Annotated in this window: 47 protein-coding genes (1 of these 47 running past the window's edge); 8 read left to right on the top strand and 39 right to left on the bottom strand. The window is 60.1% G+C overall.

Annotated features, from left to right (window positions below; genetic code table 11):
• On the bottom strand, positions 1-589 hold the 5' portion of the coding sequence (locus tag BSU04_RS00720; protein WP_089158799.1) for an ABCB family ABC transporter ATP-binding protein/permease. 1,292 nt of this gene lie to the left of the window's left edge; the window shows 589 of its 1,881 coding nt (coding positions 1-589); the start codon lies at positions 587-589; its stop codon lies off the left edge, out of view.
• Positions 590-928: 339 nt separating this feature from the next.
• Between BSU04_RS00720 and BSU04_RS00715 the strand changes: the two genes are divergently transcribed.
• Positions 929-1,324: an acyl-CoA thioesterase gene (locus BSU04_RS00715; RefSeq protein ID WP_089158798.1), complete on the top strand. Its 396-nt coding sequence runs from the start codon at positions 929-931 to the stop codon at positions 1,322-1,324.
• Here the strand turns inward: BSU04_RS00715 and BSU04_RS00710 are convergent.
• Together BSU04_RS00710 and BSU04_RS00700 are read right to left on the bottom strand one after the other, a co-directional pair.
• Positions 1,270-4,485, bottom strand: coding sequence for a sensor domain-containing protein (locus tag BSU04_RS00710; protein WP_089158797.1), 3,216 nt, complete (start codon positions 4,483-4,485; stop codon positions 1,270-1,272). The genes BSU04_RS00715 and BSU04_RS00710 overlap by 55 nt on opposite strands.
• A 381-nt stretch (positions 4,486-4,866) precedes the next feature.
• Positions 4,867-5,343, bottom strand: coding sequence for a nitrate reductase associated protein (locus BSU04_RS00700; RefSeq protein ID WP_089158795.1), 477 nt, complete (start codon positions 5,341-5,343; stop codon positions 4,867-4,869).
• A 195-nt stretch (positions 5,344-5,538) separates the two neighbouring features.
• Here BSU04_RS00700 and fdhD point away from each other — a divergent pair, with 195 nt between their 5' ends.
• On the top strand, positions 5,539-6,387 hold the full coding sequence (fdhD, locus tag BSU04_RS00695; protein WP_089158845.1) for a formate dehydrogenase accessory sulfurtransferase FdhD: 849 nt from the start codon (positions 5,539-5,541) through the stop codon (positions 6,385-6,387).
• 95 nt (positions 6,388-6,482) lie between these two features.
• Here fdhD and BSU04_RS00690 read toward each other — a convergent pair whose 3' ends face one another.
• From BSU04_RS00690 to BSU04_RS00600, 19 genes are all read right to left on the bottom strand, one after another.
• Positions 6,483-7,247, bottom strand: a complete 765-nt coding sequence (locus tag BSU04_RS00690) for an enoyl-CoA hydratase (RefSeq protein WP_089158794.1) — start codon at positions 7,245-7,247, stop codon at positions 6,483-6,485.
• Positions 7,248-7,325: 78 nt separating this feature from the next.
• Positions 7,326-8,525, bottom strand: coding sequence for an acetyl-CoA C-acyltransferase (locus BSU04_RS00685; protein WP_089158793.1), 1,200 nt, complete (start codon positions 8,523-8,525; stop codon positions 7,326-7,328).
• 117 nt (positions 8,526-8,642) lie between these two features.
• On the bottom strand, positions 8,643-11,078 hold the full coding sequence (locus tag BSU04_RS00680; RefSeq protein WP_089158792.1) for a 3-hydroxyacyl-CoA dehydrogenase/enoyl-CoA hydratase family protein: 2,436 nt from the start codon (positions 11,076-11,078) through the stop codon (positions 8,643-8,645).
• A gap of 84 nt (positions 11,079-11,162) precedes the next feature.
• Positions 11,163-12,950: an acyl-CoA dehydrogenase C-terminal domain-containing protein gene (locus BSU04_RS00675; RefSeq protein ID WP_089158791.1), complete on the bottom strand. Its 1,788-nt coding sequence runs from the start codon at positions 12,948-12,950 to the stop codon at positions 11,163-11,165.
• 86 nt (positions 12,951-13,036) lie between these two features.
• Positions 13,037-13,636, bottom strand: a complete 600-nt coding sequence (locus BSU04_RS00670; RefSeq protein ID WP_089158844.1) for a TetR/AcrR family transcriptional regulator — start codon at positions 13,634-13,636, stop codon at positions 13,037-13,039.
• A gap of 203 nt (positions 13,637-13,839) precedes the next feature.
• Positions 13,840-15,120, bottom strand: a complete 1,281-nt coding sequence (locus BSU04_RS00665; protein ID WP_089158790.1) for a phospholipase D-like domain-containing protein — start codon at positions 15,118-15,120, stop codon at positions 13,840-13,842.
• On the bottom strand, positions 15,117-15,593 hold the full coding sequence (nudB, locus tag BSU04_RS00660; RefSeq protein ID WP_089158789.1) for a dihydroneopterin triphosphate diphosphatase: 477 nt from the start codon (positions 15,591-15,593) through the stop codon (positions 15,117-15,119). Before nudB ends, BSU04_RS00665 begins: the two co-directional genes overlap by 4 nt.
• A gap of 196 nt (positions 15,594-15,789) precedes the next feature.
• A complete protein-coding gene (aspS, locus tag BSU04_RS00655; protein WP_089158843.1) occupies positions 15,790-17,592 on the bottom strand; it encodes an aspartate--tRNA ligase in 1,803 nt (600 codons plus the stop codon).
• A 78-nt stretch (positions 17,593-17,670) separates the two neighbouring features.
• Positions 17,671-18,327, bottom strand: a complete 657-nt coding sequence (locus BSU04_RS00650) for a DUF502 domain-containing protein (protein ID WP_089158788.1) — start codon at positions 18,325-18,327, stop codon at positions 17,671-17,673.
• A 205-nt stretch (positions 18,328-18,532) separates the two neighbouring features.
• Positions 18,533-18,967 (bottom strand): FmdB family zinc ribbon protein, encoded by a 435-nt coding sequence (locus tag BSU04_RS00645; RefSeq protein ID WP_089158787.1) that lies wholly within the window; start codon positions 18,965-18,967, stop codon positions 18,533-18,535.
• A gap of 247 nt (positions 18,968-19,214) precedes the next feature.
• The gene (locus BSU04_RS00640) at positions 19,215-19,874 is read right to left on the bottom strand and encodes a methyltransferase domain-containing protein (protein WP_089158786.1); all 660 of its coding nucleotides are present in this window, start codon (positions 19,872-19,874) and stop codon (positions 19,215-19,217) included.
• A 7-nt stretch (positions 19,875-19,881) separates the two neighbouring features.
• The gene (gene ubiB / locus BSU04_RS00635; RefSeq protein WP_089158785.1) at positions 19,882-21,459 is read right to left on the bottom strand and encodes a ubiquinone biosynthesis regulatory protein kinase UbiB; all 1,578 of its coding nucleotides are present in this window, start codon (positions 21,457-21,459) and stop codon (positions 19,882-19,884) included.
• Between the two features lie 11 nt (positions 21,460-21,470).
• Positions 21,471-22,172 (bottom strand): ubiquinone biosynthesis accessory factor UbiJ, encoded by a 702-nt coding sequence (locus BSU04_RS00630; protein ID WP_089158784.1) that lies wholly within the window; start codon positions 22,170-22,172, stop codon positions 21,471-21,473.
• Between the two features lie 169 nt (positions 22,173-22,341).
• Entirely contained in the window at positions 22,342-23,367 is a 1,026-nt protein-coding gene (locus tag BSU04_RS00625; protein ID WP_089158783.1) for a Tim44 domain-containing protein, read from the bottom strand.
• Between the two features lie 25 nt (positions 23,368-23,392).
• Positions 23,393-24,124 carry a bifunctional demethylmenaquinone methyltransferase/2-methoxy-6-polyprenyl-1,4-benzoquinol methylase UbiE gene (ubiE, locus tag BSU04_RS00620; RefSeq protein WP_089158842.1) on the bottom strand — a complete coding sequence of 244 codons (732 nt, stop codon included), beginning with the start codon at positions 24,122-24,124 and terminating at the stop codon, positions 23,393-23,395.
• Between the two features lie 95 nt (positions 24,125-24,219).
• Entirely contained in the window at positions 24,220-24,630 is a 411-nt protein-coding gene (locus BSU04_RS00615; RefSeq protein ID WP_089158782.1) for a gamma-butyrobetaine hydroxylase-like domain-containing protein, read from the bottom strand.
• A 56-nt stretch (positions 24,631-24,686) separates the two neighbouring features.
• On the bottom strand, positions 24,687-25,115 hold the full coding sequence (locus tag BSU04_RS00610; RefSeq protein WP_089158781.1) for an HIT family protein: 429 nt from the start codon (positions 25,113-25,115) through the stop codon (positions 24,687-24,689).
• Between the two features lie 36 nt (positions 25,116-25,151).
• Complete coding sequence (locus BSU04_RS00605) at positions 25,152-29,243, bottom strand: DUF3683 domain-containing protein (protein WP_089158780.1); 4,092 nt, start codon at positions 29,241-29,243, stop codon at positions 25,152-25,154.
• Between the two features lie 605 nt (positions 29,244-29,848).
• A complete protein-coding gene (locus BSU04_RS00600) occupies positions 29,849-30,838 on the bottom strand; it encodes a serine hydrolase domain-containing protein (protein WP_179258153.1) in 990 nt (329 codons plus the stop codon).
• 395 nt (positions 30,839-31,233) lie between these two features.
• On the opposite strand from BSU04_RS00600, the gene ilvA reads away from it, so the two are divergent.
• From ilvA to queF, 3 genes are read left to right on the top strand one after another with little or no spacing between them, the layout of a single operon-like run.
• A complete protein-coding gene (gene ilvA, locus BSU04_RS00595; protein ID WP_089158778.1) occupies positions 31,234-32,757 on the top strand; it encodes a threonine ammonia-lyase, biosynthetic in 1,524 nt (507 codons plus the stop codon).
• Between the two features lie 7 nt (positions 32,758-32,764).
• Positions 32,765-33,670 carry a 5'-nucleotidase gene (locus BSU04_RS00590; RefSeq protein ID WP_089158777.1) on the top strand — a complete coding sequence of 302 codons (906 nt, stop codon included), beginning with the start codon at positions 32,765-32,767 and terminating at the stop codon, positions 33,668-33,670.
• The gene (queF, locus tag BSU04_RS00585; RefSeq protein ID WP_089158776.1) at positions 33,667-34,497 is read left to right on the top strand and encodes an NADPH-dependent 7-cyano-7-deazaguanine reductase QueF; all 831 of its coding nucleotides are present in this window, start codon (positions 33,667-33,669) and stop codon (positions 34,495-34,497) included. Before BSU04_RS00590 ends, queF begins: the two co-directional genes overlap by 4 nt.
• A gap of 48 nt (positions 34,498-34,545) precedes the next feature.
• Here the strand turns inward: queF and BSU04_RS00580 are convergent, their stop codons facing one another.
• The 3 genes from BSU04_RS00580 to BSU04_RS00570 are packed head-to-tail and all read right to left on the bottom strand — an operon-like array spanning position 34,546 to position 37,387.
• Entirely contained in the window at positions 34,546-34,932 is a 387-nt protein-coding gene (locus BSU04_RS00580) for a RidA family protein (RefSeq protein WP_047895630.1), read from the bottom strand.
• 19 nt (positions 34,933-34,951) lie between these two features.
• Positions 34,952-36,433 (bottom strand): N-acyl-D-amino-acid deacylase family protein, encoded by a 1,482-nt coding sequence (locus BSU04_RS00575; RefSeq protein WP_089158775.1) that lies wholly within the window; start codon positions 36,431-36,433, stop codon positions 34,952-34,954.
• Between the two features lie 42 nt (positions 36,434-36,475).
• Positions 36,476-37,387: a MurR/RpiR family transcriptional regulator gene (locus BSU04_RS00570; protein WP_089158774.1), complete on the bottom strand. Its 912-nt coding sequence runs from the start codon at positions 37,385-37,387 to the stop codon at positions 36,476-36,478.
• Positions 37,388-37,534: 147 nt separating this feature from the next.
• Here BSU04_RS00570 and BSU04_RS00565 point away from each other — a divergent pair, with 147 nt between their 5' ends.
• A complete protein-coding gene (locus BSU04_RS00565) occupies positions 37,535-38,809 on the top strand; it encodes an amino acid deaminase (RefSeq protein WP_089158773.1) in 1,275 nt (424 codons plus the stop codon).
• Here BSU04_RS00565 and BSU04_RS00560 read toward each other — a convergent pair.
• Together BSU04_RS00560 and BSU04_RS00555 are read right to left on the bottom strand one after the other, a co-directional pair.
• Complete coding sequence (locus tag BSU04_RS00560) at positions 38,806-39,294, bottom strand: MarR family winged helix-turn-helix transcriptional regulator (protein WP_089158841.1); 489 nt, start codon at positions 39,292-39,294, stop codon at positions 38,806-38,808. The two genes, BSU04_RS00565 and BSU04_RS00560, sit on opposite strands and share 4 nt — an antisense overlap.
• 110 nt (positions 39,295-39,404) lie before the next feature.
• A complete protein-coding gene (locus BSU04_RS00555; RefSeq protein WP_089158840.1) occupies positions 39,405-41,003 on the bottom strand; it encodes an MDR family MFS transporter in 1,599 nt (532 codons plus the stop codon).
• Positions 41,004-41,109: 106 nt separating this feature from the next.
• On the opposite strand from BSU04_RS00555, the gene BSU04_RS00550 reads away from it, so the two are divergent.
• Positions 41,110-41,952, top strand: coding sequence for an EcsC family protein (locus tag BSU04_RS00550; protein WP_089158772.1), 843 nt, complete (start codon positions 41,110-41,112; stop codon positions 41,950-41,952).
• Positions 41,953-41,964: 12 nt separating this feature from the next.
• Here the strand turns inward: BSU04_RS00550 and BSU04_RS00545 are convergent, their stop codons facing one another.
• The 3 genes from BSU04_RS00545 to BSU04_RS00535 all read right to left on the bottom strand — a co-directional run bounded on the left by BSU04_RS00545 (position 41,965) and on the right by BSU04_RS00535 (position 44,790).
• Positions 41,965-42,891: an alpha/beta hydrolase gene (locus BSU04_RS00545; protein ID WP_089158771.1), complete on the bottom strand. Its 927-nt coding sequence runs from the start codon at positions 42,889-42,891 to the stop codon at positions 41,965-41,967.
• Between the two features lie 97 nt (positions 42,892-42,988).
• Positions 42,989-43,405 carry a CHRD domain-containing protein gene (locus BSU04_RS00540; protein WP_179258156.1) on the bottom strand — a complete coding sequence of 139 codons (417 nt, stop codon included), beginning with the start codon at positions 43,403-43,405 and terminating at the stop codon, positions 42,989-42,991.
• A 221-nt stretch (positions 43,406-43,626) separates the two neighbouring features.
• Entirely contained in the window at positions 43,627-44,790 is a 1,164-nt protein-coding gene (locus tag BSU04_RS00535; protein ID WP_089158769.1) for a porin, read from the bottom strand.
• Between the two features lie 473 nt (positions 44,791-45,263).
• Between BSU04_RS00535 and BSU04_RS00530 the strand changes: the two genes are divergently transcribed.
• Positions 45,264-46,184: a LysR family transcriptional regulator gene (locus BSU04_RS00530; RefSeq protein WP_089158768.1), complete on the top strand. Its 921-nt coding sequence runs from the start codon at positions 45,264-45,266 to the stop codon at positions 46,182-46,184.
• Positions 46,185-46,321: 137 nt separating this feature from the next.
• Here the strand turns inward: BSU04_RS00530 and BSU04_RS00525 are convergent, their stop codons facing one another.
• The 9 genes from BSU04_RS00525 to BSU04_RS00490 form a co-directional block, all read right to left on the bottom strand.
• On the bottom strand, positions 46,322-50,110 hold the full coding sequence (locus BSU04_RS00525; RefSeq protein ID WP_089158767.1) for an ATP-binding protein: 3,789 nt from the start codon (positions 50,108-50,110) through the stop codon (positions 46,322-46,324).
• A 14-nt stretch (positions 50,111-50,124) separates the two neighbouring features.
• Positions 50,125-50,883, bottom strand: a complete 759-nt coding sequence (locus BSU04_RS00520) for an aquaporin (protein ID WP_089158766.1) — start codon at positions 50,881-50,883, stop codon at positions 50,125-50,127.
• Between the two features lie 241 nt (positions 50,884-51,124).
• Positions 51,125-51,769 (bottom strand): response regulator transcription factor, encoded by a 645-nt coding sequence (locus BSU04_RS00515; RefSeq protein WP_089158765.1) that lies wholly within the window; start codon positions 51,767-51,769, stop codon positions 51,125-51,127.
• Positions 51,770-51,866: 97 nt separating this feature from the next.
• Positions 51,867-52,544: a response regulator transcription factor gene (locus BSU04_RS00510; protein ID WP_089158764.1), complete on the bottom strand. Its 678-nt coding sequence runs from the start codon at positions 52,542-52,544 to the stop codon at positions 51,867-51,869.
• On the bottom strand, positions 52,541-52,699 hold the full coding sequence (locus tag BSU04_RS46175; protein WP_179258152.1) for a hypothetical protein: 159 nt from the start codon (positions 52,697-52,699) through the stop codon (positions 52,541-52,543). The genes BSU04_RS00510 and BSU04_RS46175 overlap by 4 nt, the downstream gene beginning before the upstream one ends.
• Complete coding sequence (locus tag BSU04_RS00505; protein ID WP_089158763.1) at positions 52,699-53,346, bottom strand: response regulator transcription factor; 648 nt, start codon at positions 53,344-53,346, stop codon at positions 52,699-52,701. Before BSU04_RS00505 ends, BSU04_RS46175 begins: the two co-directional genes overlap by 1 nt.
• A 794-nt stretch (positions 53,347-54,140) precedes the next feature.
• Positions 54,141-54,671, bottom strand: a complete 531-nt coding sequence (locus BSU04_RS00500) for a single-stranded DNA-binding protein (protein ID WP_089158762.1) — start codon at positions 54,669-54,671, stop codon at positions 54,141-54,143.
• Between the two features lie 179 nt (positions 54,672-54,850).
• A complete protein-coding gene (locus BSU04_RS00495; protein ID WP_089158761.1) occupies positions 54,851-56,053 on the bottom strand; it encodes an MFS transporter in 1,203 nt (400 codons plus the stop codon).
• 366 nt (positions 56,054-56,419) lie between these two features.
• Positions 56,420-57,671: group II intron reverse transcriptase (locus tag BSU04_RS00490; protein ID WP_089158760.1), on the bottom strand; the 1,252-nt coding region annotated here is incomplete at its 5' end.

The following is a 57,671-nucleotide window of genomic DNA, read 5'->3' as shown; positions in this document are numbered from 1 at the left end:
TGACGATCGCGTAATACGCTTCGTATTTCGCGACAAAAAATCCAAGCACGAGGCCGACTTCCACGAGCGTCGGCAGGATGCTGTAAAGCGAATACGAAACGAGTTGCTGGATACCTCGCGTGCCGCGTTCAATGTCTCGCGACATGCCGCCGGTCTGCCGGTCGAGATGAAACCGCAGCGACAGCGAGTGCAAATGCCGGAACACTTTCAGCGCGAGTTGCCGCACGGCGCTTTCGGTGACCTTCGCGAACAGCATTTCGCGCAACTCGGTGAATAGCGAAGTGGACAGGCGCACGATCGCATAAGCCACGACCAGCAGGCCCACGCCGCTCACCAGGATGATCGCCGCGGAATCCTGCGCGCGTCCGAGCGCGGTCAGATGCTGGATGGAACTGAGGCTGTCGATCACCTTTTTCATCACGATCGGCACACCCAGATTCGCGACTTTCGCGCCGATCAGGCAGGTCAGCGCAAACCCGACGCGCCATTTGTACGTGGCGAGGTACGGCAGCAGCGAGAAAATGGTCTGCCAGTCGTTACGCGGGCCTTTCGCGACGGGAGCCGGTTCGGATGGAGAGTTGCGGCGCATGAATTCCAGGTCTGCAGAGGTCCGCGCCGCAGTATCACAGGGTGTCACTGCGGCGCGCACGAGCGAGGTATCGCGGGACGGGCGCCCGTCTCAAAATGCGGGCTTTCCCGTACAATTCGATGTTTCCCGGCGCGGGCAACGCGTGGTCAACGACCAGCCAACCTTTCGCCAAACGCCGTAAAAACACGCTAAAACGGGTGTGATAAGCCAAATTGAGGCCAAATTCAAGCCAGACTCGTTCGAGCGCAAAGCAACATCGTTTAATCCAAGCATTGTCGCAGAAGGTGCCACGGCGCGCTGAGCGCCGGCATCCCGTCACTCTTTCATGGAAATCCGCCCGTGACCCAATCCCTGCAACTCCCGAACAAACCGGTCGCGCTGCGCGTAGTGCCGCAACCGTCCGATGCCAACGTTCACGGCGACGTCTTCGGCGGCTGGATCATGGCGCAAGTGGACATCGCCGGATCGATTCCGGCCAGCCGGCGCGCGAACGGGCGCGTCGCGACCATCTCCGTGAATTCGTTCGTATTCAAGCAGCCGGTGTTTGTCGGCGATTTGCTGAGCTTTTATACGGATATCGTGAAGACGGGCAATACGTCGGTGACGGTATCGGTCGAGGTCTATGCGCAGCGCATGAGCCTGGCGGAAGACGTGGTGAAGGTGACGGAAGCGACGTTGACCTACGTCGCCACCGACAGCGACCGCCGTCCGCGCGCATTGCCCGCCCTGGACTGATCGGACGGTCCCTGGCGCACACCAAGCTGCCGGCTGGTCCGGCTGTTGAGCAGCAGCGCGGGAATCTCGCCGGCCGGCAGCGGTTGCGAGAAGAAAAAGCCTTGCATCTCGTCGCAGTCGCGGGCAACGAGGAAGTCCAGTTGCGCCGCCGTCTCCACGCCCTCCGCGATCACCTGCAACTCGAGCGAGTGAGCGAGCGCGATGATCGCTGAAGTAATCGTTTCATTGCCTCCCGATTTGCCGATATCCGCAACGAACGAGCGGTCGATCTTCAACCGGTCCACCGGAAAACGCTTCAGGTAACTCAGGCTTGAATACCCGGTCCCGAAGTCGTCAATGGCAATGCTGATGCCGAGCGCCGCCAACTCCGTTAGCGTGGTGACGGTGTCTTCCCCGTTGCGCATGATCGCGCTTTCGGTAAGCTCGATTTCCAGGTAATGCGGCGCAAGCCCCGTTTCCGCCAGCACGGACGTCACCAGCACGCGGATATCCCGTTGCTGGAATTGCCGCGCAGACAGATTCACCGACATCCGCGCCGGCGGCAACCCCTCGTCCTGCCACGCCCTGTTTTGCCGGCACGCCTCGCGCAACACCCACTCGGACAATGGCCCGATCAGCCCGCATTCTTCGGCCACCGGAATAAACGCGCCCGGCGAGACCAACCCGAACTCCGGATCCATCCAGCGCACGAGCGCCTCCATGCCGACAATCTCGCCCGTCGTCAATTCCACTTGCGGCTGGTAGTGCAGCAGGAATTCGCCGTCGCGCAACGCCCGCCGCAAACGCCGCTCGACGTCCATCCGCGCGCCGACGCTCGCGTTCATTTCCGGCTGATAGAACTGGTACGTGTTGCGTCCCATGTCCTTCGCGCGATACATCGCGATATCGGCTTTCTTGAGCACGGTCTCGGCGTCGTCGCCGTCTTGCGGGAACAGGCTCGCGCCCATGCTGCAGCCCACGTACATTTCCGTGCCATCGAGCCATACCGGGTCCGAAATGGCGGTCCGCACGCGCTCCATCCAGGCAATCAGCGCGCTTTCGCCAACCATGTCCGGGAGCACGATCACGAACTCGTCGCCGCCGTGACGCGCGACCGTATCGCCGGCGCGGCCGCAACGCGCCAGCCGCTCGGCGACCACCGCGAGCAACCGGTCGCCTACGCTATGGCCCAGGCTGTCATTGACGTTCTTGAACCCATCGAGATCGACGAAAACCACGGCCAGCGTGGTGTCCTCCTGCCGAGCCCGATCAATCGCGTGTTGTAGCCGGACACGCAGCAGATTACGGTTGGGCAGGCGCGTAAGCGTGTCGTAGTTCGCCTGATATTCGAGCTGCTCCTGATAGCGGACTACTTCGGTGACGTCGTTGATCACGCCGACGTGATGCGTCGTGCGGCCCTGCGCATCTGGCACGGGCGCGATGAAAAGCCGATTCCAGAACAGCACGCCATCCTTACGATAATTGCGCAGCACAGCGCTCGCTTCGCGGTTCGCGGCCAGACCCGTACGGATTGCCTCGAGGCCTTCCTGGTCGAGATCATCGCGCTGGAGGAAACGGCAGTCGCGGCCCACGATATCGGCCGGGTCGTAGCCCGTAATGCGTTTGAACGCGGGATTCGCATATTCGATCACGTTGCCCGTGGCACTCGTGCCAGTGATCAGCACGGCGTTCACGCAGGCATCCAGCGCCCGGCTTTGCAAGCGCAGCGCCAGTTCGGCGCGCTTGCGCTCGGTCGTGTCATCGTACGAACCCAGCACGCCGATAATGCGCCCCGCCCCGTCGAGCAGCGGCATCTTGCTCGTGATCGACGCGCGCACTTCATCATCGCGTTCAACGTCGCTTTCGACGTTCATCAGCGGCTGGCCGGTCGCGATGACCCGGCGATCGCTGTCACGAAGTTGCGCGGCCGAGCGCCACCAGGGCAGCTCGGAATCCGTCAGGCCGACCACCTGGTCTTTGCTGGCGAGACCGGCATCGCGGGCAAAGGCGGAATTGCAGCCCAGATAACGCGATTTGCGGTCCTTCCAGAAGATCCGCTGCGGAATATTGTCGATAAGCGACTCCAGCATCTGCTTCGAACGCCGCGCCTCGGTTTCGGCATTGATGCGGTCGGTGACATCGTTGGCGAGCATGAAAATACCCGGATGCCCTGAATAGGTCAGCGAGTGCGATGAGATGTCGGCGCTCACCTGCGCGCCGTCGCGACGCTTGTGCTGCCAGACGCCCGCCGGCCGTTGCGCGCCCGTCTGGCGCGGCTGACTGTCCGTCTCGCTGCGCGTATGGCTGCGCGTGTGGCGCGCGAGGAGTGTGGCGAACCGGTCGAAGTCGTCATCGGCGTGCAGGTCCCGCACGCTCATCGACAGGAATTCGAGTTCGTTGTAGCCATAATGCGCCAACGCCGCCGGATTCACTGCAACGAAGCGATACGTCGCGGCATCGACAATCCACATGGGGACCGGATGCGCGTCGAACAGATCGCGGAAACGCTCGTTGCTGCGCTGCATTGCCCGGGCAATGCGCAACTTGTCGCGCGCCGATTTCTCGTGGCGCGCGAAGGTGTAGATCAGCGCTGCGCCGCCGGCAAGCATCGTGAGGATCAACAGGAATACGGCGCGGGTGGACGCCAGCGCGGATTCATTGAGCGCGGCCGCGAGCGAATCGGCTTCCCTCGCGCGCAGCACCGCCAGTTCGACATCGAGGGATTGCTGATCTTCTGCGAGCCGACGGACCGCTTGCTGGGTCCAGTCGCGGGTCGCGCCAGGTGCGTCTATGGCGGCGCGTTCGAACGCCGATTGAGCGTCGCGTTTCGCAATACGCGCGCTTTCGCCGAGCAGGTAAAACGCGCCTTTCATGTCGGGTTCGTAATCGAACTGGGCGCGCAGGCCGCTTTCCAGCGCGTTGATATGCGCTGCACGCGCCTCGCGAACGTCGAGCGGCGTAAGGACGCCGCTCGCCTGGTACCAACTGATTTCCGGGAGGATTTCGCCAAGCGCGCTGCGGTACGCGTCGAGGTCGCGCATGAGGCTGAGCGTGCGCTGCGTGCGCGCATTGGCGACGCTTTGGCGGTCGATTTGTTGGTACGCGACGAATGCGTTCGCCCCCATGGCGATCAGAACGACGGCCAGGCTTACCAGCAGACGGCGGGAAAAGAATGAGTTCATGGGTTCGATCGCCGTCCGGGAGGCGGGGCTGGGAAGACTGAGCGCGTCTTCGCATCGATTTCCGTGCATCGATAGTTGATTATCGGCAAACGGTGGGGGGAATTTAGGGTGGGTGCTTAAAAGACGCCTTTTGCGGGATAGTCAGTCGTGCAGGCAAGCGCGGCACGACATGCGGCGACCGGTGCCAGTTCGCTGCCGGCCGCTGTTTGCGGACGGATGCAGCGGGCGAACCGCGGTTCCCCGGCGGCGAATTTGATCTCGCGCCCTGACAATTTCCACCCGGCGTGGTTCTGTCGCGTTGGGTTGAACACGATGAGCCGGTCAGCCGCTAGCGGTCTCGTTCAAGGGCGCGAGTAACAACATGACCGAACTTGACCGATCTTAATCGGCTACCCCGAACTCCCGCATTGCCGGAACGAAGTCGTGGTTGACATCGGCCTTGCGCGATAACTTCGCCAGCGCATAGCGCTGAAATCGCGAAAGCTCCGACCATCGCCCAAGACTCGGCGAGCCGATCCCGCACAAACTGCTCTGGCGAATCACGGTTTCAGGCACGACGTCGGTATGCACCCAGATCGGATCGCTATCAGGTTCAAATGTCTCCGGCGCCGCGTCAGCGTGCGTCCGAAGCATCTCAGCGAGCGCCTGATCGAAATTCGGTTCGATCGCGGCGTCATCCTCAACAGGAAAGCGCGCAAGCAATTCCCGGTCGCTATGCGGCAGTCGTCTCCACTGATCGAGCGAGATGATCCGGCCGAAGCGGTCCAGGTTAAAGCGCACGACGAGCGGGATGAAGCTCAGATTCTCAGTCGACTCCAGTTCGAATCCGAACAGGCGCGGAGCGTCGTAAAGTGCCATGGCAGGTGCCTCGTTGGCGGTAATGGACAAGGAAAGCGAGTGAGGCCGCGGTAGGTTATCGTAGGGCCTTGAACGGCTTGTAGTGTGTCTGCTGCCCCATAAAGGAGCAAGCGTTGTGCCCGAATTTATCTCGTGGATGCCCACGGAAAGCGGTTAAAACGCAACATCGAAAGCAATCAGCAAGTGAGCCATGCAATGAATGACACCGACATCGACGATCAGCCCGGCTACGTACAGCGCCCGGTGCGGCGGCACCGGCTGGGTGAAACACGCGACGCCGCCGACGACGTCGGCCAGGAATGGCCCGTCGCGCTCGTGTACAACGGCATTTCGCACGCGGTCATGATGTGCACGCCGCGCGACCTGGAAGCGTTCGCGGTGGGATTTTCGCTGACCGAAGGCATTGTGGAGCGCGGCAGCGATATCCACGACATCGAGGTATTTTTCCACGATACCCCCGCCGGCGACACCCTGCCGCACGCAGAAGTGCATCTGCAGGTGGTGCAGCAGGCGTTTGTCGCGATGAAGCAGAAGCGCCGGGCGCTGGCCGGACGCACGGGCTGCGGGGTGTGCGGGATAGAGAGTATCGACTTGCTGGATTTGCAACCTGAACGCGTGCCCGAAACGGGTTTCCTGAGCCGTCTTGCGGATGACGCCATTGCTCATGCCGCGCATGAATTGCCGGCGCATCAGCAGTTATCGAAGCTGACCGGCGGATTGCACGCAGCCGCCTGGTGCGACGAACGCGGCGCGGTCAACTACGCGTTCGAGGACGTGGGCCGCCATAACGCGCTCGATAAACTGATCGGGCATCTGGTGCTGCAACGCGTGGACACCACGCAAGGTTTCGTATTCCTTTCGAGTCGGGCAAGCTATGAACTCGTGCGCAAGTCGGCGCGGGTCGGTGTACCGATGCTCGTCACCATTTCCGCGCCTACGTCGCTGGCCATTTCCATCGCGGAAAAGGCGGGGTTGCGGCTCGTGAGTTTTGCGCGGGAGAACGGGTTCGTGGAATATGGCCGCGTGGACGGCGCCACGCGTTGAGCGAAGCCTCGGCGTGCTTCAGACAACGCCTGAAGCGCCACCGTCCACAGGAAGGAACGTGAGCCCTCGGGTTATCCAGGAGCCCAAGCCCGTTGTCAATTAAACCGGCTGAAATCCGGCTTGCGCTTCTCAAAGAACGCCGTGAACGCCTCCTTCGCCTCAGGTGCGCTCAGCATGTGGGCGAAGTGTTCCGCCTCCGCGGCCATCTGCGCGCTGATTTCGCCGGCCTGAGCGCCCTTCATCAACGCCTTGGTAGCCTTCAGCGATGCAGGGGGCAAGGCTGCGAGTTTTTTCGCCTGTTTCAGAGCGAAGTCGTCGACCTCTTCCGCCGGTAAAACCCGGTTCACGATACCCATGCTCGCAGCCTCGGCAGCATCGAAAGGGTCGCCCAGCAGCAGCTTCTCCGCTGCCCGCTGATAACCCGCAACGCGCGGCAGCAGCAAGCTCGACGCCGCCTCCGGACACAGCCCAAGCTGCACGAACGGCAACGCGAATTTCGCTGTAGACGCTGCGTAGACCAGGTCGCAATGCAGCAGCATCGTCGTACCAATACCCACAGCCCCGCCTGCCACCGCCGCCACCACCGGTTTCTGCGCGGTACTGATGCGGCGCAGAAACTGGAACACGGGCGCGTCCTGCTTCGCGGGTGGCGCCTTCATGAAGTCTTCCAGATCGTTGCCTGCGCTGAACGTGTCGCCCACGGCGCGAATCAGCACCACGCGCACGGCCGGGTCATTTTCGGCGTCGAAGAAAGCGTCGGCCATGGTTTGATACATCGCGGCCGTCAGCGCGTTCTTGCGCGCCGGACGGTTGATGGTAATGCTAAGCACGCCGTCGACGTGTTCGGTGATGATGTCCATTCTCGTCTCCTGAATGAAGAAACGGCTCGCGAACCGGATGGTGCGCGAACCGTCGTTTTACGTTTCAGCAATACCCGTTCACATCCGTTCGATAATGCCCGCCGCGCCCATGCCCGTTCCCACGCACATGGTCACCATTCCGTACTTCAGGTTGCGCCGGCGCAAGCCATGCACGACTGTCGCGGCACGAATAGCGCCGGTCGCGCCAAGCGGATGGCCCAGCGCAATCGCGCCGCCCAGCGGATTGATCTTCGACGGATCCAGTCCCAGGTCCTGAATCACCGCCAGCGATTGCGCGGCGAACGCTTCATTGAGCTCAATCCAGTCGATATCGTCCTGCGTGAGGCCGGCCGCTTTCAACGCTGCAGGAATTGCTTCCTTAGGGCCGATGCCCATGATTTCCGGCGGCACGCCACGCACTGCAAAGCTCACGAAACGCGCGAGCGGCGTCAGGTTGAATTGCTTGAGGATCTTCTCGCTGACCACGATCAACGCACCCGCGCCGTCCGACGTCTGCGAGCTATTGCCCGCCGTCACCGAACCCTTCGCGGCGAAGACGGGACGCAGCTTCGCGAGCCCTTCCATCGTCGTGCCCTCGCGCGGACCTTCATCGTTCTTGATCTCGCGTGCGTTGACGCGGATCTCGCCTGTTGCCAGATCCGGGAACCGTTCGTTCAGCGTGAACGCTGCGATTTCATCGTTGAATTCGCCGGTACGTTGGGCTTCCAAGGCGCGCCGGTGCGATTCCACCGAAAACGCGTCCTGCGCTTCACGACTGATCTTCCAGCGTTCGGCCACGCGTTCGGCGGTCAAGCCCATGCCGTAAGCAATGCCTACGTTCTCGTCACGATCGAAGATATGCGGCGACAGCGACGGCTTGTTGCCCATCATGGGCACCATGCTCATCGACTCGCATCCGCCCGCGATCATCACATCCGATTCGCCGACGCGAATCCGGTCGGCAGCCATCGCCAACGCGGTCACGCCCGAGGCGCAAAACCGGTTCACGGTCACGCCGCCGACCGAGTTCGGCAGACCAGCCAACAATGCGCCGATACGCGCCACGTTCAGGCCTTGCTCGCCTTCAGGAATCGCGCAACCGATGATCGCGTCTTCAATCAGCTTCGTATCCAGCCCCGGCACTTGTGCCACGGCTGAACGGATCGCGTGGACCAGCAGCTCGTCGGGCCGCGTGTTCTTGAAGATGCCGCGCGGCGCCTTGCCGATAGGCGTCCTGCTCGCGGCGACAATATATGCGTCCTGCACTTGTTTGCTCATTTTGCAGCTCCTTTGTCGACCAGAGTTGGCGTGTCGGCTGGAGTTAGCGCTTTAGCGCTTACTCCAGCCCCATAGCGCTTACTCTTGTCCCATGCAATTGGTTGCGGTCAGCGCGCGTTAGTTACGAACCGGCTTGCCGGTCTGCAACATGCCCATGATCCTTTCCTGCGTCTTTGCAGTGCCGAGCAAATCGACAAACGCGCGACGTTCGAGCGCCAGCAGCCATTCTTCATCGACGAGACTCCCCGCTTCCACATCGCCGCCGCACACCGCTTCCGCGATACGGCTAGCAATCAGGAAATCGTGATCACTGATGAAGCGGCCATCGCGCATGTTCACGAGCGACGCCTTGATGGTCGAGATCGCCGAGCGTCCTGCTACGGGGATTTGCGTGGCCCGCAACGGTGCACGATAACCGGCTGCCGAAAGCGCCCGCGCTTCCTTCTTGGCGATATCGAGCAATTCGTGCACGTTGAAAACGATCGTGTCCGATGCCTTCAGATACCCCATCGAACGTGCTTCCAGCGCCGATGCTGAAACCTTCGCCATCGCGGCGTTTTCGAACGGCTTCTGCAGGAATTTCAAAAGATCGCTGGTCGCGTTCACGGCGCTGGCTGCGCTCGCTGCGCGCAACGCCGCTTCCTTCAAGCCACCGCCCGCCGGCACGAGACCGACACCCACTTCCACCAGCCCCATATAGCTTTCGATATGCGCAACACGCTTCGCCGAATGCAGCGCGAGTTCGCAACCGCCGCCGAGCGCAATGCCCGACACCGCAGCAACCACCGGCACGCTTGCGTACTTCACGCGCAGCATGCCTTGCTGGAACATTTTCACGAACGGTTCAATACCCTTCGCGCCGCCCGTCATGAACGCGGGCATTGCTTCTTCAAGGTTCGCACCGGCCGAGAACGCGCCGCCCGGATTGCCGAGCTTCAATGCGGACGTTTGCCAGATCACGACGCCCTTGTAATCGGCTTCGGCGAGTTCGATCGCTTTCGTCAGCCCTTCGATCACCGACGGTCCAATCGTGTTCATCTTGCTTTTGAACGAGACGATCACGACATCGTCTTCACCGGCGCGGTCATCGACCCAGGCGCGCACGGCGTCGGTTTCGAACAGCGTCTTGCCATAGGTTTTCGGATCGACACCCGCTTCACCGATAAGCGGTGCGCGGAATACTTGCTTCTTGTATACGTCGAGCGATGAACGCGGAATGAATTTAGAAGCTGCAGGCGACCACGATCCTTCAGCCGTATGCACACCGCCCTTTTCTGCCACAGGACCGTCGAACACCCACGAAGGCAACGGCGCTTTCGACAACGCCTTGCCTGCATCGATATCTTCCTGCACCCACTTTGCTACCTGCGTCCAGCCAGCCGCTTGCCAGCCTTCGAACGGACCTTCGTTCCAGCCGAAACCCCAGCGAATGGCGAGATCGATATCGCGTGCATTGTCTGCGACAGACTCCAGATGCACGCCGATGTAATGAAACACATCGCGGAAAATGGACCACAGGAACTGAGCTTGCGGATGCTGCGATTCACGCAGCAGCTTCAGGCGTTCAGCCGGCGCACGCTTCAGGATGCGGCCGACGAGTTCATCCGCCTTGCCGCCGCCATCGACGTACGTTCCCGTTTTCGGGTCCAGTACCTTGATGGCTTTGCCCTCTTTCTTGTAGAAACCCGCACCCGACTTTTGACCCAACGCGCCGTTCTTTACCAGACCCGCGAGCACAGCCGGCGTCTCGTACAACGCCAGGAAAGGATCGTCCGGCAGGTTGTCCCGCATCGTCTTGATGACGTGCGCCATGGTGTCGAGACCGACCACATCGGCCGTGCGGAACGTCGCCGATTTCGCGCGACCCAGTCGAGCGCCAGTCAGGTCATCGACTTCATCGAAACGCAGTCCGAACTTCTCCGCTTCCGCTATCACCGCGAGAATCGAGAACACGCCCACGCGATTCGCGATGAAATTCGGTGTGTCTTTTGCACGCACGACGCCCTTGCCCACCACGCTGGTCAGAAACGTTTCGAGTTGATCGAGGATCTGCGGTTGCGTGGTATCGGTCGGGATCAGTTCGACCAAGTGCATGTAGCGCGGCGGATTGAAAAAGTGCACGCCGCAGAAACGCGCCTTGAGTTCATCGGAGAAACCCTTCGACAACTCCGTAATCGACAGCCCCGACGTATTGGTCGCGAAAATCGCCTTCTCGCCGATGTACGGCGAAACCTTCTTGTACAAGTCGTGCTTCCAGTCCATACGCTCGGCGATCGCTTCGATCACGAGATCGCACTCTTTCAGCTTCTCGATGTCGTCGTCGTAATTCGCGGGCTGAATGTATTGCGCGTCGTCCTTCACGCCGAACGGCGCGGGCGACAGCTTCTTCAGATTCTCGATCGCTTTCAACGCGATGCCGTTCTTCGGACCTTCTTTGGCCGGCAGGTCGAACAGCAGGACCGGCACCTGGGCGTTGATCAGGTGCGCAGCGATCTGCGCGCCCATCACGCCGGCGCCGAGCACGGCCACCTTGCGTATGTTCAGATTGCTCACGTTGTGTCTCCGGGAGAGGTATTCGGTAAGACGGTGCGCCGCGTCTTTTGAACCAGCTAAAACGCGGCGCAGTGCAAAAGAGGCCTAGAACAAGGCTTCGTCGTAGTCCATCAACGTCTTCGATCCGGCGCGCGCAGCGCGGATCGTCGATGCCGTTTCAGGCAGCAGCTTGGCGAAGTAAAAACGCGCGGTGGCGAGCTTCGCCTTGTAGAACGGATCGCCTTCGGCTTCCTTGTCCAGCGCAATACGTGCCATGCGCGCCCAGAAATACGAGAACACCAGATGCCCGACGGTGCGCATATAAGGCACGGCAGCGGCGCCGACTTCGTCGGGATTCTGCATCGCCTTCATGCCGATTTCCATGGTCAGCTTCTGGACCTTGTCGCCGATATCCGCGAGCGGGTTGATGAACTCCTGCATCTCCGGCTTCACGCCTTCTTCTTCCACGAAGTCCGTCACGAGCTTGCCGAACTTCTTCAGCTTCGCGCCCATGTCGCCGAGAATCTTGCGGCCGAGCAGATCCAGAGCCTGAATCGAATTCGTGCCTTCGTAGATCATGTTGATGCGGGCATCGCGCACGTACTGTTCCATGCCCCACTCGGAGATGAAGCCATGGCCGCCGTAGATCTGCATTCCCATGTTCGTGCCTTCGAACGCGTTGTCCGTCAGGAACGCCTTGATGACCGGCGTGAGCAGCGCGACGAGGTCGGCGGCGTCTTTACGCGCGGATTCATCGGCGTGGGACAGTTCTTTATCGATGTTCAGCGCAGCCCAGTACGTGAACGCACGGCCCGCTTCGGCATAGGCCTTTTGCGTGAGCAACATGCGGCGAACGTCCGGATGCACGATGATCGGATCAGCCGCTTTTTCCGGTGCTTTCGGACCAGTCAGCGAACGCATTTGCAGACGTTCCTTCGCGTACACGAGCGAGTTCTGATACGCGATTTCCGTCAGCCCCAGCCCTTGCATGCCGACGCCGAGACGCGCGGCGTTCATCATCACGAACATGGCGTTCAAGCCCTTGTTCGGTTCACCGACAAGCCAGCCGTTCGCGTTATCCAGATTGATCACGCACGTGGAGTTACCGTGAATGCCCATCTTGTGTTCGATGGAACCGCACTTCACGCCGTTGCGTTCACCCGGAGCGCCCGCGTCAGTCGGAATGAACTTCGGCACGATGAAGAGCGAGATGCCCTTCGTGCCCATCGGCGCGCCCGGCAAGCGAGCCAGTACCAGATGCACGATGTTCTCGGCCAGGTCATGTTCGCCGCTGGAGATGAAGATCTTCGTGCCGCTGATGGCGTAGGATCCGTCGCTGTTCGGCTCGGCCTTCGTGCGCAGCATGCCCAGGTCCGTGCCGCAATGCGGTTCCGTCAGGCACATGGTGCCGGTCCAGGTGCCGTCGACGAGTTTCGGCAAGTACGTTTTCTGCAACTCGGGCGCGCCATGCGCGTGAACGCATTCATACGCGCCATGCGACAAGCCGGGGTACATCGTCCAGGCCTGGTTCGCCGAATTCAGCATTTCAAACAGCGCGTTGTTCACGAACGCGGGCAGCCCTTGGCCGCCGTATTCGGGATCGCAACCGAGCGCCGGCCAGCCCGCTTCCACGTACTGCTTGTAGGCTTGCTTGAACCCCGCCGGCGTGCGCACGACACCATCGCCTTCGTACGTGCAACCCTCGCGGTCGCCAATCTGGTTCAGCGGAAAAAGCACCTCGGCGCAAAACTTGCCGGCCTCTTCGAGAACCTGATTGATGGTATCCGCGTCGAGGTCGGCATGCTTCGGCATGTTCTTGACCTCGGCTTCCACGTTGAGCAATTCATGCAAGACAAATTGCATGTCACGCAGCGGCGCTGTGTACTGTCCCATTTTTCTTCTCCAAGTGTCCAGGAAGCTTGGGCCTTGGTCGCCGCCGAATCTGCCGTACTTCTACCCTCTGCTGATCCGCCCGGCGCCTAACGGCCGTTGCTTTGATACGAAACAATCGTTTTTTCCAGCGCGTCCCGCGTCAGTTGCACGGCATCCGGCAAGTGCAGGAAACGCGCATCATGATGCAGGCCGAGCGTGAAGCTATAGAGTTCAAACAGCATCAACGCCGGATCCGTGTCCGCGCGCAGATGCCCTTCATCTTTCGCCTGGTTGATCGCACGAGTGAGCGCCGCTCGCCAGGTCGTCACGCTGTGCACGAGTTGCTCGCGGACCGCGCTGTCGGCGCGATCGTCGTACTCCACCGCGCCGCTGATGTAGATACAGCCCGTTGTCACTTCTTCAATGCGCTTTTCCATCCAGCGCGCCAGCATTGAACGCAAACGCGGCAAACCGCGTGCTTCGCGCAGGCTCGGGTAGAACACCTCGTCTTCAAAGCGACGGTGGTATTCCTTCACCACCTCCACCTGAAGATCCTCACGCGAGCCGAAATGCGCAAACACACCGCTCTTGCTCATCTGCATCCGTTCGGCCAGCAAGCCGATCGTCAAACCCTCCAGTCCGTCCCTGCTTGCCAGGTCCAGCGCAGCATCGAGGATCGCGACTCGTGTCTGTTCGCCTTTTCTCATGATCTTTACCGTTTTCATTGAATCGAAATAAAATCGAACGGCCGTACTATTGTTATAGCTAGCCGTTCATGAAACAAGCTTTTTATTAGAAAAGCGGGTCTAACTTCTGACCACATCAATCGGATGAGTCTTAGTTTGTCCCGGTTTGCTGACGGACAGCCAGTCGGGGCTGCCCGGGTTTGACCGCGCGGCGTTTTTACGACTTAATCGTAGCGGCCGATGGTGAGCATTTTCATCATCGTGCGATACGCGTTGTACGCGAGCCAGTTAAGCAAACGCTCACCAACGGGGCGCGCCGCGTATTGCTCGACGGTAATCGGCCGGCCGTCATGGAAAGCGGCCAGGATCGCGTCGCGCAGCTGCACGATCTCGTTCTCATGATTCACCAGCACCATGTTGGCCTCATTGTTCAGCACGAGGCTCAATGCGTCCAGATTCGATGATCCAACCGTAGCCCAGTTCGAGTCCACCACGGCCACTTTGCCGTGCAGCATGGTCTTCTCGTATTCCGCGATCCGCACGCCGTACTTCAGCAGATTGCGATACAAGAACGGCGTGGCGTAGTCGAGCGCGACAAACTCCTTTCTTCCAATCACCAGTGTGACCCGTACGCCACGCTGCGCTGCACGGACCAGCGCGCGGCGCAGCTTGCGCCCCGGCATGAAGTACGGATTCGCCAGCATCACTTCTTTTTCCGCGTGCGAAATCGCGGCGAGATACGCCTTTTCGATTGCGCGCCGGTTGAGCAGGTTGTCGCGGGCGACGAACGCCACGCACGGTTGATCGACCGCGTGGATCAGGCCCCGACGCGCTCGCAGCCGTGCTCGCAATGCGCGCCGGTTCGTTCTCGACGATGCGCCCGGCGTAGGTTGCTGATCCTGCTGCCGCGGCGCCAGCGGCTTCACGCCGAGGCGAATCCGCTGCCATTGGAGATCGAAGGCTTCCCGCACGTCCTTGACCACTGGGCCTTGCGCTTCCAGAGCAAAATCCCAGCGCGCTTGATCGAGACGCACGCCGTTCTGCTCGAAGTCATCGACAATATTAATGCCGCCGCAGAACGCAATGTGACGGTCGATGACCGCCAGCTTGCGATGCGTCCGAGAAAAACCGAGCTGCCCGAACAGATGCGGGTTGTACACGCGATGCTCGACGTTCGCCTGCGCCCATTCGTTGAAGATCGGAAGCTTCGCGGTACCGATACCGTCCGTGATCACGCGTACGTGCACGCCGCGCCGGGCCGCATTCATCAGTGCGGTGGAAATGGCACGGCCGGCTGCGTCGTCGCAAAAGATGTAGGTCTCGAGCGAGACGTCGTGCTGCGCGGCGTCGATGCGTTCGATCAGCGCCGGGAAAAATTCCACGCCGGATTTGAACAGCCGCACCGTGTTGTTGATGGTGAAGCATAGCCGTACCGGGCGGCGCCCTCCAAACAGGGCTAGCTTGAGTCGGGCGAACCGCCGTTTGGGCGTGGCAAAACCGATCACCGGTTGTGCTCCGCAAGACGCTCGGGCAAATGCAGGATCGCCTCACGGTTCGACGACGAGAAACACTTCGCCGCCGCCTCGCGAAGCGGCAGCCAGAGAAAGGCGGTGTGCTCGCGCGGCGCAAGCTTCACTTCCACACAATGCGGAACGAGCAGGCTGAACTGGTGCTCCACGTTACGCACGACGCCTTCGGCATACCGATGCCGCCATTCTGGATAGATGTCGTATTCAATCTGATGATGCCAGTCGATCAGCGAGCGCTCCGGCACGCCTGGGCTGCCGACCACGATCCCGGTTTCCTCGGCAACTTCACGCGCAGCCGTCAGGATCAGCGGTTCGTCGATGTGATCTTTTGAACCCGTCACGGATTGCCAGAAACCCGGCCGGTCGAAGCGCTCAATGACCAGCACGTCCAGTTCGGGCGTATGAATGACAACAAGGACAGACTCGGGAATTTTCGGCGGCTTGGACATGGTGGGAACGTTGCGGCCTTTCTAGGAGGCTGGCCGAAGAATGTAACCTAAAAACGGGAAAAGGCGCACTGGGCGCCTGTTTCGTTTCGGATGTTGCAAATGGGGGACGGAGGGTGCTACTGGGTAATCGGCCCCATCAACCGAAAAAGGCGCCTTGCGGCGCCTTTTTCGTGTCTCACGTTGTTGCTCGTTACGCTTACTGCGGCTTCGGCTCGGGCGCACGCAAACGAATATGCAGTTCCTTCAACTGCTTTTCGTCCACTTCGCTCGGTGCCTGCGTCAACAGATCGGTCGCACGCTGCGTCTTCGGGAACGCGATCACGTCGCGGATGGAATCGGCGCCTGCCATCATCGTGACAATCCGGTCCAGCCCGAACGCAATACCACCATGCGGCGGCGCGCCGTACTGAAGCGCGTCGAGCAGGAAGCCGAACTTGATACGCGCCTCTTCCGCGCTGATCTTGAGCGCGCGGAATACCTTGCTCTGTACTTCTTCCTGATAAATCCGCACCGATCCGCCGCCGATTTCCCAGCCGTTCAGCACCATGTCGTATGCCTTTGCAAGGCAACGGCCCGGGTCCGTTTCCAGATATTCCAGATGCTCGTCCTTCGGGCTCGTGAACGGGTGATGCGCGGCCACGTAACGGTTGTCTTCCTCATCGAATTCGAACATGGGGAAGTCGGTTACCCACAGCGGCTTCCAGCCCTTTTCGAACAAGCCGTTCGCACGGCCGAATTCCGAATGGCCGATCTTCAGACGCAACGCGCCCAGGCTGTCGTTCACGACTTTCGAACGATCCGCCGCGAAGAAAATGATGTCGCCGTTCTGCGCGCCAGTCCGCTCGATGATCGCGGTGATCGACGCGTCGTGCAGGTTCTTCACGATCGGGCTTTGCAGGCCGTCGCGACCCTTCGCGATGTCATTCACCTTGATCCAGGCCAGGCCCTTCGCGCCGTAGATACGCACGAATTCCGTATAGCCGTCGATCTCGCTGCGCGTCATCTCGCCGCCACGCGGCACGCGGATCGCTGCCACGCGGCCATCCTTTGAATTGGCCGGCGTGCTGAAGACCTTGAAATCGACGTCGCGAACGGCGTCCGTCAGGTCCGTGAATTCCAGCTTCACACGCAAGTCCGGCTTGTCCGAACCGAAACGGCGCATGGCTTCCGAATACAGCATGACCGGGAATTTCTCGTCGAGCGAGACGTTGATCGTTTCCTTGAAAACGTGACGGATCATCGCCTCGAACAGATCGCGGATTTCCTGTTCCGTCAAAAACGACGTTTCACAGTCGATCTGCGTGAATTCCGGCTGACGATCCGCGCGCAGGTCTTCATCACGGAAACATTTCACGATCTGATAGTAGCGGTCGAAGTTCGCCACCATCAGCAATTGCTTGAACAATTGCGGCGACTGCGGCAGCGCAAAGAACTGACCCGGGTTCGTACGCGACGGCACCAGGTAATCGCGCGCACCTTCCGGCGTGCTCTTCGTGAGCATCGGCGTTTCAATATCGATAAAACCCTGCGCGTCCAAATATTTGCGCACTTCAATAGCAACCCGATAACGCAAACGCAGGTTCTGCTGCATTTGCGGACGGCGCAGGTCGAGCACGCGATGCGTAAGGCGCGTGGTTTCGGAGAGATTGTCGTCGTCTAGCTGGAACGGCGGCGTCACCGACGGGTTCAGCACATTCAGCTCATGGCACAGCACTTCGATCTTGCCACTCGTCAGCCCAGCGTTCGCCGTGCCTTCCGGACGAGCGCGCACGACGCCTTTCACCTGCACGCAAAACTCGCCGCGCACGCCTTCGGCCACCTTGAACATTTCAGCGCGATCCGGATCGCAGACAACCTGCACGAGGCCCTCGCGGTCGCGCAAATCGATAAAAATAACGCCGCCATGGTCGCGCCGGCGATGTACCCAGCCGCACAGCGAAACGCTTTGGCCCAGCAGGGCTTCGGTCACCAGACCGCAGTATTCAGATCTCATCGACATGATGTTGTGTCTTTCGTTATTCATTGATCAACGGTGCGCGCGCACAAGCCCTCAAGCGTTATTCGCAGCGCACCGGCATTACAGCGGCGGATCGACGGGACGACGCGGCGCGGCCTGCGCTTGCGGCATGGACGGCGCGACTACTCCCATAGATACGATGTACTTCAACGCAGCATCGACAGACATGTCGAGCTCGATGACTTCGCTTCTCGGCACCATCAGGAAGAATCCCGAGGTGGGATTCGGCGTGGTCGGCACGTAGACGCTCACATGTTCTTCAGTCAGGTGATTGACTACGTCGCCGCCGGGAATGCCCGTCAGGAAACCGATGGTGTAGGACCCCGAATGCGGGTAACGGATCAGCAGTGCCTTGCGAAACGCGTTGCCGCTGCTGGAGAGCAACGTGTCCGACACTTGTTTAACGCTGGTATACAGCGGTCCAACCACGGGAATGTGACGCACGATCACATTCCACCACTCGACCAGTTTCTGGCCGACGAAGTTCTGCGTGAGCAAGCCCACGACGAAAATGAAGGCAAGCGTCAGCACGGCGCCGAGGCCAGGCAGATGAAAACCGAACAGCCGCTCGGGCTGCCAGGATTCCGGCAGCAGCAGGAGCGTCTGGTCCATGGTCCCGATCACGAGCCCGATCACCCACAGCGTGATGGCGAGCGGAACCAGCACCAGCAGGCCGGTCGCGAACACGGATTTCAACGTAGTCTTTTTGGTCGTCATTTACACAGCCGGAAGGCCGCCCCGCCTGGGCTTCAACGGTTTGGCTGGTTCGCCGCCCGGCGCACATTCATGGTTTCGGGCGGTCATCTTCTTGCGTGCGATCGGACAGATCGAGCAGGTCGTGCAACTGAGCGCGCTGGAAGCACGGGTCGGGCAAGATTGCGTTGCAGGCTCCGCGCTTCGCGCAAGCCACAAGCGCCAAGCGTCACTTCGATGCAGGCGACGCCGGTTTGCTCGATGACGCCGCAGCCGACGTCGTGCTACTTGACTTCGAGCTATCTGCTGCAGGCGCACTTGCGGTGGACGAATCTGTCTTCGACGACTGATTGCCCAAATCCTTGCTCGACTCTTTACTCGAATTACTCGAATCCGATGCGCCTTCACTTTTCGTTTCGGCTTTGGCGCCCTCATCCCTCTTGCCGCTCTCTTCCTTCTTGGCGGCAGCGGCGCCGTTGTTGCCACCGCGGAAATCGGTCACGTACCAGCCGGAACCCTTCAATTGAAAGCCCGCGGCCGTAACCTGCTTGGCAAATGTATCTTTCCCGCACTGCGGACAGTGGGTAAGCGGCGCATCGCTCATTTTCTGGAGCGCGTCTTTTTCGAAGCCGCAGGACTCGCAGCGGTACGCGTAGATCGGCATGTCACTCTTCCTACGATTAACGTTTCGGCGCTTGCAAAGCCTTGAATTATAGCCTCAAACCATCGGCCAACCCTTAATTTTGGGCTCCCAGGCCCAGGTTTCAAGGGGACGCGCCAGGTTTGCGCAGGTTTCTTTTGTCGAAACGCAGCATATGCAAGCGCGGGCCGATTGATGCAGATACGGGGAATCTCAACGGCATATCAACGACGCTTCAGCCTCGGCATGCAACGCCCGGGATACGACAGATTCAGGCAACAGGGTTAGCTTCCGGCGCACGCCGGCGCCAGGTAAGCCAGCGCTCGCGTCCCGCGAAGACGTCGATGGATCCCGTTACTTCATGCTCTTCCTCGAGCTCGAAATACGGCGTCAGCAAGGCATCGAGCGCGCCCCGCTCAATACCGAAAGGCGGCCCCTTGGGCGTCTCGCCGAGGAAATAGAAACCCGCCAGCAGCGCACCGGGCCGCAGCAGTTCGGCCATGCGCACGGCGTAGTCCTGCCAGCGGTCTCGCGGCAAGGCGCACAGGAACGCGCGCTCATAAATCCAGTTTGTTTCAAACGGCGGCTTGTACGCAAAGAAGTCGGCTTGTTCCACCACGCCGGCGTGTTCGCCCAGGTGCTCACGCGCCGCCGCAACGGCGCTTGGAGAGAAATCGATAGCCCTGACTGGCCAGTTTTCGCGCGCAAGCCACAACGCTTCGTACGCACTGCCGCAGCCGGGGATCAGGACGTTCGCCAACGCATTCCGATGTTCGAGGGCAAATGCCTTGAACGCTTCAGGCACGCCGGCCTGATCCCAAGGCGTAAAGCGCTGGTCGAAGCGCTCGCTCCAGAAATCGGGGGAATTCGGGTCGCGCGTGTCGAAGCTGGGAGGCACAGTAGGCACAACGGGTTTGCGAATGTCGATCATGGTGCCCTCAACCTCCGTATGCAAATACCTGCCAGAACTGGACAAGCACGGCGCCCGCGCCCACCGCGAGCCCAAAGATCAGCAAGGCTTGCAACAAACGATTCGTGCGTTTCTGCTCGATCAGGATCATGCGCATGAGCTCGTCGTTGCCGCCGCCCGGCTGATCGTGCCGGTCAGCCAGCACCTGATGGATCAGGCGCGGCAACTGCGGCAGCGTCTTGCTCCACTGCGGCGCTTCGAGTTTCAGCCTTTCGTACCAGCCGCGCCAACCGACCTGCTCGTTCATCCAGCGTTCGAGATACGGCTTGGCGGTCTTCCACAGATCGAGTTCGGGATCGAGCGATCGGCCGAGCCCCTCCACGTTCAGCATCGTTTTCTGCAGCAGCACGAGTTGTGGCTGAATCTCGACATTGAAGCGGCGCGAAGTGGAAAAGAGCCGCATCAGCACCTGGCCCAGCGAAATATCCTTCAACGCCCGGTCGAAGTACGGTTCGCAAACGGCGCGGATAGCGCTTTCCAGCTCTTCGACGCGCGTGCTCGGCGGCACCCAGCCTGACTCCAGATGCAGCGTGGCCACACGGTGGTAGTCGCGCTTGAAGAACGCCAGGAAATTCTGCGCCAGATAGTTTTTATCGAAATCGGACAACGCGCCGACAATCCCGAAGTCCAGCGCGATATACCGCCCAAACGTCTCTTCTGCGAGACTTACCTGGATGTTGCCGGGATGCATGTCAGCGTGGAAGAAGCCGTCGCGAAATACCTGCGTAAAGAATATCTCGACGCCTTCCTGCGCCAGCTTCGGAATATCCACGCCGGCCGCTCGCAGCACTTCCACCTGGCTGATCGGCACGCCGACCATGCGCTCCATCACCAGCACGCTGGGCGCTGAATAGTCCCAATACATCTCGGGCACCATCAGCAAATCAAGGCCCGCGAAATTGCGCCGCAACTGGCTGCCGTTTGCAGCCTCGCGCATCAGGTCAAGTTCGTCGTGGAGATATTTATCGAACTCGGCGACCACCTCGCGTGGCTTCAGCCGCTTGCCGTCCGCCCATAGCCGCTCGGTCCAGTAAGCAATGTCTCGCAGCAACGCCAGATCCGAGTCGATGACGGGCAGCATGTTCGGCCGCAACACTTTCACCGCCACTGCCTTGCCCACATGCACGCCGGCCTTGATCTTGGCGAAGTGGACCTGCGCAATCGATGCGCTCGCCACAGGCACACGCTCGAAGTCGTCGAACAATACGTCAATGGGTGAGCCCAGCGACTTCTCCACAATCGCGATAGCCACATCCGAATCGAATGGCGGCACTTGATCCTGAAGCTTGGCGAGTTCGTTCGCTATGTCGACAGGGAGCAAATCGCGGCGCGTTGACAGCACCTGCCCGAACTTGACGAAGATTGGCCCGAGACTTTCGAGCGCAAGACGCAGCCGCACGCCGCGCGCGACCTCGAACTTGCGGCCGAACGTGGTGATGCGCATGAGCAGGCGGACACGCCGGTCCTGAATACCGCTCATCACCAGTTCGTCGAGCCCGAATCGCACCACGGTGAAAAAAATCTTGAGGAAACGCAGAAGACGCATGGTTCAGCCCATTACTTGCTCGTGCCGCGCGCTGACGCGGCGCCGGACGCTGACGCGCCTCGGGCTTCGGCTTTTTGTTCGAGTCGCTCGATGCGTTTTTCGACGCGCGCGAGCGCGTCCCGGGCTACCGACAGTTCGGCATTGAACGTGTCGAGGGCGCTGCGGCGCACGAGTTGAGGTTGTTCGTCGAGCAGGTATTCGGTTACCGATTCAAGCAGATTCCGTCCCGAGCGGCGCGCTTGTTCACCCGCCTTGCGTACGGTCGAGCCAATGCGGTGAGCGGGGCCGTCGCCAATCACGCGGGCCAGATCTTCTTCGGGCTCCCAGCGCAGATGTTCGGCCAGCTTCGCGATCGTGGTCGCGAACTCCGCGTCGCCTTCTATGCGGACGTGTTTCATCACACCCGCCTGCCCGCCCTGCAGGAACGCCGGGACGGCTTCGGCGGGAACGCAGAGGGTAACGTCAAACGTACCCGCCTCGGTCTCGTCGACGGCAGCAATCAGCCCGTCCGGCTGGACCATCAGCAACAGTGAAAACGGCGAGAGCGCCAGCCGCGCGGTCTTGCCGGCGTAGGGCGTTAGACGCTCGCGGGCCCAGGATTCGCGCGCGAGCACGTGGTTCACAGCCGCCGCGAATGCTTTCGATGCGGTTCTGGCTGCGGCCTGAGTGGCAGAAGGTGCGGCGGGGGGGGCGAATTCGTCTGCGTGCGTCATCGGCTCTGAGATGAAAAAACCCGCGCAAGCGGTCTCTCGCGCGGGTTTCTATTCTACCTTTGCAACTGGCGTTGTCGTTTGGCCCCCGGCGCCGTCAACGTCACGTTAGCCATAAAGCCTACGCTCCAACACCCGGACAACCGGCTTTTTCAGCCCGTCATCCGACCGGTTAACTGACCTGCTGAATCCCGGCCAGCAACCAGCCTTCGTTGCCGTACTTCTGTTTCGACAAGTTCCAGATCTCAATGAACGGCTCGGCAGCAGCGCCTTCCGTTTCACGAATCAGACCGTGGAAACGCACGCTGGCAAGGCTTTCCGTGCCGCGCTCCTCAACGCCGAGGATGTCCGCGTTGAGTTGGACGACGTCGGTGCGGTTCGGCTGCGTACCGCGTGAATCAATGTCGAGCTTCACTTCTGCGAACATTTCCGGCGTGGTGAATTCGCGGATATCGTTGGAATTGCCTCGATCCCATGCGTCCTGCAAGCGCACGAAATAAACCTTCGCGTTACGCACGAACGCTTCGCTGTCGAAGCCTGCGGGCACCTCGACTTGCGGCGCGCCATCCACGGCGCCCACTGTGTTCGCGCTGCTCAGCGTAGCGGCGGACGGACCATAACCGCCCGGCGCCGAAGGCGGCACATAGCTTGGCTCCTGCGAGTTAAACCCGGTACGCGCCGATCCGCCGAACGGCGAACCCGCACCGGCGGCTGCGTACGCCGGTGTATTTGCGTTCTTTCTACGGTTCATGATGAAGCGGAACACCATCACGGCGGCCAGCGCGATCAACGCGATCATGATCATGTTTGCCATTGCGCCCGCGAACGCGCCGCCAAGACCAAAGTGCGAAAGCAGCGCTGCTATGCCAAGACCTGCCGCGAGACCGGCGAGCGGCCCCATCCAGCGATTACGCGCAGGCTGCGCGGCAGCGGCAGCGGGCGCCGCTGCCGGCGCTGCACGCTGGGCGTTGGCCGCCTGACTCGACTGCATGGACTGCGAGGGCGGCGTAGCTTGGTTCTGCTGAGCTGCGCTCGTTGATTGACGGCCGAGGCTGCGGCCGCCACCCATGCGGCGTGCCTCTGCGTCTTCAGCGATCAAAGCACCGGCCATGATTACGCCAGCCAGCGCAACAACCCCGGCTTTCCTGAATAACGACTTCAGGAAACCCCGAGTTTGGGGTAAGCGCGAATCGGACATTTCGAATCCTTATAAAAGTGGAACATTAAAATTTTGTCCCGACGTGCAACGCTACCACGCCACCTGACAAATTGTAATATTCGACTCGATCCAATCCCGCGCGTTCCATCATTATTTTTAAGGTTTCCTGGTCCGGATGCATCCGGATCGACTCCGCGAGGTAGCGATAGCTGTCCGCGTCCTTTGCAAACTTGTCGCCAAGCCACGGTAAAAACTTGAAACTGTAGAGATCGTACGCCTTCTTCAATGGCTCCCACACCTTCGAGAACTCCAGGACCAAGAGTCGACCGCCCGGCTTCAACACCCGATACATTTCGGCTAACGCACCATCTTTGTGCGTCATATTACGAAGTCCAAAGGCAACTGTAATGATATCGAAATAATTATCCGGGAACGGGATCTTCTCAGCGTCACAGATCAGGGTAGGGGTGATCACGCCGCGGTCGATCAGGCGATCACGCCCGACGCGCAGCATCGATTCATTGATATCCGTGTGCCAAACTTCGCCCTTTTCGCCGGCCTGTTTCGCGAACGCTTTCGCCAGATCGCCCGTCCCGCCTGCCAGATCGAGCACTTTGTAGCCTGGACGAACCTTCGCTTGCCCGATCGCGAAGAACTTCCACGCGCGATGCAGCCCCCCCGACATCAGGTCGTTCATCAAGTCGTAATTGCTCGCGACCGAATCGAAAACGCCCGCCACCTTCTTCGCTTTTTCCTGTTCGTCGACCGTTTCAAAACCGAAGTGGGTCTTGCTCATCGCGTTCGTCCTCATCTTGTTCGTGTTGTAGGCCTCGCCCGAATTCGGACTTGGCCGGTTGCCGCGACAAATCGCCGCGGCAAGGTAAAAATCGGTCAATGGCGGTGGCCGCCGGACGCTTTTGGCGTCATTGGGGTATCGCGGTCGATGCCCGCCGCTTCCAGTTTGGCGAGATAGTCTGCCCAGAGTTCATCCTGGCGGACCGCGAGGTCATGCAGGATGTCCCAGGAATACAGACCGGTGTTGTGGCCATCGGAGAAATTAAGTTGCAGTGCATAGTGGCCGACCGGCTCAATCGCGCTGATCAGCACGTCGCGCTTGCCCGTTTGCAGCGTTTCCTGCCCGGGACCGTGGCCCTGCACCTCCGCCGACGGCGAATATACGCGCAATAACTCGAACGGGATTCTATACGTCTGATCATTCGCATATTGCAACTCGAGGGCGCGCGTTTTCGAATGCACGACAATGCCCGTCGGAATCGGCGTTTGTTTGGTCAGTCCGCTCATGGTGAGCCTTTAATGAATCGGGTGGTCGGTTAGCCGGGGCGGCCTGGGTCAGAGGCTCAGCCGAACGCCAGCGTCATCTCGGCGCGTACTGCTTCGCGCAGCAAGGTGGCCTGCGCCCGGCGATTCGACAACAACGCCTGAGAAACGGTCCGCTGGCGCGGCGCCCAGACGGGCAGCGGGAAACGGGAATCGTTGGAATGGCGCGGAATGACGTGCCAGTGGACGTGAGGAACCTGATTGCCGAGGCTTGCAAGATTGACCTTCGCAGGCGCGAGCACACGACGGATCGCGCGCTCCACGCCGTTCACCGCAGTCATCACCCTGAGGCGCGCGGCGTTGTCGAGATCGGACATCTCAGCCACATGCGCATGCCAGATCACGCGGCAAAAGCCCGGCCACTCGGGCTCATCGGCAAGGACGACGCGCACTGCGTCGTCCGACCACAAGACCTCGCCGCCGTCTTCACGGCAAAAGACACAGTCCATCATTTTCCTCTAGCGAAACAAGCCCCGGTTCCACTATTACACCAGCACGCGCTCGATACCGCCATCGTTAGCGCGCGCCACGTAGTCTTCCATCCAGCTCGGGCCGAGCACCTTGCGAGCAATTTCCACGACGATATAGTCCGCTTCGATGTTCGCATCCTCGTTATACCGCGACAAACCTTGCAGGCACGACGGGCAGCTCGTGAGGATCTTGACGTCGGTCCCGGTGGATTGGGTTCCATCGCCTGCTTTTAGCACCGATCCCGGTGCAGCACCCGCCGTTCCCGCAGACGCGTTCGCCAGATTGATGCCGTTCGCACCCGTCTCGCCCACGAGCGGAATGTCGCGCAGCCTGGCCGCGCCCTTGCGGATTTCCTCTTCCTTGCGGAAACGCACTTGCGTGGAAATGTCCGGCCGCGTGACGGCGAGCGTGCCCGATTCACCGCAGCATCGATCATTCTTCTCGATCTTGTAACCGTCGTGCGCCGAACCCATGATTTCATTCACGAGCTTGATCGGGTCCATCGTCTTGATCGGCGAGTGGCAGGGGTCGTGATACATGTAGCGCGTACCGGTCACGCCTTCCAGCTTGATGTTCTTTTCCAGCAGGAATTCGTGGATGTCGATAATCCTGCAGCCCGGGAAAATCTTCTCGAATTCATACCCGGCCAGTTGGTCGTAGCAAGTCCCGCACGACACCACCACCGTCTTGATATCCAGATAGTTCAGCGTATTGGCCACGCGGTGGAACAACACGCGGTTATCGGTGACGATCTTCTCGGCTTTATCGAATTGACCAGCACCACGTTGCGGATAACCGCAGCACAGGTAACCCGGCGGCAACACGGTCTGCACGCCCGCTTCCCACAGCATCGCCTGCGTGGCGAGACCGACTTGCGAGAACAAACGCTCAGAGCCGCAGCCCGGGAAGTAGAACACCGCTTCCGTGTCCGAGGTCGTTGTCTTCGGATTGCGGATGATCGGAACAATCTTGTTGTCCTCGATATCAAGCAATGCCCGCGCCGTCTTCTTCGGCAGGTTGCCCGGCATCTTCTTGTTCATGAAGTGGATGACTTGCTGCGTCACCGGCGGCTTGCCGACCGTTGCCGGTGGTTTCGCCGTCTGCTTCTTCGCAAACTTCTTCAGCACTTCATTGCCCAGCCGCTGCGCCTTGTAACCCACGCCCATCATCGCCGTGCGCGCCAGGTTGATGGTCTGCGGGTTCGTGGCGTTGAGGAAGAACATGCCGGCGGCGTTGCCCGCGTTGAACTTCTTCTTACCCATCTTGCGCAGCAGGTTGCGCATGTTCATGGTCACGTCGCCGAAATCGATCTTCACCGGGCACGGCGTCACGCATTTATGACAGACGGTGCAGTGATCGGCGACGTCGTTGAATTCGTCCCAGTGTTTTATCGATACCCCGCGGCGGGTCTGCTCTTCATACAAGAACGCCTCAACCAGCAGCGATGTCGCGAGGATCTTGTTGCGCGGGCTATACAGCAGGTTGGCGCGCGGCACGTGAGTCGCGCAGACGGGCTTGCACTTGCCGCAACGCAGGCAATCCTTGATCGAATCAGCGATCGCGCCAATGTCCGACTGCTGCATGATCAGCGATTCATAGCCCATCAGGCCGAAGCTCGGCGTGTAGGCGTTACGCAGATCGGCGCCTGCCAACAGCTTGCCCGCGTTGAAACGGCCTTCCGGGTCAACGCGTTGCTTGTACTCGCGGAACTCCGCGATTTCGTCTTCAGTCAGGAATTCGAGCTTCGTGATGCCGATGCCATGTTCGCCCGAAATCACACCATCCAGATCCCGCGCCAGCTTCATGATCCGTGCGACCGCGACGTGCGCGTCCTGCAGCATCTCGTAGTTGTCGGAGTTGACCGGGATGTTGGTGTGGACGTTGCCGTCCCCGGCGTGCATGTGGAGCGCGACAAATACGCGGCCACGCAGAACCTTCTTATGGATGTTCTGCGCTTCTTCGAGAATGGGCTTGAACTCGCCGCCATTGAAGATATGACGCAGTTCGGCGCGGATTTCCTGCTTCCAGGAAACGCGAATGGTACGGTCTTGAGCGACATCGAATACGCGTACGCCCGGCTGGGAATCCACGCGATCGGCCATCTTCTCAGCCAGCCCTTCGTAGCCGAGCTGAACCATATAGTGCTGCGCTTCGCGCAACGGCAGATCCAGCTTCTCGCCCACGAACGTCCAGCGTTCGCGCACTCGCTGAAGCAGATCGAGCGCTTGCTGTACGCGGTCTTCGAGCAACTCGGCGCTTGGAATTTCGTTTGCGTCGTCGCTCTTTCCGAGCGGCAGCTTGCCCGTCTTGAAGAACGTTTCGAGGGCATCGACGAGTTGCAGCTTGTTCTTGATCGACAACTCGATGTTGATCCGCTCGATCCCGTCGGTGTACTCGCCCATGCGGTTCAGCGGGATCACGACGTCTTCGTTGATCTTGAACGCGTTCGTATGCTTCGCGATGGCCGCCGTGCGCGAGCGATCGAGCCAGAAACGCTTGCGCGCTTCGGCATTCACCGCGACAAACCCTTCGCCGCTCTTGCCGTTCGCCATGCGCACGACTTCGGACGTGGCTTGGGCGACTGCATCGGGATCGTTACCCACGATATCGCCAATCAGCACCATCTTCGGAAACGCGTTGCGCTTGCTCTTGGTCGCGTAGCCGACAGCGCGCAGATAGCGTTCGTCGAGATGTTCGAGACCGGCGAGAATCGCGCCCCCCTGCTTCGACGTCTCGAACAAATAATCCTTGATTTCCACGATGCTCGGAATCGCGTCGCGCGCCTGGCCGAAGAATTCGAGGCAGACGGTGCGCGTATGCGCGGGCATTTTGTGCAGGATCCAGCGCGCCGATGTAATCAGGCCGTCGCAACCTTCCTTCTGCACGCCCGGCAGACCCGACAGGAATTTATCCGTCACGTCCTTGCCGAGCCCTTCCTTGCGGAACTTGCTGCCGGCAATATCGAGCGATTCGGTGCGCAGCAATTTCTCACCCGGCGCGCGCGTTCCGTCGAACCAGTCGAGCCGGAAACGCGCCACGGGAATGTCGTGAATCTTGCCGCAGTTGTGATCCAGGCGCGTGACTTCGAGCCAGTTGCCCTGCGGATCGACCATGCGCCACCAGGCGAGATTGTCGAGCGCCGTGCCCCACAGCACGGCCTTTTTACCGCCGGCGTTCATCGCGACATTGCCGCCCACGCACGATGCATCCAGCGACGTCGGATCGACGGCGAACACGAAACCGGCGTGTTCCGCGGCTTCGGTCACACGACGCGTGACCACGCCCGCACCCGAAAAGATTGTCGCGACTTTGTGGTCGACACCCGGCAGATCCGTCATTTCAACGGGTCCGAGTTGCTCGAGTTTTTCGGTGTTAATGACGGCCGCGAACGGCGTCAAAGGAATCGCGCCGCCGGTGTAGCCCGTACCGCCCCCGCGCGGAATCACCGTGAGTCCTAGTTCAAAGCACGCCTTGATCAAGCCTGCGATTTCCGCCTCGGTGTCCGGCGTCAGCACGACGAACGGGTATTCGACGCGCCAGTCGGTTGCGTCCGTTACGTGGGAAACGCGCGACAGGCCGTCGAACTTGATGTTGTCTTTCTCGGTGACCTTACTGAAGACCTTCGACGCTTTCTTGCGCAGGTCGTAGGTCTGCTCGAACTCTTTCTTGAAATCTTCAACCGCCCGGCACGCGGCGCTGATCAGTATTTCCACACGCGCCGCGCGGTCGCGGCCGGCGTCGTCCTGATGTTGCGACAGATCCGCTTTACGACGCTTTTCGATATCTCCCAGGCGGTGATTCAACGCTTCGATCAGCAACGCGCGGCGTTTCGGGTTGTCGAGCAGGTCGTCCTGCAGATACGGGTTGCGACGCACGACCCAGATATCGCCGAGCACTTCGTACAGCATGCGTGCCGAGCGGCCCGTGCGGCGTTCGCTGCGCAGAATGGCCAGCGCCGCCCAGGCTTCCTCGCCCAGCAGGCGAATGACGATTTCGCGATCGGAAAACGATGTGTAGTTATAGGGAATTTCGCGCAGGCGCGGCTCGGTATCCAGGGCCACGGCATGCGCGGCGCCGTTCGGATCGAAGGCTTGGGGTGCGTTCATATTCGACAGTTCGGTGAGCCGGCGCTTGTGCTGACGATAAGGTCACGAGCAGCGCGATAGCCGGCAAAGCGCTGTGAAGCGCAGATTTTCGAGTGATACTTTTTTGTGAAGGTGCTCGCCGGCAGGGGGTGGCGAACGATGCAAAACCTTCGGAGGGTCCGGAATCAGCGGCACGATCGCTGATGACGCGCATGCCGTTCCGAAGCCGCGTGGATAGCGCAGCAGAGCGCGCAGCACTCGCGTAGAGCGTCGCGGGGAACATGCGTCAAAAAGCCGGTCCGGGACTGCCGTTGCATCTTCCGATCCTGTATCGAAAACGGAATTCTAACCTATCGCAATATGCGTCGTTCGCGCTGCCTAGCGGGTTGAAGGGCTTTGTGCATGGCAATTTTGGACAAATTCTTGGCCATTCGCGCGCGCTCACGTTTCTCGGGGCGCCAATGATCGGCTTGAACCGGGTCGATGTCGCAGAGCAATGCGGGTGTTGCCCATGGCCCGAAGGGTCGGCTAGATTGTTGCGGAAATTTGTTGGTTGCTGCTTTCGGGCGAACTCTCCGGACGCCAAGGTGCCTGCATTGCATCAAGGATGCTGCGCACCCGCCAATTTACCTTGCAGCCTGCACCAGACGGGCGATAAGCGCCATGATGGCGTCAGTCTGGGCGGCCAATTGTTCTGCCGGCGGTGACACAGCTGCGCTCGCTACCGCCAGCCGCAGGATCGGCACCCACAGCGCGAACTGGCCGCCATAGCCCCATCCCCAAACAACAGCATGGCCGTGAAGAAAGCCGGTGAACCACAAATAACCGTAGCCAATATCAGTGACAGGCTTTACGCGCCAGCTCGCCGCACCACGGGATCTCGTGCTGTCGCCAACCCACTCCTCCGGGATCACCCCACGGCCTCGCCATTTACCCTTTTCGGCCATGGTCCATATCACCTTCATCAGGTCGCGCGGACGCAGTGCCAAGCCGGCATAGCTTAGCGACCGGCCCGCGTTGTCGCGAGTCCATTCATAGCGCTCGATGCCGAGTGGCGTGAAAAGGTCGCGAGCAGCGATGTCCGCAAGGTCGGCCCCCTCCACCCTCAACAGGATCGGCGAAATCAGGCCTATAAGGGGATCGTTGTAGGTCCAAGCCCGCGGAGTGATGGGATCAGCGGGGAGCGCGAGGGCCATGGAGACCAGATCGGGCGCGCTTATGAGCTCGTCATACTGCACTTGCCAGTCGTAGCTCAGTCCCGCTCTGCCCGAGAGGATCTGTGCGACAGTCACATTGGCTGCGGGCGAATCAGGCGCCATGGCAACCGCCTCCGGCAATAGTTCGCGGACCGTCGCCGATACTCCCCCCCGGATAACGCCACGTTGCAGCGCCTGCCCAACCAACACGGAGCTCACGCTCTTGGTAATTGAATTGAGGGGTTGAAGGTCGGCCGCTGACGCGCCACCGTAGTAACGCTCTCCGACCAGCAAGCCGTTGCGAACCACCAGCAGGCTGCGAAGGCCGGGCTCTTGCGCCCCCTCCTCAAGTACGTCGGCCAGAATACGAGCGTCGAGCCCGTGCTTTTCAGGCTTGTCTGACAGCCAATCCGAATGCATATACACCCCACCGTGAACAATCGAGGCCAGACAAACACATACGGCAAACATGACTGCGGCCTACCGCATGCCATCCCCGTCTCGATGCATCGGGTCATTCAAATTTGCGATGCAAACCGGGCTGGAGACGCAAAGTCCCTGAGGAACGGAACGACAGTTGTTCGTCTATTCGTATGCAGAATAGAACGCGGTACGCGGGGCAGGCTCAATCGAGACAATTTTTGATACTTGTTGGCGGCATTTCATGCAGGCGGAGTTCTTTAATTGACACAGTCGGGCTGGGCCCGATTGCGCACCAAAGCGACCCGAACCGCAGCGTCGGCGATCCCCTGAGCTATTATTGATGTTTTCGCTCTCAAAAATGGCGCGCACAGCCGCGCGCGAACGGCTCCGGAATGGCACACCCCGATTACCTCAAGAAAGTCCTGACCGCGCGCGTCTACGACGTCGCCCGCGAAAGCGAGCTCGAACCCGCCCGTAATTTGTCCGCTCGGCTGCACAACTCGGTCTACCTGAAGCGCGAAGACAACCAGCCGGTTTTCTCGTTCAAGATTCGCGGCGCGTACAACAAGATGGTGCAGCTTTCCGCCGACGTGCTGGCACGCGGCGTGATTACGGCATCGGCGGGAAATCATGCTCAAGGCGTCGCCTATTCAGCCACGCGGCTCGGCTGTAAAGCCGTCATCGTCGTGCCGGTCACTACGCCCCAGGTCAAGATCGACGCCATGCGCGCGTTCGGCGGCCCGACCGTGGAAATCGTCCAGCATGGCGAATCCTATAGCGACGCGTACGGCCACGCCGTCAAGTTGCAGGAAGCGCGGGGCCTGACCTTCGTTCATCCTTTCGATGACCCCGACGTCATCGCCGGCCAAGGCACCGTCGCGATGGAAATCCTGCGCCAGCACCAAGGGCCGATCTACGCCATCTTCGTGCCCATCGGCGGCGGCGGCCTCGCGGCGGGCGTCGCGGCGTACGTCAAGGCAGTGCGCCCGGAGATCCGCGTCATTGGCGTGCAAGCCGTCGACTCGTGCGCGATGAAGCAATCCATCGCGGCAGGCGAGCGCGTCACGCTGGCCGAAGTCGGGCTGTTCGCCGATGGCACAGCGGTAAAACTCGTCGGCGAGGAAACCTTCCGGCTGTGCCGCGAGTTGCTCGACGAAGTCATTACCGTCGACACCGACGCCCTCTGCGCCGCGATCAAGGACGTCTTCCAGGACACGCGCAGCGTGCTGGAACCGTCGGGTGCGCTGGCGGTTGCGGGTGCCAAGCTGTATGCAGAGCGCGATGGGCTGGAAGCGCAGACGCTGGTCGCCGTCACGTCCGGCGCGAACATGAACTTCGACCGGATGCGCTTTGTGGCCGAACGCGCTGAAGTCGGCGAAGCGCGCGAAGCGGTGTTCGCGGTGACCATTCCGGAAGAACGCGGCAGCTTCAAGCGGTTCTGCGAACTGGTCGGCACACGCAGCGTGACGGAGTTCAACTACCGGATTGCGGATGCCCACGCCGCCCATATCTTCGTCGGCGTGCAGATCAAGACGCGCGGCGAAGCGGTGCAGATGGCGAACGCGTTTATCGAACACGGATTTGCTACGGTCGATCTCAGCCACGACGAGCTCTCGAAGCAACATATCCGCTACATGGTGGGTGGCCATTCGCCGCTCGCGCAAGACGAACGGCTACTGCGTTTCGAATTCCCCGAGCGCCCGGGCGCGCTGATGAAATTCCTTTCGTCGATGGCGCCGAACTGGAATATCAGTCTGTTCCACTATCGGAACCAGGGCGCGGATACGAGTTCGATTCTCGTTGGCGTCCAGGTGCCGGCAACGGATAACGCGGCGTTCGGGCAATTCCTTGCGACCTTGGGTTATCAGTGGTGGGACGAAGGCGCGAACCCCGTCTACAAGCTGTTCCTCGCCTGACGCCCGCATGGCCTTCACGCTGGACGACAAGCTGGTGGTCGCGATTTCGTCGCGGGCGCTGTTCGACTTCGAAGAAGAAAACGAAGTCTACGAAGCGGGCGACCTGCGTGAATACGAGGCGCTGCAACGCTCGCGGCTTCACGTTCCGGCTAAACCCGGCATCGCCTTGTCGCTGATCGAGAAGTTGCTTGCGCTGAACGTGGCCGGCGAGCGGCGCGTGGAGGTGGTGATCCTGTCGCGCAGCGATCCCATCAGCGGTTTGCGCGCGTTCAGTTCGTGCAAGGAGCATGGACTGGCGATCGAACGCGGGGTCTTTACGCGCGGCCGGTCACCGTTCCGGTATCTGGAGCCGTTTCGCGCATCGTTATTCCTGTCGGCCAATTCCGCCGATGTCCGCGATGCCCTCGCCGCCGGCTTTCCGGCCGCGACGGTCGTGCCGCGAGCGCCGCTTGCCGCGAGCCGGTATCCTGATGAAATTCGGATTGCTTTCGACGGCGATGCCGTGCTTTTCTCCGACGAAGCCGAACAAGTGTTCCAGGCGCAAGGTTTGCCCGCGTTTGTGGAGCACGAAGTCGGCAAGAAAGATCTGGCGTTGGCAAACGGACCGTTGAAACCGTTGCTCGAAGCGCTTCACAAGCTGCAAAAACTTAGCCATGCCACATCCCGGATGCGGATTCGCACGGCGCTTGTCACGGCGCGATCGGCGCCCGCGCACGAGCGCGCCATCCGGACGTTGATGGCCTGGAACATCGAAATCGACGAAGCGATGTTCCTCGGTGGATTGGACAAAGGCCCGTTCCTGGGCAAGTTCGAACCCGACTTTTTCTTCGACGACCAAATTGGCCATTGCGAGTCGGCCCGTGTCGTGACAGCGACGGGGCACGTCCCAAGTGGCATATCGAACCCATCGTGAATACGCCCGAACACTCTCCCCTTGGCAAGCCGGTCCACTACTCTGAACGGTACGATCCGGCGCTGCTTTTTCCCATCGGCCGCAAGTCGGGGCGCGACGCGCTCGGGCTCACGGGTCCGCTGCCGTTCTTCGGCACCGATATCTGGAACGCATACGAACTGTCCTGGCTCAACCGCAAGGGCAAACCGCAGATCGCGGTGGCGACGTTCATCGTGCCGGCGGATTCGCCCAATATTGTGGAGTCGAAGTCATTCAAACTGTATTTGGGATCTTTTTCGCAGACGGCTTTTGATTCTATCGACGAGGTTCGTGCGGCGATCCGCAAGGATGTTTCCACCGTGTGCGGTGCGAATGTTTCCGTACAGCTTGTGGCGCCGTATGAGTTTGGCGTGAAACTCAAGATGGAGGAGTTTGAGGGTTTGTCGCTGGATCGGCTGGATCTGGATGCCGATGTTTATGCACCCGATCCTTCGTTACTGCGCGCGTCTTTTGGCGAATCGCCGGTTGATGAGACGCTGTTTTCGAATTTGCTCAAATCGAATTGTCCGGTGACCGGGCAGCCGGATTGGGGCAGCGTGCAGATTCGTTATGTAGGCGTGCCGATCGATCACGCGGGATTGCTGCGATATATCATTTCTTATCGCGAACATACCGGGTTTCATGAGCAATGCGTTGAACAGATATTTCTGGATGTGATGCGTGAATGCAAACCGGAACGGCTAGCCGTTTATGCGCGCTATACGCGACGCGGCGGTTTGGATATCAATCCGTTCCGGACCAACTTTAATCTGCCGCTGCCGGATAACGCGCGGCTGGCTCGGCAGTAAGAGCATTCGCGCCGGGGCTGGCATTGACCGGCGCGAACAAACCAGCCGTCAGGCGCCAGCTTTCTTATAAGCCACGCAATCCACTTCGACCTTGCAATCGATCACCATCGAAGAAACCACGCAAGCACGTGCCGGCGGATGTTCCCCGAAGTACTCTTTGAATACCTTGTTAAACGACGCAAAATCCCGGGGATCGTCAAGCCAAACGCCGCACCGCACGACGTGCTCCGCACCATATCCGGCTTCTTTCAAAATCGCGAAGACATTCTGAATAGCCTTGTGCGATTGGGCAACAATCCCGCCTTCAATCACTTCGCCATTTTCCATCGGCGTCTGGCCTGAAACAAACAGCCACCCATCCGCTTCAACCGCACGCGAAAACGGCATTACCGCGCCGCCTTGTCCTTTACCACCTTCCACGCCATATCGTTTCATTGCACATCCTCAACGTTAATCAAAAGTGCCCAAGCGCATCGAGTCTGGAACCCTCGCCACGCGCCACAAAATGTCCCGCTCTCAGTCCCGTCACCGCGCCATCGAGATAAGAAAGCACCCCGTTCACCCAAACCGCATCAATGCCATCAGCCGCCTGCCGAGGCTCGGCGAACGTTGCGGTATCACGGACCTTGTCGGCATCGAAGAGCACCAGGTCCGCGTGATATCCCACCTGCACCAGACCGCGCTCGCTCAAACCAAATCGCCGCGCCGATAACCCCGTCATCTTCCGCACCGCTTCTTCGAGCGCGATCAGCGACGTATCCCGTGCGTAATGGCCCAACACCCGCGGAAACGCGCCCCATAAACGCGGATGCGGCAGCGGATCATTCGGCAAGCCATCGGAGCCGACCATGGTCGCGGGATGCGACAGGATCCGCCGCACATCGTCTTCCGACATGTTGTGATAAACCGCCCCCGCCGGCTGCAAGCGCTTGCCCGCCTCCGGCTGCGTCACGCCCCACTCGGCGGCGATTCGCGAAATCAACTTGCCCGCCATCTCCGGATGCGGCTCCGACCACGTGATCGTGATCTCGATATCGCCCGTCACCTGCTTCAAATCGAGCGTCGATGAACTCCTGTTGTACGGATAGCAATCGCATCCCACCGGCTGACCCTCGCGCTTGGTGTCAAGCGACTGCAATACTTCAATGCTGCGCCCCCAGTTCGATGGCCCAGCGCATTTCAAATGCGAGATCACGACGGGAATGCGCGCGTGCTTGCCGACCTGATACGCCTCGTCCATTGCGTCGAGGATCGCGTCGAATTCGGTGCGCATGTGCGTGGTGTACAGCGCGCCGGCGTTAGCCAAAGGCTCGGCCAGCGCCATCACTTCTTCCGGCGGTGCATTGAACGCCGAGCTATAAGCAAGACCGCTGCTCAAACCAAGCGCCCCATGCGACAACGCTTCTTCCAACTGAGCACGCATGCCATCGATTTCCTCAGCCGATGCCCCGCGATCCAGCCGATCCATATGGTTGTTGCGCAGCGCCGTATGCCCGATCAACGCGCCCACATTCACGGCCGGTCGCGCCTGATTCACCGCATCGATATAAGCCGCAAAGGTCGGATACTGAAAGTCATCGAACGCGCCGAGCAGGTTCATTGGATCGGGCGGATCACCCTTCAACGTCACCGGCGACGCGCTGATACCGCAATTGCCGACGATCACCGTCGTCACCCCCTGCGATATCTTCGGCAGCATCTGCGGCGATCGAATGACGTGGGTATCGTCGTGCGTATGGACATCGATAAAACCCGGCGCCAGCACCCGGCCCTCCGCCTCTACGACGCTATCGGCCGTCCAGCCCGTCAGCTCGCCGATCGCGACAATCCGGCCATCCTTCACCGCCACATCGCGCTGGACTGCCGGCGCACCCGTTCCGTCGATCATCCGCGCGCCTTTGATCAGCGTATCGACGTGTTCTCCATCCGATGCCATGCTCTATCTCCTCAATATTCGCGCGTTTGCCTGGAAACCCGGTCAATCGCCCAAAGGCTGACGTTCGTCGACGCCGCCACCACGATAAGCGTCCAGCGCGTGTTTCATGCGCCGCAAAAGCTCGCGGCTCGTATCGCCCTGCTTCACGGCAAGTTCAGTGACGAGCAGGTCGAGCGCCATCAACATGGCGTAGCGGGATGTCGAAGGCTTGTAGATAAAATCAGTTTCTTTCGCGATGATCGGAATCAGCCAGTCGGCCAGTTGCGCGAGCGGCGACGCGGGCGCCGTCAGCGCAATGACACGCGCGCCATATTCGCGCGCGATCCTGCAGCTTTCGACCATTTCCGGCGTCTGCCCCGTCACCGACAACGCCACCACCACGTGTTCACGCGAGAGCGTTGCGGCGACCATCCGCTGCAGCAAACCATCCTGATACGACGCGACCGGCCGGCCCAGCCGAACCAAGCGAAAACGCATTTCATCGGCTAAAGCGGTCGAGCCTCCGCCCATGCCAAAGACGTAGATCATCTGCGCATCAGCAAGCGCGTCGGCGGCAGCGGCAATAGGCGCCGCACGCAACGCGCCACGATTGTGAGCGAGCGTGGTCTGGATATCGTCGAAAATACGGGCGGCGAGTGAATCGGCAGGATCGTCGGCGTCGGTTTCATCATATGAACCGCCGCGCAAGAACCGCTGGCCGACAGCCGCCGCCTGAGCCAGCCGCAATTTAAGCTCGCGCACGTCATGGCATCCGACCGCCTTCGCGAAACGCGTCACGGTCGCAATGCTGACCTCGGCTTTTTTTGCGAGTGCACCAATGCTGGCGCGCGATGCACCGGTCAAATCGTCGAGAATGAGCGCCGCGACCTTCCGTTCCGCCGAACGCAGTTCGGGCGCGCGCTCGGCAATCCGGGCGACGATATCGAAGACTGGCGGTTCGGACGACACGTTCATGAAAACCCTTTCGGTGCGCTTGGTACTAAATAACAATGTCTCGGGCATCGTACTTTCTGTACCATTGTCGAGTCAATCTCGATATTGAATCGAACGCAGAAAATCAAGCCCCGAACTCTATACAAACGAACGATGGAGTAGCAGCACATGAAAGTTACAAACTATCAAAGCGCGACAATCGACCCTTTTGGCAAGGGTCTGGGCATGGTGCCGGGCGTCAGCGTGCATCTGGTGGATGCCGCGCGCCTTGACTGGAATCTGCTGGACGAGGACGTGAGCCTGCCGGCCGCCGTGCTATACGCGGACCGGATCGAGCACAACCTGAAGTGGATGCAAGCTTTCGTGGCCGAATACGGCGTAAAACTCGCACCGCACGGCAAGACGACCATGGCGCCGCAACTGTTTCGCCGCCAGCTTGATGCTGGCGCTTGGGGCATCACACTTGCCACCGCGCATCAGGTGCGCGCGGCGTATCGCGGCGGTGTGCAGCGCGTGCTGATGGCGAACCAGCTGGTCGGCAAACGCAACATGGGCATGATCGCGGAATTGCTCACCGATCCCAATTTTGAGTTCCATTGTCTCGTCGATTCCGCCGATAACGTCGATCAGCTCGGCGCGTTTTTCAGCGATGTGAACAAGCAGGTGAACGTGCTGCTGGAACTAGGTGTGGCGGGCGGCCGAACGGGCATTCGAGACGACGCGCAGCGCGATGCGGTTTTGGCCGCCGTTGCACGCTGGCCCGACGCCGTGAAGCTGACTGGCGTCGAGTTGTACGAGGGCGTGCTGCAGGACGAATCGAAGGTACGGGCTTTTCTACAGAACGCGGTCGACGTGACGCGCGCGCTGGTCGCCGATGGGAAGATCGAACGCAAGCCGGCGATTCTGTCGGGCGCGGGATCGGCGTGGTACGACGTCGTCGCCGATGAATTCGCGAAAGCGAATAGCGATGCAATCGAGGTTATCCTGCGTCCGGGCTGTTATCTGACGCATGACGTGGGTGTGTACAAGAAAGCGCAGAACGAGATTTTCGCGCGCAACCCGATTGCGAAGAAAATGGGCGAAGGGTTGAAACCGGCGCTGCAATTGTGGGCCTATGTGCAGTCGATTCCGGAGCCGGATCGCGTGATCATTGGCCTCGGAAAACGCGACGCCGCCTTCGACGCCGGCATGCCCGAACCCGCTCGCCACTTCCGTCCCGGTACGCAATGGCCGCGCGACATCAAGACGGATGAAGGCTGGGAGATCTTCGGCATGATGGATCAGCACGCGTACCTGCGGATCAAGCCGGGCGACGACATCAAGGTCGGCGACATGATTGCGTTCGACATCTCGCACCCCTGCCTCACGTTCGACAAATGGCGCCAGATTCTGGTCGTCGATACAAAATATCGCGTGAAGGAAGTGATCGAGACGTCGTTCTAGGCGTCTTCGGAAACGGCGCTGCCCAGCGCGCCTGGGCCGTTCAATTCAGCGGTTCCGGCGGCAACTTCCTGGATGCGCTGCTCGAGCGCGCGTAACGCGCCGGAGAGTGCCGTGACGGCGTCGTCGGGAAGCGTCGACAGTGTCTCGTGAAGAAAGGCATTGCGGCGCGGCATGCCGGCTTCGGTCACGGCGCGGCCGGTATCGGTCAGGATGACATTCGATACCCGGTTGTCACGCTGGTCGACACTGCGCGCGATCCAGCCCAGCGCCTCCAGCGTCTTCAACTGCCGCGTAAGCGCGCCCGGGTCCACGCGCAGCCTCTCGACCAGACGCTTTTGCGACAACTCGCCCGCGTGATCGTGCAGCGCGAGCAGGATGCGCCAACGCGGCATTGGATGGCCGACCTGCGACTCGAACGCCTGCATGAACGTTCGATAAGTGCGCCCAAACTGCTGTATGAAGGCGATACGTTCCGTCTCGTCCATGCTGGTTGGTTCCCGGCTGACTGCTTCAGTGCTGATTGCTTTAACGCTGCGCGTTTGCGCGTCGTTCGTGGCCGTGGTGCTCTTCACGCGCTTGCTTGCTGTTATCGAACTCATTCGGCCACTATCGTCGGTTCGATCTTCGCGCCCTTCAAACGCACCGTTGGTACGCGACGCGATTGCCACACAGCCAGCACCGCTACGACCGCCGCCACCGCCAAACCAATGTGAATGGCCGCAACCAGCGACTCGCGCGCCGATTCGAGCAGCATCGCGCCGTTATGACCCGCCGCCGCGAGTTGCGAAAGCAGCGTGGTTTGCGCGTCGTGGTTGATCAGGATCTGCGGATCGCTCAGGTCGCCGAGCCAGTGAGTGGCACTGTCCTTGTCGAGCGCGAGCTGCACGCCGCTCGCATACAGATGGCCGATCAGCGTGCCGGTCAATGCAGTGCCAATCATCCCGCCAATCATGCGCAGCGACTGCAGCAGCGCCGTCGCAATCCCCAGATGTTCGCGTCCCGCGGTCAACTGCGCGAACACGGTCAGGTTCGGCATGACAAAGCCCAAACCCATTCCGCCCAGCACCATGAACATCATCAACAGCGGACGCGGCATTGAGCGCGTGGCGATCACCACGCCGAGACATGCCACCGCCAGCAACGCGAAACCGACGAACAACATTGCGTTGGGATTCTTCACACGTGTCACGATCCGGCCGTTCACGATACTGCCGATCGTAATGAACACCACCAGCGGCGTGATCATCAGGCCGGCGTCTTTCGGCGACATGCCAAAACCGCCCTGGAACAGCAGAGGCGCGTAAAACAGCAGCGAAAACATCGTGAACCCGCCAAGAATCGCCAGCGTAAAGAGCGCGGACAGACTCTTGTTGCGGAACATATCGACGGGAAGAATGGCGTAATCGCAGCTACGTTCCCACTTCCAGAGCGCATAGCTGGACGCAAGGCTCGCGACCAGCAGCATCAACGACTCGGCCGACAGACCGTGCTTCGGCAACATTTCGACGAACAATTGCAGCGAACCCAGCGCAATCGCGATCAGGCCCGCGCCTTGCCAGTCCAGACGCATCTTGCCCTCATGCTTGACGTGCCGAAGGTGCGGAAGGAAGCGCCAGACGAAAAACACCGACAGCAGGCCGACCGGCAGATTCACGTAGAACACGGAGCGCCAACCGTAGTATTGCGTCAGAATTCCGCCAAGCGAGGGGCCGACCGCGTTCGCAATACCGAAGGCCGAACTCATCATCACCTGCCAGCGCAGACGCACGACGGAGTCAGGAAACAGATCGGCAATGCACGCAAACGCGGTCCCGACCAGCATGCCGCCGCCAATGCCCTGAAGTCCGCGCGCGAGCACGAGGAAGAGCATGTTGTTGGCGAGACCGCAAAGCGCGGATGCGACGGTGAACACGACGATAGACGCGATCACGAACGGTTTGCGACCGTAATAGTCGCCGAGCCGGCCGAAAATTGGCACGGTGATGACGGACGTAAGCAAATACGAGGTGGCGACCCAGGCGTACAGGTCAAAGCCCCTGAGTTCGGCGACGATGGTGGGCAATGCCGTCCCGACCACGGTTTGATCGAGCGCGACCAGCATGGTCACGAAGCAGATGCCCAGCATCGCCATCAGCGATTCGCGAAACGGGAGCACTTGTCCCGCGGAGTGATGCTCGGCAGTATGAACGGCCATTTTTTGATACCACAATGATTGACTTGTCAACAGAATGTGAATCATAGCACGGTGATAGGCTCTCATCCAAGGCCAGACGCCTTCTCAACCCTTTTCTAAAATTGCCATGGAACCGACGCCAATCGCCGCTTCGCCCCTCTCGCAGGAAGATCTTGCGACCTTGCGCCGTGCCAAGGAAGCACTGGAAAGTCCGTCGCTTACGATGAAACTGGCGAGCGTGGTTGGCTCGCCGATCGAAAAATTGATGGCGCGAATGCCGAATGTCGCGCAGGAAAAAATCGACGATGCGACCCAGGCCGCGCTCAAGAAATGTCTGCAACTCGCGCTGCGCACGCTCAGTAAAACGACGATTGACGGCGTTCTGCTGCCACCCGAAAAACCACACAACCTGATGCACAAACTGGCTGTCGCGACCACTGGAGCGGCTGGTGGTGCGTTTGGGTTGTTCGCTTTGCCGGTGGAATTGCCCGTCACGACCACGCTGATGTTTCGTTCGATCTGCGACATTGCGCGCAGCGAGGGCGAAGACGTGCATCTCATCGACACCCAGTTGCAATGCATGATGGTGCTTGGCATGGGCGGCCCAAGTTCGAGCGACGATGCCGCCGATATCGGCTATTTCATTGTGCGCGGGACTTTGGCGCAGTCGGTATCGAAGGCCACGAGCGAGCTTGCGGCGAAGGGGCTGAGCGGACACGGCTCGACCGCATTGCTGAAGTTCTTGCAGACGGTCGCGTCGCGGTTCTCCGTGCAGGTCAGCGAACAGGTCGCCGCCAAGTCGATCCCGGCGATCGGCGCGGTGCTCGGGGCCATGGTCAACACAGTCTTCATCGATCATTTCCAGCAAATGGCGCACGGACATTTCACCGTGCGCCGGCTGGAGCGGGAATACGGGCAACTCGCGGTCGAGCGCGCTTTTCAGACCATCGATATAGCGAGCGGGAAGTGAACCGCCCGCTTCCTACGATGTTTCCACGGCCTGCGCAGCCGTGACCCGGCGCACAAACCCGGCTGCCTGCTCCAGCGCGCGGTTCGCCTCCGGCACGAACGGCGCGAATATCTGGAAGACGTGCGGCATCTTCGGCCAGATCTGAAGCTCCACGCTCACGCCTGCTGCACGCGCTTTCTGCGCCACGCGCGTGGAATCGTCGAGCAGCACCTCGGTATCGCCGACCTGGATGAAGAGCGGCGGCAGACCGTCGAACCGCCCATACAGTGGCGATACATAAGGGTTACGCACATCGGCGTCGCCCGAGTAAAGCTTGCCCGCCGGCGCGAATGCGCGGCCGTAGAACATGGGGTCGAGGCCATCGTTGGTCGTCATTGACGCGCCGGTCGCCGCCAGATCCGTCCACGGCGCAAACAACACTGCGCCTGCGGGAAGTGAATCACCTGCATCGCGTAAAGCCAGCAATGTCGCGAGCGCAAGACCGCCGCCGGCCGAATCGCCCGCTATCACGATGGACCCAGGCGGCACGCCATCGGCCAACAGCTTTCGATAAGCAGCCAATGCGTCGTCCAGCGCGGCGGGAAACGGGTGCTCGGGCGCAAGCCGGTAGTCGAGGGAAAAGGTCCGCGCGCCTGAACGTCTCGCGAGGGGAAAGACGAGTCCGCGATGCGTCGCGGGCGAGCAAAAATAATAACCACCGCCATGCAGGTACAGGACCGTGATATGAGACGGCTGGCCGTGCAACAGCCACTCGCCACGGAGCGGCGCGGCGTCATGGCCGTATCGCTCTTCAAGACGCCAGCCCGACGGCACTTTCGGCAACCACGCGCGCTTCGACGTCAACCTACGCGCTCGCTCAACATCGATACCCGGCTTAGCCGTTTCGGGGCGCATCCGGCGACGTAAAACCCAGCAGGCCAACGCACTTTGCCAACTCATGGCGACTCCTCTTTTCTATGAACGTCAATAGTACGATCGTTCGCGAAGTCGCGTGTAGAGAAGGCCGCAATGCGTGTCCTGCCAGCAAAACGCCTCATCAGTTCGCCGGCATCACCTGCCCGCGAATCTCTCCCGTCGGATTCTGCTCGGTATGGATATTGAAGTAGTACTGCCCGGCCATCAGGTCGGTGGACTGTTGCTCGGACAGCGTGGCCTGGCCGGTGATCGGACTGGGCAGCGCGTTCTTGTCGATAGCAACCTGCACCTTCGCGTTCTGGCCCACGGGCGCGGGGCCGTGAAAATGGGCCATGGTTGCGGGGCCTGACAAGTCGCCGTACGTCACGGTCCACTGCAGTGTCTTGGTGGTGGTGTCGAAGGTGGCTTTCAGGACCCCATGGCCCTTGCTCACGCGCGGCGGCACTTCACTCGACGGTTGCAGGTTCGCTTGCAAGGCGACGGTATCGGCGAAAGTCGAGCTCGACGCCATTGACGCGACAGACGACATCAACACCATGCTCAAACCCAACACACTGTTACGCAGACTTAATCTCGTGAACATGTTTGCACTCTCCTGGGTGACTGACGAGTGGACGAGTCGTCTGCTCATCGACGCGCCATAGTAGTGCATTTTGCGTGTCAAGCCGTTGCGCGTGAACCCGGGTAGCCGACACCAGGCCGGAAACGCGAAAGGCGCCTTGCGGCGCCTTTTCGTTACTACATCAAACTTTCAGCACTTTAGAAGCGGTGACGAATACCCGTCGTAACCACGACTTGGTTGCCATGAACCGAGTTGGCATTCGTACCATACACTTGTGCTTCAGCACCTTGCTTAGCAAGCTGAACCACGCCTTCCGCGTAGATGTCCGTACGCTTGGACAACGCATAGTCCGTCTGCAAACCGAACTGATGGAATTTCTCGTGGCCGTTGTTGTCCGGGCCCGTGGTGTAACCCTTCACATCGGTGTACGTATACGCGGCGCCAAGTGCCAATGCCGGCGTCAGTGCATAACGTGCATTCACTTCATAGTTGTTGAAGCGCGCGGTGGAATCGCCCGCTACGAACTGGAAGCGGCTTTGCGTCCAGGCACCGCCAACCGTCAACGGACCAACCGCGTAGCTCGCGCCAGCACCGTACGTACGTTGCGTCTCCACCGACGCGCCCACCAGCTTCGTCAACACGGTCGCCGCGGCGCCGTTGTCCGTCACCGCACCGCCAGCATTGTTGGCGCCAGGATTTTGCAGTTGCAGGTAAGCTGCTGCAATCTTCAACGGACCGTTTGCGTATTGTGCGCCCGCGCTGTAAGCACGGTTGTTGGCGAATCCGCCAGCCTGGTTCGAGAAGCCATACAGGCCACCAAACGTGAGGCCGGAGTAGTTCGCGCTTTGGTACTTGACCGAGTTGTTGACGCGGAACGAGTTCTGCGTGTTGTCGTTGTCGAACGGATGCGAGAAGTACGTACCGCCCCAGCTACCGTTTGCCGTCAACGGCGCGAGATAGTCGACCACTGAGTCATACTGACGACCCAACGTTACCGTGCCGAACTGAGCAGTCGAGATACCTGCGAACGCCTGGCGACCGAATTCAGTACCGCTGGCGCTGCCGTTCTGGCCTTGAAGCGCCTGTCCGTTACCCATGCTGAAACCGCTTTCCAACGTGAAGATTGCCTTCATGCCGCCGCCGAGGTCTTCCGTGCCCCTCAGGCCCCAACGGCTGCCGTTGAGGTTGCCGCTCGACAGGCGGAATGCTGCAGCGCTGCCCTTCGCAGTGTTCGGAGCAGCTTCATTGTTCACATAGCTGAAACCAGCATCGATAAGGCCGTACAGCGTAACGCTGCTCTGCGCATTTGCGGCGGTCGCAAAAGAAGCGGCAACGGCCGCGACGATCAGAGTCTTTTTCATGTGTGATCCCTTTAATGAGTCTGACGACTCGACTGGTTGCATAACGCGACGCCTTCTTGCTTGACATCAAGGCGACTCGCTCCGGCGTTCACCGGACACCGTGAATCGGCTGAGCAAAGTTTAGGGCGCTGGCTTTTAACCGAACCATCAAGGCGCACACAAAAGGCTTTTTGAATAAGTCGAAAAGTAGCGCGATATCTTGCTCAAACGCTTGTTCCATCAGGCATTCGAGCTATCTCGAATTAATATCCGGATGCCTAATTAGTTGCACGCGTTGCAGAGTTGCGACAGTAGCAACCGTACGACACAAGCGCGTTTTGGTCGACTTTCGTCCAATTCCTATTTCACCGACAGCCCCACCGCATTAGCATCGCGCACGCGAGTAGAAGTTTTTAGAAAGACGGCTCTACTCGTGTCTCTTTCGGCCCCGAGGCGTGACATACACGGGGCGACTATTTGTTCATCGGTTGGTCATGAATCATCTTCAAGCCATGCGCGTCTTCGTGAAGGTCGCGGAAACCGGGTCGTTCGGCCGGGCTGCGGCCGCGCTCGATTTATCGAACGCTGTCATCACGCGTTACGTCGCGTTGCTCGAGGCGCACCTCAATACGCGACTGCTCAATCGCACGACGCGAAGCGTGTCGCTCACCGAAGCCGGTGCGTCGTACGCTGACGGCTGCCGGGCGGTCATAGAACAGGTCGAGGCGATTGAGTCGACGGTGTCGCAAACTTCGTTCGATCCCTCCGGTACGCTGAAGCTCGTGGCATCGGCTTCGTTCTCACTGTTCGGACTCACGCCGCTGCTATGTGAGTACCGCGAGGCGTTTCCTGACGTGAAGTTGCGTCTCACGCTGCTGCATCGACCAGTGGATCTGGTGGATGAGGGTTTCGATGTCGGTATTGTGGTGCCGCGCATGGTGAACAGTGGCACGTTGATTAATCGGCCCTTGTTCAAGGTGACACCGGTCATCGTGGGCGCACCGGGCTACCTCGCGAAACACGGCGTCCCGCTGCGGCCCGCTGATCTAGCTGCCCACGCGTTCCTGTCACCATCAGCGGACATACACGGATCCACGTGGTCGTTCACGGGCGCAAACGGCGAGGACGAAGATATCGTCATCGATCCGGATTACACGGTCAACAATTCGCAAATGCTTCGACAAGCCGCCCTGTCCGGAATGGGTATCACAGCCCTGCCGGAAAGCCATGTCGCGGATGATTTTGAACAGGGTGTGCTCGTACGTTTGCTCACTGACTACGCGGTGAGTAACGCGGACAAGGAAGTGTCGCTTGTGTATCCAGGACGCCGTCACGTGTCCGCAAAAACACGTTCATTCGTTGATTTCGCGCTCGCGCATTTCAGGAAAGACTCGGCGATAAACGCGTTGTTTTAACGGACTTGAAAGCGCCGGTGTGACGTGTTGTTTGCAGAACCGGTCGAAACGTCAGCGTTGGATAGTCATGCGTTTAGCGACCGCAAGACGAATGGCATTGCATGAACAGCCCCTCGCCTCGCCCCGCCCCGCAAACATCACGCCATCTCCAAGCATTGCGCTTCAATACGCTCAAGCAGAACCGCGCAGCGTGCGATCAGTACCGCGCCATCTTCGCGTCGAAGGGCGTCAGGCTTATCGACGAGGTCGCGTCGGAAGCTATCGAGTGCAATTTGCAACGGCCGATACTGCAACACGCTAGCCGCTCCGATCACCCGATGATGCCACTCGCGCAACTGCGTCACGCTACCGCCATCGAGCAGGGCTCTCAGCGCGTCGAGATCATCGCGGAACGACGACACGAACGCGTCGAGCAACGCCTTGACCGTAGTCTCGCTGCCCCAGAGTTGCGTCATGTAGCCCAGATCGATCTTATCGGTTTCTGCGTCGAAGGTCTCTACGTCCTGTTCCTCGACAACAACCGGTTCCGGCGCCGCTGATGCGCTGTCCATCACACGCCATCGATTCAAATGGTCGCGCAAAGTAACGAGCCGCGTGGGCTTGACGAAGCAGTCATCCATGCCGGCTTCGCGGCACATGGACAACTCCTCGGGCGCAGTGCTCGCGGTAATGCCCAGGATCGGCAATCGCTTCGACAACCCCAGCTCGCTCGCCCGCACGCGCCGCGCCAGTTCATACCCGGTCATGTTCGGCATGTGACAGTCCGTAATGAGAAAGCCGTAGTGCGTCTGCTTCAGTGCCGCGAGCGCTTCCACGCCGTCCTGCACCACGTCGCACGCGAAGCCCAGCAGCGCCAGCTGATGACGAATCAGCTCCTGATTCACGGGATGATCTTCTGCGACGAGCACAAGCCGCCCCATGCGAATAGCGCGCTCACGATCGGGCGGCTCGTTATTCGTATCAATACCGCGCGTCGCACGCGAGACAAGCTGCGGCAAGCCCGTCAACGCGGCCACGCATGCAGCGCCCAAGCCGCGCCAGGAGATTGGATTGACGCTCACGCGAATGTCGTTGTCCAGGATGCGATAACCCGTGGGTTTCGGTTTCTCCGTGACGTGAATCACGCGGGTCTTCAGCGGCAGCGCTTCCGGATGAGTGTCGCTGAGAAACACGAGGTCGATGCCATCGAAGGTCTGCGGATCACGCAGCGTGGCGTCGTCGCTGGACCGGATTGCCAGCTTCAGGCCGAGCGCCTGACCATAGTCAACCAGCGCACGCGCCACACGCTGATCGTCGATAGCGATAATTCCGCTCTTGCCCCGCAAGCCATCGATCTGATAGTTCGTCGTTTCGACCGGCATGTCGAGCCGCACGATCATTCGCGTGCCAACGCCCACCTGACTTTGCAGCTCAAGCGTTCCTCCCATCAGTTCGACCAGCTTGTGACAGATCGTCAACCCGAGGCCCGTGCCGCCGAAGCGGCGCGTAGTGGACGATTCCGCCTGCACGAACGGCTCGAACAGACTCGCCTGCGCGTCCGCCGCAATCCCGATTCCTGTGTCTTGCACGCTCAGCTCGACGGTCTGCACACCGCGCGCGCTGTCGACTAGATTTACCGTGAGCGCGATCTCGCCTTTCATCGTGAACTTGATGGCATTACTGATCAGATTGAAAAGCACTTGCCTCAGCCGAACGCTGTCGCCGCGCAAACTCGCGGCGATATCCGGCGATACGTCCACCCGCACGCGCAATCCTTTTTCGTGCGCGCGTCCCGCGAGCAAACCAATGGCGTTATCGACCAGTTCGCGCAGGTCAATCGGCATGGATTCAATGGTGAGACGCCCCGCCTCGATCTTCGAATAGTCGAGCAGATCGTCGAGAATCTGCAGCAATGCACTCGCCGAGTCCTGGATCATGCCGAGCATCTGCGATTGATCGGGATTGAGCGGCGTGTTCTCGAATACTTCCACCAGTCCGAGCACGCCGTTCATGGGCGTACGGATTTCGTGGCTCATCATTGCGAGGAAATCATCCTTGGTGCGCGAGGCGGCTTCCGCAGCATCGCGCGCCGCGGCGAGTTCGTCGGCCCGCGCGCGCTCAACACTGGCGTCGACCCAATAGCCATTCCAGACAACCGCGCCGTCCGCCTCGCGGTGCGCCACGAGATCCGCGCGAATCCAGCGACGGCCTTCGTCGACGATCGAGCGAAACTCCGTGTGAACCGGCTCGAGCGTAAGCGCCGAACGCTCGATCGCCTCGCGCACACCGCGCTTGTCGTCAGCGTGAATCAGCGATAGACCCGCCATCTGGTCGTTGCCGAGCGCGGCGAGATCGGCGGGATCGGCGAGATCGGTCCCAAATAAATGACGCGTATCGCCGCCGACGTACGGGAAGCTGTACGACCCATCTTTCGCGCGCCGCAACTGAAATACAACAGCCGGCAGCGAGCGTGTGACGTCGTGCAGGCGGCGTTCGTTTTCGCGCGCGCGCATTTCAGCGTCGCGGATGTCCGTGATGTCGATCATCGTGCCGACGACACCCGCCATTGCCCCATTCGCCGCCGCGAATTCGCCGGTCCAGAAGAGCCCATGACGAGGCACGCCGTCGCAATCGTGAAAGGCGATTTCGACCTCCTCGCGCCGCCCGCTCGCGATACTCATGCCCACGAGATCATGCAGGCGCTGGCTGTTATGGGAGCCCCACGATTGAACCTCGAGCGTCGTGCGTCCGATGATGTCCTCGCGCTTCAGCCCGAGCGTCTTTTCGAACGCACGGTTCACCGCTATATAACGATTCTCCCGATCCTTCGCGACCAGCGGATACGGCACGACTTCCATCATGGTCTGCTGAAAACTGAGTTGCGTAGCGAGACGCTGCTCCGTTTCCACGCGCCTTGCCATTTCACGCTGGAGGACAACGAACGCGCGCAACGTGACCGCCAGCACCACGCCAATTGCGATCAGCGCCGGCAGTAGCCGCATGGCGCTGACACTCCAGCCGCTTGACAGCGGGTCGAGCGCTGCCTGGCGGACGGCGAGGATGCGTTGTTTGTCGGCGTAGGGCATAGCGCTCAACGCACGGTCGATCAGTGGCGCGAGCCGGCTGAATTCCGGACGCAGCGCGAAGCTCATATGCTCGAAGTTGCCGGCCGGCCCGATGATCTCCAGCTCGTCGTCACGCGCGGCCAGCGCGATATCGACAGCAACGAGATCGCCGACGAACAGATCCACCTCGCCCCGGGCCACTCGGTCGAGTGCGGCACTCAGGTTGGGCGCGATGGTAAGCACGGCGCCCGACGGCAAATTGCCAAGCCGCCCGCTAGCCGCCAGACGCGCCGTCACGACGATCCGCCGCGATGACGCGTCCTGAATACTTTTCATCACCGGTTCGTCCGACCGCCCGACTATGACGAGCGGATAGTCCGCCAGCGATTTGGTCGAGATTCCGCCGGCAAGACGCGGCGTCTCGCGCTCGGTAGTCGCCACCATGTCGATCTGCCCGCGAGCAAAGGCTTTCGACACATCGGCCCAGCCCGGATACACACGCCGCTCGAGATCGATATCTAGCGCCTTCGACAAATAGGTTGCGTATGCCATCGCGATACCTTTCGGCTCGCCACTGGAATCCACATAGGTGAACGGCGCCCAACCGGCATCAACACCCAGCGTAAGAGGCGGCAGCGAGTGCAAATAGGCACGTTCGCCAGCACTTAAGCTCAGCGTCTGCGATTGTTCCGTACCGGTGCTTCCTGACCGGGGTTCTGAGCGGCGAACCTCGGCTGCGTCGGGGGTCACTGTCGGATAGTCTTGCGTAGTTTGGTTCGCGCGTTCAACACGCAAAGGATCGGCTGAAACGCTCGATGCGGCCCACACGAGCACAAACAGCGTCATCAGGCGAACCAGACGAAGGATGGAGGAGGACGACATGATGTTCGCGCCCGTTACGACAGTTGCTTGTCGAGCACGCCGTCGATACGGCCGACGTGCGTCAGCGGCTCGCTCTTACTCGTTGCGCTGCGCTGGAGCATGGGATGGACGAGGCCTGCCAGCACACCGCCCGCAAGCGGCGCCGCCCAAAACAGCCAGAGCTGATCTAGCGCCCAGCCGCCCACCACGAGCGCGACGCCGGTGGAACGAGCGGGGTTCAAAGACCCGTTTGTCACCGGAATGGCGAGCAGGGAACACAACGTCAGCGACAGCCCGATCAGCACGGAGCCGTTGAAACGCGCTTGCCTGCCGGACGCGACCGAGAGCGTCACGAGGACAAACACGAAGGTCATCAGCGCCTCGACGATCAGCGCGGCGTGCAACTGATACCCGGCGGGCGAATGAGCCCCGTAACCATTCGCGCCGAACGCGATGAGATCGGGCGAGACACCTGGGCGCCCGCTCGCAACGACATATAAGAACCACCCGCCGGCAGTCGCGCCCCCAATCTGAGCGGTGATAGTCGGGACCAGGTCCCGCACGGGAAAACGGTTGGCAATGGCGAATCCAACGGTAACCGCGGGATTGAAATGAGCGGCGCAAACGGGACGCAGAACGTAGACAAGCGTGGTTGCCGCAAGGCCGAAGGCCAGGGCTTGGCAGACGAGCCCGATATCGGAGCGAAAATAACCACTCGCTAGCGCGGTGCTGCCGCAGCCGAAGAAAATAAGCGAAAAGCTTCCCGCGCACTCGCCTATCAGTTTCTTGAACATGCCGTCACCCCGTCTGAAATTCGCTCTCGGCCAACGCACGCCCGACCGCACAAAAAAGATTGGCGGGATCACGCGCGTTGGCGAAGTAAAGCGTTCAAGTCTGGAGCGAAAGGCGCACCGGTTTAATCAGACCATTCCTAAACATTTCTGAGAAACAATGTTGTCTGTTCGTTGCCCATGCGATTCTGGTGGTGTCGATTGGAAAGGGAATTTCGACATGGTTTCGACGCGGCTTTTTACGTTACACGAGACCGATTTGTCTCAAGTAGTCGATCAGTTCAGTCTCGCTTTTCAGCCCAAGCTTACGCATTGCGCTGCGCCTCTGCGTACCAACGGTTTTGACGCTGCGCTCCAGACGTTTCGCAATGCTGATCAGCGACAAGCCACTCGCGTACAACTGGAAAACCTCCCATTCGCGGGCGCTCAGTACCCCGGCGCGACCGGCAACGTTGACGAGTTCGTTGCCCAACAGCGCCCCCGCGTGCTTGGAGACGAAACGTCCGCCATCGACAACCTCGATAACCGCCTGGTTCAGCGCTTCCATGCAATCGCGTTTGTCGACGAGGCCGTCTACGCCCAGTTCCAGCAAGCCGGTCAGCATTTGAGGCTGCGCGATCATGGTCACAACGATCACGCGCGGCCGCTGTGCTTGCCTCAGGAAACGTCGTAGAAACGCGATGGCGTTGTTTTCGCCGTTGATGCCCCGCATGCCAATGTCGGATATCACGACCTCGCACGGAAAGCTGTCTATCCGGTCTGCGAGTGATTCGGTATCTACAGCCGTAGCCACTACCTTTACTCGCGGGTCCCGCTCAAGCCAGATGCGGATCCCCTCTCGCACGACCGCATGATCGTCTGCCACGATAATCCGGATTTTCGAATCCATTTTTGTTTTATACGCCTGGTACGTGATGGCCCACGTGTCTCCGGGACCTGATGTATACAAGTCGTACTTGTATTGCGACGGCTTTTAACGCCGTTGGCTAAACCCCTAGCCGTTGTGCCTGGACCAGACCACTGTCGAATGCAAATCGGTAAAGCTCGGCATCCGTCGATAAATCGAGCTTGCGCATGGCAGCGCATTTTTGCGCGCTGATCGTCTTGACGCTGCGGCCGAGTTCGCGCGCGATTTCAGTGACGTTGCCACCGCGCGCATAGCGGGCAATGACGTCAAGTTCACGGCGCGTGAGTTTCTGTCGAATGAGATCCACCTGGTTTGCCGAACTCGCGTCCGCGAGCAGTGCGCGCACCGACGGTCCAAGATAATCCTCGTGCGCAAGCACCGTCACGATCGCCACGTAGATAAGCTCGAGCCGGTCCTGCTTGCTGACCACCGCGTTGGCGCCCGCATCGAGCGCGCGCGCGATCAGGTCCGCATCCGTTGTCATGGATAAAACGACGATTGCCGCTTTCGGATGATGTTCGACGATATATTTGATCAAATCGATACCATCGCCATGCTCGCCGCCCGGCATGTAAAAATCCATGATGACGACGTCGCATTCCCGCTTCTCGAGTGCTTCCACCAGCCCGGTTGAATCTTGCGCGCGACACACAATTTCAATGTTTTGCACATTAGCGATCAGCCGCTCGATGGCAAGAACAACTAATGGATGATCGTCCGCTACCGCCAATTTGATTCGTTGAGTGAACGCAATCATTTACTAACCTCTTCTAACCTGAAATTCGCCCAGGTGATGCGTCCGCTCGCGGCGGGTTTCAATTTGCCGGTGCTCGCACGGCCCGCTGAAGGATCGTTGATCTGCGCCGTCATCAACATAAGATGCCTCCGAAAGCCTTTCGCAATCTGCAGCATCACGTCATTCCGTGCGCGCGTGCAAAGGCGAATAATCCCGGATCGTTCTGGACCCCGAGCTTGCCCATGGCGTCGCGCTTCTGACGGCTGATCGTGCGGACATCGCGTTTCATGAAACGTGCAATCTCGGTGATCGACAAACCGCTCGCGAACATCCGGACGACTTCGATCTCCCGCGGCGAAAGACGCGGGCCCTCCCCGAGTGCGTCGGCTTCTGCTCCGGCCACCGCCAGCGCCGAGACGATCGACGTGCTCAGGTAGCGGCGTCCAACGCCTGCAAACTTGACCGCTGTGGCAAGCTCGTCCATGAACTCGACCTTGTTGAGCAAGCTCATTGCGCCAGCGGCCAGGATTGACCGGAGGATGGCGACGTTGCTCATGCTGGTCAGCACGACAATGCTGATGGCCGGCCAGTCTCGCCGCAAGCGCTTGATGAGCCGCAGGCCGTCTTCCGCCTGCAGGCCTTGCTCGGGCATCGCGAAGTCGGTCACCAGCACGTCGCATGGGGTGTATGCCAGCAGCCTCAGCAACTCTGCAGCGCTTGCAGCCTCGGCCACGACTTCCAGATTTTCATCCATGCTGAACGTCGCTCGAATGCCGAGTAAAACGAACGGATGATCGTCTGCCAGAACGATTCGCAGTTTCAATGCTGCCTCTCAGTTTTCTTGTATGCACTTCGGGTTGAATCCGCGCCAACTGGCAACGACCATTGGTAATGCGCCGTTGCACATAAGAACACGGGGATAAGCCGCTCTATATAGGAACACTCTCAATGTTCCTGCTACACAGCGCGTCACTTCCAAGACTTGTCTAATTGCGGCGCGGGTGGGCGCGCTCGTTTGTCTGACTGTTGCTTGCCATGGGCGCTTGTGGCCGGCATGCTGCACCACATGGTTCAACGTAGGCCAGAGTAGATTTCAAATAGCCGACTGTTCTATACGAATTGTCCTAATCCTCTCTGTTTAGAAACGAAGCTCTAAACCGTTGCTAGTTAGCAATCCGACAATCGCACGGAGGACGGCAATATGCACCGGTCAACAGAGCGGTGGACGAAAATTGGGCTTTGTTGAGATTTGTCACCGGATGGCACGGTCGCTTGTCCACGCGCCTTTTATTTTGGTGATGAATAGACCAGAGGCCGCTTTCACCGGAAGATCGTGTGCTGGAGCAGTCGAAATGGACGCATGGAGGTCCTGCGTTTCATATCGGACATTTTTTCTCCGTCTTTCTCTTTTCGGCGATTGCGTGCTGGGCTGCCGACACGTGGCGCGATCGCAACGCGCATCTTTCCCGATGCCACCGCTCGAAAGGCACCGCTGCCCGACACGGTGCGGCGAATGCCAGCGACCGGTTCATCGTCACCTCGACGCGCGCGCAAAGCAAAAAGCCCGCACGAGGCGGGCTTTTTAGTCAAACGCAACAAAACCGCTGGGTACGCCGATCAGAACGGAATATCGTCGTCCATTTCGTCGAAACCACCGCCCGCCGGCGCGCTCGGACGGCTTGCGCCTCCTGCATTCCCACCGCCCGCAGGACGCCCGGCCGCGGCACCGCCGCGGCTCGCACCACCACCGCTGCTACGCTCAGCCGGCGCGCGGCTGTAGCCTTCATCACCGCCACCACCGCCGCCTGCACCGCTGCGTCCACCCAGCATCTGCATTTGTTCCGCGACAATCTCGGTCGCATACTTTTCCACGCCGGCTTGATCGGTGTACTTACGCGTACGGATCCGGCCCTCGATATAAACCGACGAGCCCTTCTTCAGATATTCGTTCACGATCTCGGCAAGCCGGCCGAAAAACGACACGCGATGCCATTCCGTCAGCTCCTTCATCTCGCCGGACGTCTTGTCCTTGAAGCGATCGGTGGTGGCAAGGCGGATGTTGGCCACGGCGTCGCCGCTCGGCAGATAGCGGGTTTCCGGATCGGCTCCCAGATTGCCGACGAGAATGACTTTATTGACGGATGCCATGATTTCTCCAGTTGATTCAATTCAATTCAATTTGACCTGATGCGGTGCGCTCGCAACGCGACACGCGGTGGCAGTCGACCTGTTCAGCAAGACCTGCAAAATCCGCAAACCTCATGCACCACGCTGCGGCAAAATTTTGCCGACACGGCAAAATACGCCCGACAAAAAACGACAGCTGCTTAAGCCGTGCGCCGGATTTTCTGCGGCGGCGGTTTCATGTTCGCCGCCACGATCAGCCATGCAAAAACCAACCCCGAGCACGCGAAAAATACAGCGCTCTGCCCGTCTACTTTCAGCAGCCAGCCACCGATCACCCCGCCAATGGCGAGGCCGATCGACTGCGTTGTGTTGTAGACGCCCGCCGCCGCGCCCTTCCTCGTGCCAGGCGCGAGTTTGGAGACGAGCGACGGCTGCGACGCTTCCAGCACATTGAAGCCCAGGAAGTACACGAACAAAACTGCGGCCACTGACCACAGGGTATGCGGAGCGGCGCCGAGTAACAACTGGCCAATCAGGATAAGACCTATGGCGCTGACCATCACGGCCTTCATTTTTCCGCGTTTTTCCGCGGCGATAATGGCCGGCACCATCATGACGAACGCCAGGCCCATCACGGGCAAATAGACTTTCCAATGGGCTGCGACCGGCAAACCTCCCGCCTCCAGAATGCGCGGCACAACGAGAAAAAGCGCGGTTTGCGTGGCGTGCAAAACGAGCACACCGAAGTTCAAGCGCAGCAATTCCACGTTGTGCAGTACTTCGGCGAACGGCGCTTTCACGTGCACGGGCGGTTTGGGTGCGTCCGGGACGACCCAGATCACGACGCCGACCGCGAGTATCGATAAAAAGCCGATCAGCGTAAACAGTCCGCTCATGCCGACCCACTCGAACACAATCGGCGCGCCAACAATGGCCACCGCGAACGAGACACCAATGCTCGCGCCCACCATGGCCATGGCTTTCGTGCGGTTTTCCTCAGAGGTCAGATCCGCGATAAACGCAATCACCGCCGACGATACGGCTCCCATGCCCTGGATCACGCGGCCGACAATGATCCACGTCATGGAATGGCCGACCGCCGCCACGAAGCTGCCGATGGCGAACACGATCAGCCCGAACGCGATCACCGGCTTGCGCCCGAGCTTGTCCGAGACCCAGCCATAAAAGATGTACAACAGCGACTGCGTGACCCCATAAGCGCCGAACGCGATGCCGACCAGCAGCACGTTGTCGCCGCCCGGGATGGTTTTCGCGTAGATGGAAAACACCGGCATGATCATGAAAAGACCGAGCATGCGCAGCGCAAAGATAGCGGCAAGCGACACGGTCGCACGCAACTCGGGCGCGCTCAAACGTGTGGACGTAACAGACGGATTGGACATCGGGACGAGGTAATGTGGAAACGCGTCTGGCCGTGCGCGCGGACGCGGAACTCAGGCACGGCCGCCTTGTGGTTGCCCGGAACGGCACTATATGAGACGGGTAGCTGAAGCGTCTGGACTTGCTTCAAACCTGCGCCAGGGCGGCACGCAAAACTCGCGCGGATGGTGCCCGAGCGCCGCTTGAATGGACCATTAGTAATCCGCCAACACCCTTCGCAATCCCGCCGCACGCTTGATTGACGCCGATGAGCGCGGGCAACGCGCCCTCGGTAGGGTAGCCCACCATCCTTATGGATGATGGGCCCCCTAAGAACTGTACGTGCGAGTTTCCCCGCATACAGCTCAAGCCTACATTCAAAGCTCCGTTCAAGACAGAACCGGCTTCGTCACAACAATTTTACCAGCATGCACCTGGTGGTGGCAGTGCGGATGGAGCAAAGCTCGGTTGGATAACGTGTCTTTGCCACCATGCATCCGATATTCCAGATGATGATCGTGCCAACCCGTTTCATCCGTTAGAGCCGTGCCACAGTGCGCACAAGAGCCGCCCTGTGACATGTACAGCGTCGCCCACTGCCGACGGTAACGCATCGAGTCCCACATGCGATCCTGCCGCAGTTTCTCGCCGTACTGCTCCCACGTTGGATCAAAAGGATCAAAATCCCCTTTGATCTTCACGTGTCGCTTAATGACCGTGCCGCTGATCTGGTACAGCTCAAGCAAACCCTTGCTGCCATCTTTCGTAACTACGGGAGCAGCAAACACCCACCTGCGATCGCCAACTGAGTGAAAGTACTTCTTTCTGACCCAGTCGGCGCTTTTCTGCGGATGTCGCCTCTTAGCCCACCACCAGAGCCTTTGAAAGATCAAATGCTCCATGCGGCTGTAAGCCTGCTTAGCAACTACGGGATGGTGGTACTGCGCCCAACCCCGTAGCATCGGATTTAGCAGGCGGATCAGATCCTCCTGCCGAACCGCTTTGTTTCCGCTGATCGTTTCCCCCACTTTGCAGTAGAACGCTTGTGCGTTCTTCTTACTCGGCTTGATGAGCATCTTTTTCGAGTACTTCCGAAAATTCCACCCCAAGAAATCGAAGCCGTGATCGATGTGAGTGATCCGCGTTTTCTCCTCAGATAACTGCAACCCTCGAACCGCAAGGAATGCCTCTACCCAAGGTCGGACTTCACTGACCAGTACCTCTTTCGAGTCACCAGTAATGACAAAGTCGTCCGCGTACCGCACCACATGAATTTTCAACTTCTTGGCCTTCGCAATTCCAAATTTCGCACCGAGATGCGAAATCAGTCCTCGTTCGAGCCCGTTCAACGTTACATTGGCAAGCGTTGGGGAGATGATTCCTCCCTGTGGCGTACCGGCCTCCGTCGCCTGTAGCTGACCTTGATAAATCAGGCCAGCCTTCAGCCACTTCCGGAGGATTGCTGTGTCCATCGGGACATTGCACTCCAACCAGTCATGGTTGATATGGTCAAAGCATCCCTTGATATCCGCTTCCAGCACCCAAGGAGCCGAGCCCTTGTCATGCAAGGATTTGAATAACTGAGACTGGGCATCGGCTGTCGAGCGATGACTCCTAAACCCATATGAGTTCGGGTCGCTC

The organism is Caballeronia sordidicola, from assembly GCF_002220365.1.
Taxonomy (GTDB): domain Bacteria; phylum Pseudomonadota; class Gammaproteobacteria; order Burkholderiales; family Burkholderiaceae; genus Caballeronia; species Caballeronia sordidicola_C.
Note: the sequence above shows the minus strand (reverse complement) of the source record. Positions and strands in the feature narration are given on the sequence as shown.

Bases quoted from the DNA above. Each gene is read 5' to 3' on its own strand.
- BSU04_RS00690 (WP_089158794.1), bottom strand. From the start codon at position 7,247: ATGGACATCATCACCGAACACGTCGACGGCGTGCTTAGCATTACCATC.
- BSU04_RS00670 (WP_089158844.1), bottom strand. From the start codon at position 13,636: ATGAGAAAAGGCGAACAGACACGAGTCGCGATCCTCGATGCTGCGCTG.
- BSU04_RS00510 (WP_089158764.1), bottom strand. From the start codon at position 52,544: ATGATTGCGTTCACTCAACGAATCAAATTGGCGGTAGCGGACGATCAT.
- BSU04_RS00630 (WP_089158784.1), bottom strand. From the start codon at position 22,172: ATGACGCACGCAGACGAATTCGCCCCCCCCGCCGCACCTTCTGCCACT.
- BSU04_RS00650 (WP_089158788.1), bottom strand. From the start codon at position 18,327: ATGACGACCAAAAAGACTACGTTGAAATCCGTGTTCGCGACCGGCCTG.
- BSU04_RS00530 (WP_089158768.1), top strand. From the start codon at position 45,264: ATGAATCATCTTCAAGCCATGCGCGTCTTCGTGAAGGTCGCGGAAACC.
- BSU04_RS00565 (WP_089158773.1), top strand. From the start codon at position 37,535: ATGAAAGTTACAAACTATCAAAGCGCGACAATCGACCCTTTTGGCAAG.
- BSU04_RS00545 (WP_089158771.1), bottom strand. From the start codon at position 42,891: ATGAGTTGGCAAAGTGCGTTGGCCTGCTGGGTTTTACGTCGCCGGATG.
- BSU04_RS00540 (WP_179258156.1), bottom strand. From the start codon at position 43,405: ATGGTGTTGATGTCGTCTGTCGCGTCAATGGCGTCGAGCTCGACTTTC.
- ilvA (WP_089158778.1), top strand. From the start codon at position 31,234: ATGGCACACCCCGATTACCTCAAGAAAGTCCTGACCGCGCGCGTCTAC.
- BSU04_RS00605 (WP_089158780.1), bottom strand. From the start codon at position 29,243: ATGAACGCACCCCAAGCCTTCGATCCGAACGGCGCCGCGCATGCCGTG.
- BSU04_RS00640 (WP_089158786.1), bottom strand. From the start codon at position 19,874: ATGATCGACATTCGCAAACCCGTTGTGCCTACTGTGCCTCCCAGCTTC.
- BSU04_RS00495 (WP_089158761.1), bottom strand. From the start codon at position 56,053: ATGTCCAATCCGTCTGTTACGTCCACACGTTTGAGCGCGCCCGAGTTG.
- BSU04_RS00710 (WP_089158797.1), bottom strand. From the start codon at position 4,485: ATGAACTCATTCTTTTCCCGCCGTCTGCTGGTAAGCCTGGCCGTCGTT.
- BSU04_RS00575 (WP_089158775.1), bottom strand. From the start codon at position 36,433: ATGGCATCGGATGGAGAACACGTCGATACGCTGATCAAAGGCGCGCGG.
- BSU04_RS00685 (WP_089158793.1), bottom strand. From the start codon at position 8,525: ATGAGCAAACAAGTGCAGGACGCATATATTGTCGCCGCGAGCAGGACG.
- ubiB (WP_089158785.1), bottom strand. From the start codon at position 21,459: ATGCGTCTTCTGCGTTTCCTCAAGATTTTTTTCACCGTGGTGCGATTC.
- BSU04_RS00610 (WP_089158781.1), bottom strand. From the start codon at position 25,115: ATGGACTGTGTCTTTTGCCGTGAAGACGGCGGCGAGGTCTTGTGGTCG.
- BSU04_RS00525 (WP_089158767.1), bottom strand. From the start codon at position 50,110: ATGTCGTCCTCCTCCATCCTTCGTCTGGTTCGCCTGATGACGCTGTTT.
- aspS (WP_089158843.1), bottom strand. From the start codon at position 17,592: ATGTCGATGAGATCTGAATACTGCGGTCTGGTGACCGAAGCCCTGCTG.
- BSU04_RS00560 (WP_089158841.1), bottom strand. From the start codon at position 39,294: ATGGACGAGACGGAACGTATCGCCTTCATACAGCAGTTTGGGCGCACT.
- BSU04_RS00645 (WP_089158787.1), bottom strand. From the start codon at position 18,967: ATGCCGATCTACGCGTACCGCTGCGAGTCCTGCGGCTTCGAAAAAGAC.
- BSU04_RS00520 (WP_089158766.1), bottom strand. From the start codon at position 50,883: ATGTTCAAGAAACTGATAGGCGAGTGCGCGGGAAGCTTTTCGCTTATT.
- BSU04_RS00675 (WP_089158791.1), bottom strand. From the start codon at position 12,950: ATGGGACAGTACACAGCGCCGCTGCGTGACATGCAATTTGTCTTGCAT.
- fdhD (WP_089158845.1), top strand. From the start codon at position 5,539: ATGAATGACACCGACATCGACGATCAGCCCGGCTACGTACAGCGCCCG.
- BSU04_RS00590 (WP_089158777.1), top strand. From the start codon at position 32,765: ATGGCCTTCACGCTGGACGACAAGCTGGTGGTCGCGATTTCGTCGCGG.
- BSU04_RS00615 (WP_089158782.1), bottom strand. From the start codon at position 24,630: ATGAGCGGACTGACCAAACAAACGCCGATTCCGACGGGCATTGTCGTG.
- BSU04_RS00580 (WP_047895630.1), bottom strand. From the start codon at position 34,932: ATGAAACGATATGGCGTGGAAGGTGGTAAAGGACAAGGCGGCGCGGTA.
- ubiE (WP_089158842.1), bottom strand. From the start codon at position 24,124: ATGAGCAAGACCCACTTCGGTTTTGAAACGGTCGACGAACAGGAAAAA.
- BSU04_RS00500 (WP_089158762.1), bottom strand. From the start codon at position 54,671: ATGGCATCCGTCAATAAAGTCATTCTCGTCGGCAATCTGGGAGCCGAT.
- BSU04_RS46175 (WP_179258152.1), bottom strand. From the start codon at position 52,699: ATGCTGCAGATTGCGAAAGGCTTTCGGAGGCATCTTATGTTGATGACG.
- BSU04_RS00535 (WP_089158769.1), bottom strand. From the start codon at position 44,790: ATGAAAAAGACTCTGATCGTCGCGGCCGTTGCCGCTTCTTTTGCGACC.
- BSU04_RS00700 (WP_089158795.1), bottom strand. From the start codon at position 5,343: ATGGCACTTTACGACGCTCCGCGCCTGTTCGGATTCGAACTGGAGTCG.
- BSU04_RS00570 (WP_089158774.1), bottom strand. From the start codon at position 37,387: ATGAACGTGTCGTCCGAACCGCCAGTCTTCGATATCGTCGCCCGGATT.
- BSU04_RS00515 (WP_089158765.1), bottom strand. From the start codon at position 51,769: ATGGATTCGAAAATCCGGATTATCGTGGCAGACGATCATGCGGTCGTG.
- BSU04_RS00600 (WP_179258153.1), bottom strand. From the start codon at position 30,838: ATGCATTCGGATTGGCTGTCAGACAAGCCTGAAAAGCACGGGCTCGAC.
- BSU04_RS00550 (WP_089158772.1), top strand. From the start codon at position 41,110: ATGGAACCGACGCCAATCGCCGCTTCGCCCCTCTCGCAGGAAGATCTT.
- BSU04_RS00555 (WP_089158840.1), bottom strand. From the start codon at position 41,003: ATGGCCGTTCATACTGCCGAGCATCACTCCGCGGGACAAGTGCTCCCG.
- BSU04_RS00625 (WP_089158783.1), bottom strand. From the start codon at position 23,367: ATGTCCGATTCGCGCTTACCCCAAACTCGGGGTTTCCTGAAGTCGTTA.
- nudB (WP_089158789.1), bottom strand. From the start codon at position 15,593: ATGTCCAAGCCGCCGAAAATTCCCGAGTCTGTCCTTGTTGTCATTCAT.